The organism is Limnochordia bacterium, from assembly GCA_023230925.1.
GTDB lineage: Bacteria > Bacillota > Limnochordia > DUMW01 > DUMW01 > JALNWK01.
This window is the reverse complement of the sequence record JALNWK010000004.1, coordinates 1-57671: the sequence shown is the minus strand read 5'-3', so window position 1 is coordinate 57671 and position 57671 is coordinate 1. Positions and strand designations below refer to the sequence as shown.

The 57671-nt window shown below is 48.5% G+C and carries 39 protein-coding genes (1 of these 39 running past the window's edge); 32 read left to right on the top strand and 7 right to left on the bottom strand.

Going from position 1 to position 57671, the window contains the following annotated elements; genetic code table 11:
• Positions 1-872: the 5' end (the start) of a nucleoside hydrolase gene (locus tag M0Q40_01405; protein MCK9221276.1), read on the bottom strand. It extends 874 nt beyond the left edge of the window; the window shows 872 of its 1746 coding nt (coding positions 1-872); its start codon is at positions 870-872; its stop codon lies beyond the left edge, outside the window.
• 178 nt (positions 873-1050) lie between these two features.
• Between M0Q40_01405 and M0Q40_01400 the strand changes: the two genes are divergently transcribed.
• The 5 genes from M0Q40_01400 (at position 1051) to M0Q40_01380 (ending at position 7545) form a co-directional block, all read left to right on the top strand.
• Positions 1051-3597, top strand: coding sequence for a hypothetical protein (locus M0Q40_01400; GenBank protein ID MCK9221275.1), 2547 nt, complete (start codon positions 1051-1053; stop codon positions 3595-3597).
• 16 nt (positions 3598-3613) lie between these two features.
• A complete protein-coding gene (locus M0Q40_01395) occupies positions 3614-4492 on the top strand; it encodes a nucleoside hydrolase (GenBank protein MCK9221274.1) in 879 nt (292 codons plus the stop codon).
• 23 nt (positions 4493-4515) lie between these two features.
• On the top strand, positions 4516-5811 hold the full coding sequence (locus tag M0Q40_01390) for an ABC transporter substrate-binding protein (protein MCK9221273.1): 1296 nt from the start codon (positions 4516-4518) through the stop codon (positions 5809-5811).
• Between the two features lie 17 nt (positions 5812-5828).
• A complete protein-coding gene (locus M0Q40_01385) occupies positions 5829-6410 on the top strand; it encodes a hypothetical protein (protein ID MCK9221272.1) in 582 nt (193 codons plus the stop codon).
• A 70-nt stretch (positions 6411-6480) separates the two neighbouring features.
• Entirely contained in the window at positions 6481-7545 is a 1065-nt protein-coding gene (locus M0Q40_01380) for a uroporphyrinogen decarboxylase family protein (GenBank protein ID MCK9221271.1), read from the top strand.
• Positions 7546-7811: 266 nt separating this feature from the next.
• On the opposite strand, the gene M0Q40_01375 is transcribed toward M0Q40_01380, so the two are convergent.
• A complete protein-coding gene (locus M0Q40_01375) occupies positions 7812-8876 on the bottom strand; it encodes a Gfo/Idh/MocA family oxidoreductase (protein MCK9221270.1) in 1065 nt (354 codons plus the stop codon).
• Positions 8877-9212: 336 nt separating this feature from the next.
• Here M0Q40_01375 and M0Q40_01370 point away from each other — a divergent pair, with 336 nt between their 5' ends.
• On the top strand, positions 9213-9839 hold the full coding sequence (locus tag M0Q40_01370; GenBank protein ID MCK9221269.1) for a hypothetical protein: 627 nt from the start codon (positions 9213-9215) through the stop codon (positions 9837-9839).
• 131 nt (positions 9840-9970) lie between these two features.
• On the opposite strand, the gene M0Q40_01365 is transcribed toward M0Q40_01370, so the two are convergent.
• The 4 genes from M0Q40_01365 to M0Q40_01350 form a co-directional block, all read right to left on the bottom strand.
• Complete coding sequence (locus M0Q40_01365) at positions 9971-10840, bottom strand: ATP-binding cassette domain-containing protein (protein MCK9221268.1); 870 nt, start codon at positions 10838-10840, stop codon at positions 9971-9973.
• A gap of 76 nt (positions 10841-10916) precedes the next feature.
• The gene (locus tag M0Q40_01360) at positions 10917-11555 is read right to left on the bottom strand and encodes a hypothetical protein (protein MCK9221267.1); all 639 of its coding nucleotides are present in this window, start codon (positions 11553-11555) and stop codon (positions 10917-10919) included.
• Positions 11552-13825, bottom strand: coding sequence for a hypothetical protein (locus tag M0Q40_01355; GenBank protein ID MCK9221266.1), 2274 nt, complete (start codon positions 13823-13825; stop codon positions 11552-11554). The genes M0Q40_01360 and M0Q40_01355 overlap by 4 nt, the downstream gene beginning before the upstream one ends.
• A 1354-nt stretch (positions 13826-15179) precedes the next feature.
• Positions 15180-16958, bottom strand: coding sequence for an IS1634 family transposase (locus tag M0Q40_01350; protein MCK9221265.1), 1779 nt, complete (start codon positions 16956-16958; stop codon positions 15180-15182).
• 405 nt (positions 16959-17363) lie between these two features.
• Here M0Q40_01350 and M0Q40_01345 point away from each other — a divergent pair, with 405 nt between their 5' ends.
• From M0Q40_01345 to M0Q40_01310, 8 genes are all read left to right on the top strand, one after another.
• Positions 17364-17669 (top strand): zinc-ribbon domain containing protein, encoded by a 306-nt coding sequence (locus tag M0Q40_01345; GenBank protein ID MCK9221264.1) that lies wholly within the window; start codon positions 17364-17366, stop codon positions 17667-17669.
• A 120-nt stretch (positions 17670-17789) separates the two neighbouring features.
• Complete coding sequence (locus M0Q40_01340) at positions 17790-18239, top strand: DUF188 domain-containing protein (protein MCK9221263.1); 450 nt, start codon at positions 17790-17792, stop codon at positions 18237-18239.
• A gap of 238 nt (positions 18240-18477) precedes the next feature.
• The gene (locus M0Q40_01335) at positions 18478-19203 is read left to right on the top strand and encodes a nucleotidyltransferase family protein (GenBank protein ID MCK9221262.1); all 726 of its coding nucleotides are present in this window, start codon (positions 18478-18480) and stop codon (positions 19201-19203) included.
• A 102-nt stretch (positions 19204-19305) separates the two neighbouring features.
• Entirely contained in the window at positions 19306-20691 is a 1386-nt protein-coding gene (gene galK, locus M0Q40_01330) for a galactokinase (GenBank protein MCK9221261.1), read from the top strand.
• A gap of 90 nt (positions 20692-20781) precedes the next feature.
• Positions 20782-22191, top strand: a complete 1410-nt coding sequence (gene gndA, locus M0Q40_01325; GenBank protein MCK9221260.1) for an NADP-dependent phosphogluconate dehydrogenase — start codon at positions 20782-20784, stop codon at positions 22189-22191.
• A gap of 4 nt (positions 22192-22195) precedes the next feature.
• Entirely contained in the window at positions 22196-23716 is a 1521-nt protein-coding gene (zwf, locus tag M0Q40_01320) for a glucose-6-phosphate dehydrogenase (GenBank protein ID MCK9221259.1), read from the top strand.
• Positions 23682-24302 (top strand): cyclase family protein, encoded by a 621-nt coding sequence (locus tag M0Q40_01315; GenBank protein MCK9221258.1) that lies wholly within the window; start codon positions 23682-23684, stop codon positions 24300-24302. The genes zwf and M0Q40_01315 overlap by 35 nt, the downstream gene beginning before the upstream one ends.
• Positions 24303-24382: 80 nt before the next feature.
• Positions 24383-24967, top strand: a complete 585-nt coding sequence (locus tag M0Q40_01310; protein MCK9221257.1) for a GrpB family protein — start codon at positions 24383-24385, stop codon at positions 24965-24967.
• A gap of 18 nt (positions 24968-24985) precedes the next feature.
• Here M0Q40_01310 and M0Q40_01305 read toward each other — a convergent pair whose 3' ends face one another.
• Positions 24986-26686: a nucleoside hydrolase gene (locus M0Q40_01305; GenBank protein MCK9221256.1), complete on the bottom strand. Its 1701-nt coding sequence runs from the start codon at positions 26684-26686 to the stop codon at positions 24986-24988.
• A gap of 127 nt (positions 26687-26813) precedes the next feature.
• Between M0Q40_01305 and M0Q40_01300 the strand changes: the two genes are divergently transcribed.
• The 18 genes from M0Q40_01300 (at position 26814) to M0Q40_01215 (ending at position 57586) form a co-directional block, all read left to right on the top strand.
• Positions 26814-27755 carry a nucleoside hydrolase gene (locus tag M0Q40_01300; GenBank protein MCK9221255.1) on the top strand — a complete coding sequence of 314 codons (942 nt, stop codon included), beginning with the start codon at positions 26814-26816 and terminating at the stop codon, positions 27753-27755.
• A gap of 62 nt (positions 27756-27817) precedes the next feature.
• Positions 27818-29044: an extracellular solute-binding protein gene (locus tag M0Q40_01295; protein MCK9221254.1), complete on the top strand. Its 1227-nt coding sequence runs from the start codon at positions 27818-27820 to the stop codon at positions 29042-29044.
• 54 nt (positions 29045-29098) lie between these two features.
• Complete coding sequence (locus tag M0Q40_01290; GenBank protein ID MCK9221253.1) at positions 29099-31639, top strand: DUF4832 domain-containing protein; 2541 nt, start codon at positions 29099-29101, stop codon at positions 31637-31639.
• Between the two features lie 19 nt (positions 31640-31658).
• The gene (locus tag M0Q40_01285) at positions 31659-34088 is read left to right on the top strand and encodes a hypothetical protein (GenBank protein ID MCK9221252.1); all 2430 of its coding nucleotides are present in this window, start codon (positions 31659-31661) and stop codon (positions 34086-34088) included.
• A 538-nt stretch (positions 34089-34626) separates the two neighbouring features.
• On the top strand, positions 34627-35634 hold the full coding sequence (locus tag M0Q40_01280) for a LacI family transcriptional regulator (GenBank protein ID MCK9221251.1): 1008 nt from the start codon (positions 34627-34629) through the stop codon (positions 35632-35634).
• Between the two features lie 151 nt (positions 35635-35785).
• A complete protein-coding gene (locus tag M0Q40_01275; GenBank protein MCK9221250.1) occupies positions 35786-37069 on the top strand; it encodes a sugar ABC transporter substrate-binding protein in 1284 nt (427 codons plus the stop codon).
• Between the two features lie 16 nt (positions 37070-37085).
• Positions 37086-41279: a hypothetical protein gene (locus M0Q40_01270; GenBank protein ID MCK9221249.1), complete on the top strand. Its 4194-nt coding sequence runs from the start codon at positions 37086-37088 to the stop codon at positions 41277-41279.
• A 30-nt stretch (positions 41280-41309) separates the two neighbouring features.
• Positions 41310-42272, top strand: coding sequence for a family 43 glycosylhydrolase (locus M0Q40_01265; protein MCK9221248.1), 963 nt, complete (start codon positions 41310-41312; stop codon positions 42270-42272).
• 19 nt (positions 42273-42291) lie between these two features.
• Positions 42292-43299 (top strand): DUF2961 domain-containing protein, encoded by a 1008-nt coding sequence (locus tag M0Q40_01260; GenBank protein MCK9221247.1) that lies wholly within the window; start codon positions 42292-42294, stop codon positions 43297-43299.
• A 292-nt stretch (positions 43300-43591) separates the two neighbouring features.
• A complete protein-coding gene (locus tag M0Q40_01255; GenBank protein MCK9221246.1) occupies positions 43592-44308 on the top strand; it encodes an SIMPL domain-containing protein in 717 nt (238 codons plus the stop codon).
• A gap of 446 nt (positions 44309-44754) precedes the next feature.
• Positions 44755-45714, top strand: a complete 960-nt coding sequence (locus M0Q40_01250; GenBank protein MCK9221245.1) for a LacI family transcriptional regulator — start codon at positions 44755-44757, stop codon at positions 45712-45714.
• 83 nt (positions 45715-45797) lie between these two features.
• Entirely contained in the window at positions 45798-46061 is a 264-nt protein-coding gene (locus tag M0Q40_01245) for a hypothetical protein (protein MCK9221244.1), read from the top strand.
• 414 nt (positions 46062-46475) lie between these two features.
• Complete coding sequence (locus tag M0Q40_01240) at positions 46476-46961, top strand: hypothetical protein (GenBank protein MCK9221243.1); 486 nt, start codon at positions 46476-46478, stop codon at positions 46959-46961.
• An 825-nt stretch (positions 46962-47786) separates the two neighbouring features.
• Complete coding sequence (locus M0Q40_01235; GenBank protein MCK9221242.1) at positions 47787-49037, top strand: sugar ABC transporter substrate-binding protein; 1251 nt, start codon at positions 47787-47789, stop codon at positions 49035-49037.
• Between the two features lie 58 nt (positions 49038-49095).
• Complete coding sequence (locus M0Q40_01230) at positions 49096-50199, top strand: hypothetical protein (protein MCK9221241.1); 1104 nt, start codon at positions 49096-49098, stop codon at positions 50197-50199.
• Complete coding sequence (locus M0Q40_01225) at positions 50183-52648, top strand: family 43 glycosylhydrolase (GenBank protein MCK9221240.1); 2466 nt, start codon at positions 50183-50185, stop codon at positions 52646-52648. The genes M0Q40_01230 and M0Q40_01225 overlap by 17 nt, the downstream gene beginning before the upstream one ends.
• A 41-nt stretch (positions 52649-52689) precedes the next feature.
• A complete protein-coding gene (locus M0Q40_01220) occupies positions 52690-56151 on the top strand; it encodes a family 43 glycosylhydrolase (protein MCK9221239.1) in 3462 nt (1153 codons plus the stop codon).
• 601 nt (positions 56152-56752) lie between these two features.
• Entirely contained in the window at positions 56753-57586 is an 834-nt protein-coding gene (locus tag M0Q40_01215; GenBank protein ID MCK9221238.1) for a glycoside hydrolase family 16 protein, read from the top strand.
• Positions 57587-57671 lie beyond the last annotated feature (85 nt).

The window sequence follows — 57671 nt, the reverse complement described above, 5'->3', positions numbered from 1 at the left end:
CGTCTGACCAGGAATTCTAAGTAACCTGTGCGCTTAACATCGGTGGCTACATAGACGGGGTAGCCATGCTGTTCATCTCGGTACAAGACGCCGTAACCCGGTCCGGTCTCGGTTTCCACGTTCAACGGGAGGGTGGTTAGCTGTACCAAGGATGGTTCGCATAGATAAGCAATTGTCAAAGGATCGTGTACCGGCGGGAACATCTGCGCTGTCTCTTTTGCCCAAACCCGGTAACAAGACATCAGAAACCGGGTACCAGGAAGGCTAGATGCATGGAGAATATCCAGGTACTTCTCGGAAAGATTACAGTGCAACGTAACCTCATATCCCAATGCGATAATCGGAATGTTTGATCTGAGGATTACCTGTGCCGCCTCGGGATCCTGTTGGATGTTCCACTCCGGTAGGGCTTGACTACACCAACCTCCCATGAGAACAATTTGTTTAATCTTGCCAGCTTCGTGGGGATACTTGGTTAAGAAAGCTGCAAGGTTCGTTAATGGGGCGTTGGCCACATAGGTAATGCCTTGGTGTGTACGGAGAATGTCTTTTAGAAAAGCGATAGGCTCCTGAGCCGCAGGTTTTGCCATAGGCTCTATGGGCCTAGCTAGGGGCTGCAATTGCAGAGGAAGCGTATTTCTTTTGTGCATTGGATCTTTGTACCGGGGGCTGTTACCCGTACTCACTTGCACATATTTTACTCCATATAGTCCAAGGACTCTGCGGGCAAGAATGCTCCGGCTTTCAGGCTGGAAGGAGGTTGTGGTAACCCCTAGCAGCTCAATTTCCGAAGACATACAGGCTAACCCTAGGGAGAAAGCATCGTCAAAGTTATCCCCAATGTCTGTATCAAGGACTACTTCTATGGCCACCGCGGTTTACCCCCACTCATTCAATAAATGTTAACTTCATCCCAATAAGTGTGAAAGGGCTACGTGCAGGAACAGTCGAACTTAGCTAGTGAAGTGAATTTCCAAAACCAGTATACCATACTTAGGTGCTTGCGGCACCCAATATCTGTTACATATGGCGACCAGGGGAGGGTCATCCATGCGAAGCTCTATCCTTATCTTGATTGTGCTTAGTGGCATTATCCTATACCAGACGATGGTATTTGCCGCAGAGTCAGTTGTTGTCACCGTCGAGACTGTGCCAAACCCGCTCAACCCCTATGGACACAATATCTTTGTCCAGGGAGAGCAGCCAACAATTAAGCTTGTATTCCTAACAGCAACAGGTCGTCTGAAATCCCCTCTGTTACACTACTCCGTAAAGGATTTCTGGGGTGCCTGCATAGACAGTGGCACAGTTGAGCCGGTATATATGGGAGTGGGCGGCAACGTTACCCTTACGCCAAAGGTAACAGAGGTTGGGTGGTATTCCCTGGAAGTGGGCATAGAGGAAGCGGGTAAAAACGTACAGATTCGTTATGTTACCACCAGGCAGGCAAATTTGGACAAAGAGCCTTTGGTAAGCTTCGCGATTGTACCTGTACCTGTACCTGTACCTTTGCGTCTTGGCACGACACCCTGCGGAATGGATGTTGGCGTTAGCTGGTTTGCGAAGGACGGTAACTATGAGGCTTTGGCCGATATAGCTTCCAAAGCTGGTGTTTCGTGGACTCGGGATCGGATTAGATGGGCTCAGGTTCACCACACCGAGGAAGGGTTTAGCTGGGGAAAGTATGCAAAGAGTATTGATGCCCAGCAGAAAGCTGGGCTTAAAGTTCTGCAAACCTACCATGATTCTCCCCAGTGGACCCGGTATACTTCATCGAATGATGATCTTAATCTGCCCGATGACCTAATGGCGGCTTACCGATTTGCCGAGGAATCCGCCGTAGTCTTCGCCGATGTTGTGAAGGCCTGGGAGGTGTGGAATGAGCAAGATCATATCTTTACGCATCAAACCGCGGATCACTATGCCGCGGTACTAAAAGCCGCATCATTGGGTTACAAAAAGGGCGGGGCACAGGTAGCCTTAGGGCCCCTCGCCCATCTGCCCGGGGACTATGCCCAGCTTTTGTTTATGAACGACATTGCCCCGTATATCGATGTCTACAGCTTTCATACCTATGCCGATGCTAACTCGGCCGTCTACGATAATGTCATTTTGGAGCATCTAGCCTTTGTCCAGGAAGTCGGGTTAGCGGGAAAACCTGTATGGTTAAGTGAATCGGGTTTACCCTTCATTGATGGGGACAACTACTCCTCCTTCCACGATGCCAGCTTAGACCAAATTAAGTACCTTGTGAAGTCGTATACAACTGCCCTTTCTCTGGGGGTTGCGCGGGTGTTTTGGTTCATTTTGCCCCAGGTCCTAGAAGGAGGAAGACAGTGGGGACTACTTAGGGCGGATCAGACTCCTCTCCCGGCATATGTGGCGTTGGCCAATATGACCGCTTTACTAGGAAAGGGTCGGTACCTGGGGGAGATAGTAGTTGATCATAGTAGCCTGACTGGTACGGTAATGAAGGTATTTGACTCGGGGTCTGGACAGGTGCTTGTTGCTTGGAGCCAAGTTCCCCGGGTGGTTAAGGTGGAAGGCAGCAGAGGGTCCTTAGTTGTTCAAGACCCTTTGGGGCGGAGGAATGAGATAGACATCGAGGATGATGCTCATTACCACATTAAGCTAGACAATGTGCCCAGATACATTCTAGGAGGTAGATGGCTGGATGCGCCCATTCTAGAGACTAAGAGCACTGTGGACCAGAATCCCCCTAGTATCGTCTTGAAGAACACTTTTCCCCAGGACAGTATTCCGGAGGAGAGGACATGCGCTTTGCCGGGTTACTTCATTGCCGCTGTGCCAATGACTATCCAGGTGGAAGTATATAATTTCGGTGAAGATAGGTGCACAGGCAGAATACGGGTTATTCCCCCTGCGGGATTCGTACTTTCTTCCTCAGAATGTGACCTGAGTCTAGAGCCGATGAGCAAACAAGTAATCCCCTTTAGGCTTACACCCCCAAGGGTGTTCGAACATGATCAGTACTACCTTCAGGTTGAAGGGGACTTTGAGGGGCAAAGCACCTGTGCGGTATCACGGTTAATCGTGGATTGGAATAGGGTTGGTCGTTGGATCGAGGTAGACCAGGCACTGCAACGGGCCCTTTTGCCTTGGCGTTGTGCGACTAGTTCCCAAGGTCACTCGGTGATTGAGCAAACACCCGGTGAAACTAGCTCAGGCAAGGCGGCCATGACCCATCGGTTTGGCACTCCGGGGGGTTGTTGGGCCTTCCCTTACCTAGACTTCCCCGAGAAAGTGGACCTAAGTGACTATGCCGGTATTCGTTTTCATCTTACCGCCGATGCGGCCGGCGATGTTCCAGCTACATTCAGTTTTAGTATCCGTGAATGCGAAGGAAACCAGTATCGGGGAGGGAGCGAATACCCTTTAGACGGAAAGGTGCAGGTTTTCACCTTTTACTTTAATCAGTTGGTGCAACCAAGTTGGGTCCCCCAGAGGAGTTACCGACCTATTGATCTAACGCAAATAAACCGGATCACCTTTGGTTGTGTACTCGATTCCCCAAAGGGGGACACCCAAGTAGCATACCGAGTTGAGAGAATTGAATTACTGGCGAAGAAACACTAGGAGAGGATGTACACAGATGAGTCAACGGATGAAAGTCATTCTTGATACCGACATTGGAACAGATATCGATGATGCCCTGTGCCTAAGTTATTTACTTGCCGAAGAACGTTGCGATTTGCTGGGCATTACCACCGTTACCGGAGATACCCAAGTACGGGCTAGGATTGCCGATGCCATTTGCCAAAGTGCAGGAGTAGAGATCCCAATCTATGCGGGAAGGCAGGAAGTAATCCTAACTGGCAGGGGTCAACCGGAAGTACCGCAAGGGGAAGTGCTAGATATCCTACCCCATCGAAGGAGTTTTCCTACGGATTATTTGGGTTTCATGCAAAGAACCATCCGGGAGAACCCAGGAGAGGTCACTCTCTTGGCTGTAGGGCCCATGACCAATGTGGGTCTGCTTTTTGCCATGGACCCGGAGTTGCCTAAAATGCTCAAACAGACGGTAATGATGATTGGACAATTCCTCGCTGGTGGTGCAGAGTGGAATGCCCTTGTGGATCCTGTGGCCGCCGCCTTGGTGTATCGTTATTCAAAAAACCTGTCTATTGGGTTGGATGTTACCACAAAATGTGTCATCTCTGCCCAGGAGGCAAGGAGCAAATTCACAGGTCCCATTTTGGAGACGGTCCTGAAACTGGCGGAAGTGTGGTTTAGAGGACGAGACAAGATTGTCTTCCACGATCCACTGGCGGGGGCTGTAATATTCGAACCAGATCTGTGTACATACCGGGTTGGTCATGTGTCTGTGGAATGTAACTCCAAGGGAGAGGAGGGTCGAACATACTGGAAAGAGAATGCAGCAGGCAATCCCCACAGAATTGCGGTTAGTGTTGAACAGAAGCGGTTCTTTGAGCATTATTTTGACACCATAGCTAACTACACTAGAGAATGAGGAGGTCGGATGTAGTGAAAAGAATGACTATTGTGTGCTTGTTATTAAGTCTACTGTTTGCGGGTGCTGTTGCAGGAGCTACGCAAATTAGCTTTTGGCATCCTTGGGGACCAGGTACAACCCACGCCATTGCCGTGGAACAAATAGCCGAGGCCTTTGAGAAGACACATTCGGAGATTGACGTGGAAGTGGTAGCCTGCGGTGGAGCAGGGGATGAGATCAACAAATTCCTTGTTGCGGTAGCCTCCGGAACCCCGCCAGATCTAGCAATTATGGGTGGGCTAAACGTTGAATGGATCGAAAGCGGGATCCTACAGCCACTTACCGTCTATTTTGATCGGGATGGGTTAGGACCTGAAAATTTCTATCCAGGCGTTTATGAAGCGATGCAGTATGACGGTGAGTTGTGGACGGTGCCCTTTGAGCTATTTGTACGCACATGGCAATTGGTCATTAATAAGCAGATCTTTTCGGAAGCAGGGTTAGATCCATGTGTATCTCCGGAAACGGTGTACGATCTAGAGGAACTAGACCGAAAACTGACGGTAAAAGATACTAATGATCGGATAACCCGCGTGGGTATGTATCCCTTTGATAGTTGGGGACAGTGGAATGCCTTTTCCCAATGGGTCTATCGGTTCGGCGGTGACTTCTACGATCACAGCAGTAACAAGCTTAGTATTGCTTCTGAGGAGAATGTAAAAGCCCTTGATTGGCTGAATAACTGGTATCAACGGGTCGGTCATGCCAATTACCAGACCTCTACACTGGCGGGGGCCTTTAACAATTCAGGATACCTCTTCGCTACAGAAAAAGTGGCCATGAGTCTTTGGGTCAACTCCTTCGCCCCAGCGGTAAACGAGTTCGCCGCCGGACGTCCCGTGGAGTATCGTACCGCCGTGCTTCCCTATCATCCTGATATTCAGAAATACGATGGAATTGAGGTTGTCTGTGACTGGGCCTTTTCTATTCCCTCCGGTGCAACCTATCCCGAAGAAGCATGGGAGTTCATCAAATTCTGGATCACCTCAGATGAGGCAGCCAATCTGTTAGGGGAGACCGTAGGTGCCCTAACCATTTGTCGTAGCAACCCCTACGAAGAGGTGTTACTGCAGGAACCTGACCTATTTGGCGCTTTCATTGAGTATTTGGGCCATGCCTGTGCTCCGAAGCCCCCGGTGGCCGGACTACACTCACTACCTGCTTTGATTAACGAGGTAATCCCTCAAGTCTATCGTGAAGAGTTAACACCCTCGGCGGCACTGGCCCGCATCGAGAAGAGAGTGCAGATTGATGTGGATGAACTACAGCAAAAGTAAGAAGGAGTGTGACCATGATGAAGGGTAAGTATAGATGCATAGGGTTTTGCTTCCTGCTTATCTTGTTATGGGGTAGTCTTTCCGTTGCCCAAAGTACAAGCTTAATCGATACCAACAGTTTCACATTGGGTACCGATCATTGGCGCACACAGCTATGGCAAGGAAGTGAAGATACCGTAAGCTTTACGGTGGATCCGACGGTCACAAGAAAGGGAGCTGAATCTGGTCGGATTACCACCCATAGTACCGACTTATCAGCTAACTTCCATTTCTACTACTGCCCTAAGCAGGGTGTCCTAACGAAAGGCCAAGGGTATCTGGCCCGGGTGTGGGTGAAAGTCGATGTAGTTGATTCTAAGGCGCCTAGCTGGACCTGGCAAGGGGTGGAGACTAGACTAACATCCCATGCTAAAGACTGGACCGAGACCCATCAGGTGCCGCTACAGCCTGCTGCCATGGACGAAGAAGGATGGATGATGTTTGAAGGAATAATGGTGTTACCTCAGGAAGAACCGGTGAGCATTATGTTTGAGCTGTTTTTCGTAAATGTGCAGGGTAGTGTCTGGTTCGCAAACCCAGAGTTCTATCCCTTAGATTGATCCTCCTTGGCCCCTAGTTAGTTGTCCGGCAGATGGAGTATGATGGGATCATGGAAGGAGGCGTTGTCTTGTGTTACCCAGGGAGAGAGTTCTAGCTGCATTGGCCCACGAAAGAACGGATCGAATTCCCTTTGAGCTTGAGTTTACACCGGCGGTGCATGCTAGGTTCAAGCAGGAAACCGGCTCATATAATCCGGCGGAGTACTTTCAGTTGGATATCCGCAATGTCGATCTTGCTCCGACACAGCAAGTGAGGGATTACCAGCAATATTACAGTGAAAACTTATCTGGTTTGTTTGTCGATGAGTTTGGCATCGCCCACAGACCGGGTACATATTACCATTTCAGTAAGATGCTGCATCCCTTAGAGAAGATTGTCTCTGCTGCCGAGGTCTTAGAGTACCCCTTTCCTGATCGAGATGCGGACTACCGTATGGCGCCTGTATCCGATTTAGTTGCAGCATATCATGCCCGGGACCTGTTTGTCAGCGCCTTTGTGGGACATATTTTTGAGACAGCTTGGTACATGCGGGGGATGGAGAATCTTCTGGTGGACTTTCTGGTAAATCCGGAACTGGCGGAGGTCCTGCTAGATAGGATTACCTCACTTAACGTGGCTGTTGCGACCGGTTATGCCCGGGCAGGGGTTGACATGATTCGCCTAGGTGATGACGTTGGTTCACAAAGAGCAATGCTGATGAGCCCGGATACTTGGCGGTACTGGTTGAAGCCTCGATTAGCACAGGTCATTGCGGCTGCCAAAAGCATCAAGCCGCATATCCATATCTGGTACCATAGTGACGGGGTAATCGAGCCGATCCTAGATGATTTGGTGGAGGTTGGCGTGGATGTTTTAAATCCGGTGCAGCCTGAGTGTATGAATCCAGAGGAGATTAAGCAACGCTATGGCACAAGGCTATCTCTTTGGGGCACAGTGGGCACCCAAAGCATCATGCCCTTTGGTAGGCCAGAAGAGGTATTCGCCTATGTAACAGAACGGATCCGCCTTTTGGGCGCTGGTGGTGGTCTAGTCCTGGCCCCAACCCATGTCCTCGAACCGGATGTCCCCTGGGAGAACATCGAGGCCTTTGTTGCTGCAGCACGACAGGATATGGATCAAGTGATCGGAGACTAGCATAGCAAGAGGTTGTATCTTGATGGAAGTGAGATCTACATGGATCGGATGTTGTTTGTCCTGTAACTAGGCGGTAGACTTGTCTTTATGATGGGGCTTGCGCTACCGCTTCTGTACAATGGCTGATCGGCAGGCGCTAATAATATAGTAGCCAAGAAAGGCCATACGATGGCCCGTTGACCACGAAGGAACACAAGGGGAGACTGTGTAGGCTGTGGGAGGGGCAGCGCGCAAGTTGCGCTACCCCTTTATCTCATCATTGTGACTTAGTAACTGGCTACATATTCCGGTTCTTCATCTACCTCTAAGACTTCGCCCCCTGCGGCTGCTGATTTAATAATGGCTAGAATCGTCTTAGTATCACCAAATTCCAGCTCAGGGGTGACAAAGATGGGTTCTGTGTGGTTCATCGCCTTGTAGAAGTTGATTAGCTCCCGGTAAAATCCTTGTTCCGGTTGGTAGGAGAGCTGTTCTGCGGAACCATCATTGTAGGCAATGTTGATGATGCCGGCATCTTTCTCCTCGAGGTAAATCATGCCCCCGGTGCCAAAGATCCGCAGGCCAATCAGAGGCCGCTGCATTTCCTTGCCCGAGCAGAAGAAGGAAAACTGGCCGGTCACTCCATTGTGAAATAGTAGATTGGCATTGACAACACTAAAGGGTGCAAACTCCGCATCAATCGGTACACCGAAGGCTTGGACTTGTTTGATGGAACCGAAGATGTGTCGCAAGGCGGCCAGATCATGAACCACTGTATCGGTGATAATGCCCCCCGGGAACTCGGGATGCTGACGCCACTCCTTAGCAGCAAATTCATTGCCCAACATATCCTGGGGCATGTTAACCACACGATTTTGGATGAAGTAGACCACCGCACCAATCCGTTGCTGTCGTACCAGATCTCGTATGAGGTCCGTCTCCTCGTCGTAACGATAGTTTTCGGCGATCATAATCGGCACCCCGTACTTCCGCGGTAAATCCCGGGCCGCTTCGATTTCCCCCAGGTCGCTTCCTAAGGGCTTCTCACAGATTACCCCCCGGTGGGAGTGGGCAATGATCCGGGCCACCTCATGGGTAACGGGATAATTCAACTCGATGGGGACCATGATATCAATCACGTCTACATCGTCCCGACGAGCCAAAGAACGGTAATCATCGTAGATGCTCTCCTCAGAAAGACCAAGCTTGTTGCCCCATGCTAAAGCCTTGTGATGCTCCCGATCACATAGGGCGACTATTTCGTATTCATCGTGAAGTCGTTGGTACGCTGGTAAGTGCAGGCGTTCAAAGGCCATACCAGTACCAATAACCCCGACCCGTAAGCGTTTCATGTAGATCCCTCCTAAACATTAGGTTAGTTTAGTATCCCGTTGGTGGGGAGGTAAATATACTGGCGCTATGCCTCCGATTTGTGAGATAGTTTTGCTAATCTTGTTACTATTCAGAGGCCCAGCTCAGTAAGAGGGCGTAGTTAGTACCCGGCAAAGGCAACAACTTGGCAATGAGAGTCTGCCTAGACTTGGTACTAGAAAGTGTTAGCCAAGGGCAAGGGCGTCACCGCAAGGTGGGATCTGAAGGAAGCTAGAGGTCTGAGAGGTTGTCTAGTTAAGGACAGACTGGAAGCTGAAGATAGGTAAGAAACATGAAGGGAAGATGCCCTTGAGGCAGTGAAAACCGAGGCGTTTGTAGACATGGTGCCCCTTTTTGAACAACTAGGTATAGAAATCGAATCCTTGCCATCGGTAAACCGACTATATCCCGCGGTCTACGAGGAGAAACAGGTATTTCTTAGGGTATCGCCAGGTCGGGTACCAAGTAAGGATCCTTATGTCGGGTTTTTGAACCGAGAGAATTTGACTGACGCTTGTGAGCTTGCATACTACCTAGCGATGAGCGGTAGCAGAGAATCTTTACCGGCAAATTATGATCAAATCTGGCGTGGTGAATTTGCTGAGATTGTGCGGGAGTTTTTCCTTCTCCTCTCTAGCGAGCTTTATTACCACAATTTTCTACACCCTGATCTACAGGAGTACTGGACAGCGGAACAGTTCGAAAGCATACATCAGGAGATGCTAGAGATGCAGTTTAGGTATGTAAGCAGTGCTTTCCCCGACTCTGTACAGCGGACGAATAACTACACAAGTCGCTACACAGGCAAAAAGTATGAAGTTGTAGAAGCCGAGATAACCCTACGAATGAGTATTGGCAACGAACCGGACGAGACTGGATTTAATACCGAGGTAACCTACTTGTTTTTCACGATTGTTGATGGTCGGTGGAGACTGATATTGTAGCTCTATGACATAGCCCGGGTTTGACAAATACGAACTCCGCAGCTTGGCAGACGATGGCATGACCAAAATTCATCATGCCATCGTCTGCGATCTATAGGGACTTCGAATGATCGGCTGGACCCTTCGCACCACTAGATGGCCCTTCGAAGTAACATGAAGTAACTATCCTCCAATGTAGGCTCAATCGGCATGGCATCTTCCTTCGGCTTGTTTTTAGAGATCGCCCGTACTTCCTGTTGGCCGATGATATACTTCGTGGAGACAATTAGGACATCCTCCTCCATTTGGGCAAGCTCATCCTTTGTTGTGACCATCGTCCACACATATCCCCGGGCCAATTTGGAGAGGTCACTGACGTTGCCGTCAAATAGGATTTGGCCGTGATCAAGTACTACTACCTTTTCGCATAGATTCTCCACATCCGCGACGATATGGGTGGAGAACAAGACGCATGTTGTTTCAGCACAGTCCGCAAGTAACTTCCAAAAACGAACTCGTTCACTAGGATCTAGCCCTGCGGTGGGCTCATCGAAGATCCGAAACTGGGGGTTTCCCATGATGGCTTGGGCAATACCGATACGTTGCCGCATGCCCCCGGACATTTTTCTCAGCTTCTTGGATGCAGACTCGGTCATATTGACATACTCCAAGACCCGGTTTACTTCTACGTGTCGGGCTTTTGTATCCTTCATTCCCCGGAGAATACCGATATAATCCAGGAATTCATAGGCGTTTAGGAAGTCATATAGTCCAAAACGCTGAGGTAAGTATCCTAGATCATCGCGAAGCTGATGGATCTCTTCGGGAATCCTAAGGCCATTAACCACTACCTCACCTGATGAGGGGGGAATCAGTCCGGTCAAGATCCGGATCAGTGTAGTCTTCCCTGCTCCGTTAGGGCCTAAGATGCCTACTACTCCTGGTCCCCAGGTGGCATCGAGGTCCTTTAATGCTTGGTATTTACCATAATACTTATTCAAACCCTTAAGCTGTACCTGCACTGGTTTCACTCTCCTAACTAAGAGCATATAGTTTGTAAGCTTACAGCTGTATCTGCTACCGGTACGACCTACCCAATCAGAAGAAGCGTTCACTTTTGCTAGAAAGCCACAACCCGCCCAGGGTAAAGCAAATCCCCACCGATAGTAAGAGGACTCTGTTTACCAGAAACAAAGGTGATTGGGGCTCAAATCCGGCTAGGAATAAGAAGATCTGATCCGGAAGATGCTCTGCCAAGAAAAGGTTGGCGGCCCATATTCCCATGCATACGCTAAAAGCCGCAAAGGGAGAACGGAGCACAGCGGTGAGCAAGAACGCGCACCCTCCCCAAAACAATGTCGGGCTTAAGGTGGAACAGAGAAGTCTGTAACACTCTCCACAGGGTGGGTCGTAGATCCGATGCACCAACATCATGGCCAAGACATGAATAATCATGACTACTACTAGTGCTAGTATGCGGGCGATGAGTCCTTTAGTGCGAAACTTAGGCTGGGCAAAGGAAAGTTCCAGGATCTCATTATCCAAATCTGCCCCGATGATGCGGGATCCTAACCAGGCCCCGTTCAAGGGCAGGCAAACCTCGGTGGCCAAAACGATGACACTAGGGGGGAAGAAGTCCATAATGAACACAAATAACGCGATACCGATCATGACTAACAACGAGCACAGGGCAAAGGGCAATCCCAGGATTTTCATCGAGAGCCATAGGTTTCTCATAAGTAATCTTCTCCAAAGGCCGTTATGATCATCATCTCGATTAGTGGTTGACTTGCTCCCCAGCCAGATGTTAATTCAAACAACGGCCGAGTGATGCGGGCAACACCTTCAATACCGTGGTCTAGGTAGACTTGGTGTAGCATTTGTACTGAAGTTGGTACATTGGTCTTTAGAGGCTCTAAAACATTAGACTCGGCTGAAGGGCCTAGCAGCCTGGGGTCAAAATAGAATTCATCTTCTATATCTGCGATCGTTTTTTGTCCGGTATCTACGAAATACAAAAAGTCGAGATATTCACCAAGAGTAGTGGAAGTGTTCCCATGAACCCCACTCGTAGCAGCTAGCCGCTCCCGATTGAGCCCCGGGAACTTAACGTGCTCAAATAGTTGTTCGAAGCGTTCCCGATTTATAATCCGCATGTTATGTGGTCCAACGTTAAACTGCACCCCATGATAGCGCACGAAGGCTTGTTTTACTACCACATCGTTTGCGAAGTGCAATTCGCTCCTTCGGCTAACTAGGTGCGTGTTTCCGCCCGACGATGCCAGTTTTCTACCATTCAGACCAAGGGGTACAGTTATCAAAGTGAACTGTTCCGGTTTCCAGCCAGTAAGCATGCTGTAGAACTCCAGTTGTTTCTGGTATTCGGACAGGAGTGGTAGTCGTTTTTCGCGGTCTTCCGGAAAGAGGTACCAGGTTATATTGCCCTCGCTTATTCTGACGAAATTCCGGCTACCCACTAGCGATAGCGCCGCTATTGCTGTGCCGGAAAACACAGTATGGCGTTTGTTCTCGACGAATTCCTCACTAACCAAGGGTAATCCCGTAGCGATGACCATGTCCTTTGGTCCGATCACAGACAGTGTTAGAGGATGGGGAAGGATCATCGGGCGACTCGAATCCAGGGCGTTTTCCCTAATGCTGCTGTTAAAAAGGTAATAGAAATGGTTACCCAATAATGGATACCAACCATAGGTGTCGTTAAGGAGCGTAGCCTCTCCGATGAAGTTTTTAAGCTCTGCTACTAGGTAAATCCGTTTCCAATCCCAAATGATTCCCGAGTAACCAATTTCAAGCTCGACGCGACTACCTGGTTGCAAGGATTGTACAAGTCCAACGGTGTTAATAGTTCGATCCTGTGTCCAGGAGATCTCTTGTCCGTTCTGTTTGATGTAGTGGATGGTCAGATCCGGATCGAGACTAAAGGGGATGGAGGTATAGGATTGGTCTGATAAGTTTTCGAGGGTGATCTTGGCGACCGCGCGTAGCGTATGCCTCCTCGGTTCCAGTTCGATATCTAAAGCATAATCTTGGATCTGTAGATGATGTTGGATGATCCAGTTTTCCCGAAAGGCTAGATTGACCTGTGAATCTACAAAGTACTTCTCCTCGCTTTTTTTGATGATTTGCTCGATTGTTTCAATCTCCCCAAGGAACAACGCTCCCGATGCTACGGTACCCACCAGAAAGGCTCCTAACAGAGTAGTTACCACGACTGATTTCAGCACAGTGTGAGGATAATGACCTTTTTTCCGGCTATGTGAAATACAACCTAGAAGACTTAAGCAGGAGGCACATAACCAAAAAAGCTTGCTTTTGCCCAACAAGGGTAGATCCTGGGCATAGCCCGGGAAAGTATATCCAAGGCCTTCCCCGCCTAAATCATACATATGCCAGATAGGGTCGAGGAGCGTTAGTCTAAACCATGGTGTGGGTCGCCCATGGGTTTTCTCACCTAGTACGAGGAGGAAGATAAACCCGCCAATCACGATTAGCCATGCTGGGATTTGTTTCTGCACAAACTCATTGAGCAAAAAGCCCATTGCGGTGGCAAAGATAATGAAAGGTAACTGTATTCCCAAAAAACTAGCCACACAATCGCTTAGACTCGGCGCGGGTGTTCTAGTAATAAGATGGATCAGCAGGATGGTTAACATGATGCCAATAAACAGGGTGATGTAGAAGAGCATTGTGCCCAATATTCGCCCCAGATAGCGCCGATCGTGGTCCTGCGGTAATGCCTGGCTAATTTCAAAGAACTGATACAACTTCTCGTGTTTTGCTACATGAAAAGCGTGGAGAACCATGATCGGCCCACTAACATACAAGCTATACACAAAGGTGTACAGGAATCTTTGGTTTCCGGCATTCCAATTTGGTACTGATAACCAAACCAGTAACAACATGCCCCACAGAGAGAAAGCTGAGGCAAAGGAAAATTTATTGTTGAAGCAAACAAGATACTGAAATCCAGTTTCTTTGCGCAGCACTTACAAACACTCCCCCTTGGATGGTGTTAAATGGGTTGTGGCTAGCGGCAGTTCAATGGGAACCCGATATATCCTCCATCTGTCCCAATGTTCCCTGTCGGGGCGATTGTTCTATGCTGAGTAGAACTTATCTAATAACGAATACGGTGCCTGAACACGGTTATGGAATTACCCGTCTGGTATTAGGTAACCTGGTGCAAGTTCGGGAGTACGGTGTGTGCATGCTGAGTCAGGGAACCACGGACAAGGTTCGTTTTCACCGCAAGGCTCGTGCCATTCTACGTCAAGGCTCGGATCTCCCCATATCCTGGTAGAGTAATCACAGTTCAGGCAGTACCATGTTTCGGTCGTGCGCCAAACGGCGCAGTGGCAGCCAAAAAACAAATAGTGTGTATGGTAGTCACACTGGTAATACAGTTGTCCATAGCGAAATGGTTCTGGCTCCCATGCATGATATCCACCATTTGCCGCTGGGCACCCATCCTAGGGAGGAGGTGCAGCGAAAGCGCAAATGCAGATGACTAGTACCGATGTAGCTGCTACAAAAAGAGTTAGCTTAGTACTTCGAGATTCGAACTGCATGTTTTCACCCTCTTTATATGTTGTTTTTGTTCAGGCACCGCACTATTGGTTGCTAAACTTGCGGTAAAGGTCAGGTAGTGGTAGTGAACTAAGTTCCGGTCTAAGAATTGAGATTTACAGACGATCACGACCTATTTTCCGATCGGAAAGAGACGGGACGACAAATATGTCGTGCACCCAACGTGCAACGCTAGCCGATAGTGGTACGCTTTCTTGGTTATTCGTATTAACATTTCATAGCATCTTTGTGAATGCGGGTCGCACTGGGTAGCACGCTGTTCGCATGGCCAAACCAATTGCGACACACTATCCAATAGGTTGACGTGTCTAGCCTTTAGAGATGCCTTGCTGTCAGAACGGTCCCTACTCATTTCACTGTATCGTTCTATGCCTAAGCTGAGAACAAGAGCTTGGGGCAGTTTTATTTTTACATTGATAGCTATACAGTATTACCATGCGTTACCATCGTCTTCGAACGCGCCACCGGGAGTGGAATCAACAATTTTAGTAGCGAGTGCTAACTGGTAATCATTATATATATTCGACTATATTCGACAATAACTACCAGATTCCTGCAACTCAATTAGTAAATCAAGCACATCGCAAAAAGCTCCAAAAAAACAGATGTTGACGTTTGATCTAGATACTGGTAAAAGAATCATAGATATACAGATATATTCTCGACTTTAACAGTTGAATTGCAAAAACCTCTGTATCCCCTGCGAATAGGGGATCACAGAGGTTTCTTTGGATTCAGAACGCGTTGTATATCCTAGGAATCTTTCTTGCTGTCTGCTACAAGTTGTCGTAGTCCACCGGTTGTCAGGAATCGTCTGTTAAGGGTAAGGTTTAGGGCCGTGCCAAGGTCCTGCATAACGGGATCGTAGTACGTCAACTTGAAAACATTGTCTTTCACATGGCAGGCCTGGTATCTTTTTAGAGACTTAACCACCTGTTCAGGAGCATATTTCTCATCCAGCCGCTTGCACAAAAGTCTCAGGCTAAGTAACGCTATGAAGCATGTAAGAAAGTGAGCTTCAATTCGCGTTTCCCGTGAAACGTAAACCGGGCGGCTTTCGAGGTTCGTCTTTGTAATTCGAAAGCTACGTTCTATCTCCCAAAGTCCGTGGTAGGCTTTAGCAACTTCGTGATCAGGCATTCCTATTTCGCTTGTAATAAGCACATAGTAGCCATCATATTTTTCGTCCTCGGCGATTCTATCCAGATCCAAATAGGGGATGCGTTTAGTGCTTACGCACTCACCTGTCTCGGGATTGTATTCAATATCCCTGACGTAGCGAAGGGCCCCGGTTGCGTCCTTCTTGTTGTAGTGTTTGGGGTGGTCTACTATTTTTTGGGCTTTTTCGAGGACCTCAGCTCGTTTATGTTTTTGTCGTCTGGCGTATTGTTCGTTGTAACAAACAACTTGCTTCACATCTAGAGGGACTTTGCGTTTTTTGCCATCGGCGTGCGTTACCCAAAATTCCTGTGGATAGGACCTGGACTTTATACGAAAAACAGGTGCATCCTGGTTGCCAGCTTTTTCAGCCCATGCATTGGCCTGTTTCACCACACCTTGCACTTCTATGTAGCCTTCCGGATCAAAGACATACCTTTGGAGCTCTTGATCAGCCCCTCGTATTCTTTGTGAGAAAATGAAGCCGTCACCCCTTGCCATGAGAAATGCCACGTTGTCGCCACTGTTCAAACCCTTGTCAGCAACAGTAACGATCCTTCCCAGCCCATAGGACTTGCGTGTCTCCTGCATTAGCGGCATCATTGTCTGGCTGTCATGGGTATTCCCCTCAAAAAGACGAAACGTAATCGGGATGGCATCGGCATCAAGAAGCAAACCCATCTGAACCAAGGGGTTGCGTGTGTTGTGCTTGCAGGCGCCTCTACGGCGAAAATCATCTTCTTCGTCAATCTCGAAATAGAAATTTGGAGCATCATAAAAAACCACGTGGGTTTGGCGGTTGTAATTGATTCGTACCTGCTCGTGCAGGTGAAGGAGGAGATCCTCGCGAAAGGACGCGAAATAGTCCAGGGCGCGGTAAATATCGTACCAATCGCAATTGAACGGTCTTGCCAATTTGTCCTTTTGCAGGAAACTGGACCACTTAGACCCTGGAGCAAGCACACGTGTGTACACCAAAAGCTGCATAACGTCATTTAGCGAATAGTCCATTTCCAGGCTTCGCTGCCGATTGACAAGAAACTGATCCAACTTTAGTTCATGGTAAACGGAGCTTAAAGGCAAAAACCCGAGATGGTGCATGGTGTCCTCATTCACATCCATTAGTTCATCTGTAGAAACCGATCCCAATGGAATTTCCTTTGCGGCTTCTGCTTCTTTCATCTCCTGATTTCGAAGACGGACAACCTCTCTAAAATGTGCCACGGGGTCCGCATAAAGGTCTAGATACTCATCCACATAGCCGAGATTCTCTAAGACCTTATGTTTTACTTTCTTAGTCACGGGATCTCTAAAACCATGAACAATGCTTAGGTTAATGCGCCCGTTTTTCTGTTTTGTCGTCTTGAGGAACATGTTGACACCCGCCTTTCCATAGCCCTCTAATTATACTAATCTTCAACCATATGCAACCTAAAAAGGAATCAAATTTGACAATAAAAAACGCCCAAATGGCGTTGTACCAATGCCCGTTTTAGCATGCGGGAGTTAAGCAACTGTTAAACGAACGAGGTAAAATACTGTCTAGGCCGTATGCCTTCGATTTGTGAGATAGTTCTGCTAATCTTTAGCATCTGTTCAATAATTAGGCCAGCTGTATATTTACTTTTGACTGAGCACATGATATAATGCAAGAGCTCAAGTTGACAGAATAGTGATGGAACATTATTTGTCCCTCCTCGCCTTGGTTTATTGTTCGGGGAAAATAAGTTAAATCCTTACTGTCTTGGGCAATAAACCTTTGTGAGGAGTATACCCCATATGTATCAGGACAAAACCTTAACGTGTCGCGACTGTGGAGCAGATTTTGAGTTCACAGCATCGGAGCAAGAGTTTTACGCAGAAAAGGGATTCACAAACGAGCCTACTCGTTGTCCCCAATGTCGAGCAGCTAGGAAGCAGCAACGCAATGGTAGTTCAAGGCAAGGCGGTAGGTCCGCACAGCGTGAAATGCATGACGCTGTTTGTGCTTCATGTGGCGCAAAAACTCAAGTACCATTTCAGCCCAGTGGTGACCGGCCAGTCTACTGCCGGGAGTGCTATTCCCAAAAAAGAAGCAGATACTAATCGCTGAAGTTTTAGCTCCTTTACCCACAGGGTAAAGGAGCTTTTTTTACGTAGAGCCCGAAATGAAAAGTCTTGGCGGCAGGGATTCCTCTCCTTATATGGTATAATCTCAAAGGGGTGATGATTATTAGCACAGCAAAGCTAATTGTTGATGCCGATGCCTGTCCGAAGGGTGCCCTAGAAATTCTGATTAGGCTAAGTCAAGAATACGGGATGACGCTCATTACCGTATCATCCTTTAACCATCACATAGATAGTCCCTGCCATATCACGGTGGGTGATGGCAAGGATGAAGCGGATTTTGCAGTAGTTAACCGGGTGGAACCGGGGGATATTGTGCTCACTCAGGACTGGGGGTTGGCTGCTTTGGTTTTAGGACGACAGGGTCGAGCTGTATCTTTTAAGGGCCGGGAGTACACCTCAGATAACATTGATTTCATGTTGGATGAGCGGTATAAGAAAGCAAAGGTGCGCCGGGGCGGGGGCAGAACCAAAGGACCCCAAGCTCGGAGTAAAGACGATGATATCTCCTTTGAGAAGCGAATGCGGGCAATGTTATGTGAAAGTTGACCGTAAATTCGATTTCTCAAGGAGCAATGGTCTTCTTAACGAAAGCTACGAATTTGGACTTCTTGGAAGGGTAAAGGATCCATCTTGGCGAAAAAGAATAATATGCCAAACCAGTTTGGATGAAACCGTTTTCCCCAAGGGCAGTTTACTGTCCGTTGGGACAAGCGGTGATACATAGAATCTGTTCTGTTTGGCACGCATAACCGTGTGGATAGAAGAAGCGGAGGATCAGATCAGAATGAAGGCAGTTATTCTAGCCGCTGGTAAAGGGACACGCCTTAAAGGGTTGACTAAGGATCGCCCTAAAGCGTTGATGGAGATTGGTGATGAGACTTGTCTCGAACATATTATAAAGGGTCTTAAAACAGCAGGTATTCGCGAGTTTGTGGTTGTTATTGGTTATCAAGGGGAGATGATTAAGGAACTACTTGAGGATGGCAGTGCCCTTGGTGTTGGCATAGAATATGTATATCAGAAGACCTTAGATGGTACAGGCTCAGCTTTACACCTCACCAGAGAATTGGTAGATGATGCACCTTTCCTGATGACTTACGGTGACATCGTAATTTCGCCCAAGGATTACCAATACATGGTTCGAGCCTGGAACAGCCAGGACTATGATTGCCTTTTGGCAGTAAACTGGGTTGAAGACCCCTGCGCCGGGGCAGCGGTATATTTTGATGGGAAGAAGCAAGTTACAAAGATCCAAGAAAAGCCCCCGAAGGGTACCTCTACTACCAAATGGAACAATGCGGGTCTTTTCATTTTTTCACCCCGAATCTTCGACTATACAGGTCGACTCACTCCCTCGGTACGGGGAGAATATGAGTTATCTGCCGCCATTGCCGATATGCTTGCGGACCAGGGAAAGCTCTTTGCCTATCAGTTGAGCGGCCATTGGGGCGATATTGGTACGGTAGAGGAACTAGAGAGAATCCAAGGCTTGCTTCAGCAGGAGGACTAAAGTGGTAGAGGAGCATCTTTGCATAAATACATTCGAGGCAGAAGGAGGAGGGGCAAGCAAAGTATTGTTGCCCAATAGTTGTACATGGACGATAAGCTACTTTTGAATTCGTTTTGCGTGCGGTTTCCCGGGGAGCGTCCCTACGGCATAACTCGGGTACCCGGTCGGGTGAACCTAATCGGTGAGCATACGGATTACAACGGACTACCTGTACTGCCCATGGCCATTTCCAGGTCGATTCGTACAGCCTTTGCCCCCCGGGACGATGAAAAGGTTGTTTTGTACAATATGAACAAAAGTTTTCCACCGAGGGAATTTGCCATTGAACCTGAGATTCCCCCTTACCCAACGGGTGATTGGGGCAACTATGCGAAAGCTGCGGTTTGGCGAATTGTTGATACTACTTTAGAGAAGAACCCTCGGTTTCAGTTTAAAGGTCTGTCGGTAATAGTAGATGGGGATATCCCCAAGGCAGCCGGGTTGAGCTCATCATCAGCCTTAGTGGTATCTATTGGCTTGGCCTTTGCGCTGGTTAACCAAATGCCCATTTCACGCAAATTGATGGCTGAGAGTATGGCCAAGGCAGAAAGATATGTTGGTACCGCGGGTGGGGGCATGGATCAAGCCATCTGTATGTTAGGAGAACGGGATTGCGCCTTGAAGATCGAGTTTTATCCCGAACTAGATACGGAACTGGTGCCGATGCCAAAGGACTATCGTGTTGTGATCTTAAACAGTCTGGTTAAGGCTCCGAAGACAGAAAGAGTGAGACTGTCGTTTAACATGCGGGCTAAGGAAAGTGGATTAGCCGCACAGATTATTTCCCGCCACGTTAATGGAGGCAAGGCACAGAATATGGGTGAGCTACTGGCTAAGTATGGGGGTAAACCCGATGAGCTACTCGGTTGTGCGCAACGGATCCTATCTAGGACTTGGACACCGGCAGCAACGGCCGAGGAACTGGGGCTATCTTTGGAGGAGTTTACCCAGGAGCACATGCGGACCGGTGGACGCGATGAGCTGCTTGATGTACCCGATTCAGGATTTGCCCTTTTAGAGAGATTTCGTCACGTTCTAAGTGAGGGAATACGTGTAAGACAGGCCTTTAGATATCTTAGAGACGGGGATGCTGAACGCTTTGGTGTTCTAATGAATCAATCCCACGTGTCCTGTGCCAAGGATTATGCGATCAGCTGTCCTGAGTTGGACAAATTGGTATCGTTAGCCCTCAAACATGGGGCGCTTGGCGCCCGGCTTACTGGCGCGGGGTTTGGAGGATGCGCTGTTGCTTTGGTAAAGAAGTGTAAAGTCGAGGAATTCATTGCCGCTTTGTCCAAGGAATACTATGGAGAATACCTTAAGCACCATCGACCGGGACTTCTAGATAATCTGGAGAACCAGGAAGTAATTCTGGACACTGAGCCCAATACTGGGGCAGACTGGGTTGTGTTTACAGCCGATGATGCCGTTGCCGCAAGTGGGCAATAGACACTATCCTGAGGATTGTTTGTCTGGGAGAGACGTCTGCATGGACCTTCTGGTTTATGGAGAACCTAGCATCTAGAAAGGATGGATGCGATGTCACTGGCGGATATTGGAGTTGTGGGCTTGGCAGTGATGGGGCAGAACCTGGCCTTGAACATAGCGGAACATGGGTATACGGTTAGTGTCTACAACCGAACAAAGGCCCGGACCCGTGCCTTTATGGAAAATACTGGGCCTTTGTCAATTACTCCTTTTTACACCCTCCCCGAATTTGTGACATCCTTATCCAGACCGCGGCGGATCCTGTTGATGGTAAGAGCCACTGCGGTGGATGATGTGCTAAAAGAGTTGTCCGGGATGCTTGGGCCCGGTGATGTGGTCCTTGATGGAGGCAATTCATATTTCAAAGACACAATGCATAGGGAGGACATCTTAGGCAAGCAAGGTGTGTATTACCTAGGTGTTGGGATCTCCGGTGGTGAAGAAGGGGCCCGTTATGGACCGAGTATCATGCCCGGCGGTGAGCCACAGGCCTATGATCTAGTAGCTCCTATTCTTACAGATATTGCGGCAAAGGCCGAAGACCAAATACCCTGTTGCGCCTATCTAGGTCCTGGTGGCACCGGCCATTTTGTTAAAATGGTCCATAATGGGATTGAATATGCCCTTATGCAGGCCATTGCTGAAGCCTATGCACTCATGCGGTATGTACTGAACATGGGCACAAAGGACATTGCTGAGGTTTTTCATCGATGGAACGAGACCGAGCTTGGCGCCTATCTTATGGAAATAACGGTCCATATTTTGCGGAAAACAGACAAAGTGCTGGATCGTCCTCTTGTGGATGTTATTTTGGATGCAGCAGAGCAGAAGGGGACGGGAATGTGGACTGTGGAACAGTCCTTGCAGTTGGGCGTGGCCACCCCTACTTTAGCCGAGGCTCTCTATGCCCGGTATATCTCTACACTACATATCCAAAGGCAGACTGCATCGAAACTTCTTCCAGGTGCAGCCCCGATTGCAGTAGAGAGCTCCCAGGGTGTTATTAATTATATTCGTGAAGGGCTCTATGCATCGATGATCTGCATCTATGCTCAGGGCTTTGCATTGCTCGGGATGGCCTCAAAGGAGTTCCAGTGGGATCTAAATTTGCAGACTGTTGCGCGGATCTGGCGTAGTGGCTGTATTATCCGGTCTCGTCTGTTGGATCCAATCGCGATGGCCTACGCTCAAGAACCCGTTGTGTCCAACCTTCTGATCGCCGAACCCTTTATCCAAGCCTTAGGTAGAGCCCAGGCCGGATGGCGCAAATGTGTTAGCTTGGCAGTAGAGGCTGGTATTGCAGTTTCTGCCATGGGGTCGGCCTTAGGCTACTATGATGCCTATAGAACGAGTCGTTCTGGTGCCAGCTTGATCCAGGCCCAAAGGGACTACTTCGGCTCTCATACCTATCGAAGAGTGGATAAACCAGGGATCTTTCATACCGACTGGCAAAAGGATTAGGACGGTGAAGACCTTGTTTTCATTCCAAGAGAAGGTTCTACCACAGCCAAGTATTCTGGTTATCTTTGGCGGAACCGGTGATCTAGCCTGTCGGAAACTCTACCCAGCTTTGTATAATCTTCACAGGTTAGGACAACTGCCAAGTGAGATTGCCGTTGTGGGCATTGGTCGGCGAGAGGAAAGCCAGGAGGAGTTTCGCCACTTGGTGGAAAAATGCGTACTTAACCATTCCAGGAAGACTGCTGAGCCCTTGGAGATAGAATTCCTGAAGCTATTCTCCTACCAATCCTTGGATTTGACAGAGCAACCTAGTTTTGAGAAACTACGACTCTATCTCGATCAATTAGATCGAGACTCGCAAAGACAAAGGATCTTCTACATGGCTGTTCCCCCAGAAGTCTTCTCTCCTACAGTGAAAAACCTGCATGGCGCCGGTATGTCCAATAATAGCCGGGTTGTACTGGAAAAGCCCTTCGGGTGGGATGTGTTGTCGGCTCAGGCCCTTCAGGCAGATTTGACTTCGGTATTCGCTGAGGAAGCAATCTTTCGTATAGACCACTACCTAGGCAAGGAAATGCTACAGAATATCATGATGATTAGGCTGGCCAATTCAGTGTTTGAACCTCTATGGAACGGTAAGTATGTGGATCATATCCAGATTCAAGTCAATGAATCCGTGGGAATTGGCCATCGGGGAAGGTACTATGAACGGGCCGGAGCCCTGCGAGATATGGTGCAAAACCATCTGATGCAGCTTCTGGCATTTACCGCCATGGAACCACCCTTGGGCCTTGGGGCGGATGCTTTACGGGATGAAAAGGTACGGGTGATCAAAGCCCTACGGCCGCTGACTGCGGAGACGATTCTCACCCAAGTTATACGAGGTCAATATGGTCCGGGCACCATTGACGGTAGTGCGGTGAAGGGCTACCGTCAGGAGGAATGGGTAAATCCCACATCAAACATGGAGACCTTTGTAGCCATGAAAGCTTATATCGACAACGATCGTTGGCGGGATGTTCCCTTTTATCTGCGCACGGGTAAACGACTTCCCCAACGCTTTGCCCAGGTTGTGGTGCAGTTTAAGCCCAATGAAACAATCAGTGGGTTTCCCGCATTCCAGGAACTAGAACCCAATGTATTGATCATTAAGATTCAGCCGGAGGAGGGGGTGGCCTTCCAGTTTAATGTCAAGGAAGCGGGAGCGGACTTGACCATTAATCCCGCCACTATGTTCTTCTGCCAGAACTGTGATTACCCGGAAAACTCCCCCGAGGCCTATGAACGGTTGCTTCACGATGTATTGGTTGGAGATGCTGCTTTGTTTACCCGCTGGGATGAGGTGGAAGCAACCTGGGAGTATGTACAACCGATTCTAGACCTTTGGAAGAAGGAACGCAAGGAAATACCAAGTTACGCGGCTGGGACCTGGGGTCCTGTGGAGTCCCAAAAACTTCTCAGAAGAGAAGGGAAAGTGTGGTGGATTTGCCGTGAAGATAGTCTACGATGTTTCGATGACCATTGAACCGAAGATGCAAGTCTACAAGAATAGGGAACACCTGCGTCCTGAGTTCATCACCACTGCAGAGCATGACAAACAAGGGATACATCAAACCCGTGTCTGCTTGGATTTACATACAGGCACCCATTTGGATGCTCCGCTGCACATGGTGCCCGATGGTGCTACCATAGACGATTATCCTCTAGAGGAGATGCTCGTTCCCTGTCAAGTCTTTGATCTTACCCATGTGCATGAGAAGATTACTGCGGCAGACATAGAAGACTTGCCCATTGCATCGGGGAAGTTTGTGCTGTTTAAGACCAAGAATTCCAAGAGAAAAGACCTGAAAGAAGACTTCATCTATGTAGATCTTACCGCGGCACGTACGCTAGTAAGCAAGCGGGCAGTGGGGGTTGGTATTGACGCCCTAGGTATCGAACGGGATCAAGCCGGGCACATGACCCATAGGATTTTGTTCCAAGCAGGTATCAAGATCCTTGAAGGCCTTTGCCTAGGTCATGTACCGCCGGGTAGCTACACTCTGCTTGTAGCACCGTTGAAGTTCCAAGGGGTTGAGGCTGCTTTGGTCCGGGCGCTGTTACTAGAATAACCATCCTTGCTGGTATCAGAGTTGAAGTACAGCGCCAGTGAAAGTTGTAATATTAACCCGGTTTCACAAGGAGAGCATCAATGGAAAGAATCGTCGTTAAGGACTATGACCCAGATTGGCCCCTAGTCTTTGAGGAGCTAAAAGCGGTTTACAAAAGACATCTAAAAGGGTCGGCTGTAGACATACAGCATGTGGGAAGCACGTCCGTTGTGGGTCTAGCAGCAAAACCGATCATCGACATTGATCTTATTGTCCCAGATGAGATAGGGGCGAAGCAGGTTATTGCCGCGTTATGTGGGTTAGGGTATCAGCATGAGGGGAACCTCGGGATACCTGGCCGAGAGGCAATGAGACAGGTCAACGACCAGGTACCAATGGATGGGTCTGGCCGCATCTGGATGAAGCATCATCTGTATGTCTGCCTAGTAGGCTCCTCAGGCCTAGAAAGTCACCTCAAATTTCGGGATTACTTACGACTGTATCGGGACAAAGCAATTGAATACGGCCAACTCAAGAAAAGACTAGCACAGGAGTATCCCGATGATATCGGCAGTTATATCGAGAAGAAGACACCCTTCATTCTAGGTATCCTAGGAGAAGTAGGTTTCAGTCGGGAGGATCTGGATAGTATAAAGAAGCAAAATCTTCGTAAGAAAGACATCTGATCTGTTAAGGGATTATTGCTATCGACTGGAAAGTTGCTGATAGGCCCGTGGACTCATGCCGGTTTCCTGCTTAAAGGCGCGACTAAAAGCCTGAATTGATGAGTATCCCAGTCTATGGGCAATCTGCTTAATTGAGATGTGGTCCAACTCCAGCAAAGTCCTGGCCCGTCGCATCTTTAGCAGGCGGTGGTATTGCATGGGGGTCATGTTCGTCTCTTGCTTAAAGATACGGATCAGATGATATTTGCTCAGTGAAAAGTGGATTTCTAGTTGTTCAAGCACAATACTCTCTTCGGCCTTCTCCTCGAGGTACTCTCTGATCTCCTTTACTAGCTGTTTAGTTTCGTTTGCGGTTTCACTCGGGCTTTGGCTAGTGTTACACAGATATGCCACGACAGACAATAGCCTGCTTTGGCAGATGAGCATGTTTTTTAAGGAAGGTTTCGACCACAGATCAACGATCTGTGCGATGGTTGATTTGCCGTAAGTAGGATCTGGCAGCTGATGTACTAGGTTTTGGTTAGTCAAAGGTAGAAGATAGTCCTCTTGCTCGCCATTTCGAGTCTGCCAACAGTCAAAATACAGTATGGACATGGTCATACCGGTTCTTGTTGACATTTGATGCACGCAATGGGGAGGTATGTATACCAGGTCTCCCTCTTGCATTGTGGTGCTCAGCCCATCACTATTTTCCACTGTACCTTCTCCTTGGATAACACAAGCAAGGATGTGTTTTGCCGTGACGTTACGCTTCATTTGCCAATTAAGAGGATAGGTGATCTCCAAGGCGTCCTTGATGTCGACTTGTAGTTTGGCTGGATATAGTTCACGGATCCCAGTCTGCCCGGTAAGACGGGATACTAGTGTGTTCAAATAACGTCCCCGGTCCACATCGGTTGCCATATGCACAGGTACTCCGGTAGGATCCTGATACAAAACCCCATAGGTTGGTCCCGGTTCTGTCTGAACCCGTAGGGGAACGTACTCAAGCTGGACCAAGGAAGGATCGCACAGATACATCACCGTTAATGGATCATACATGATTGGTGGTGTATTGCCCATAGTCTTTGCCCACTGACGATATAGGGTCATCAGGAATTTCGTGCCGGGAAGGTTTGACTCTAGGAGCATCTCCACTTGGGACTGGGTCAGAATACATCCTAGCGTCACTTCACGACCAATGACCACAATGGGGATCTCAGACTCAAACACGATGGCTGCTGCCCTTGGATCGTGGCTTATGTTCCACTCCGGTAGTCTTTGAGTTGCCCATCCGCCCATGAGTACGATTTGCTTTAGCGCCTTGGTCTGTGTGGGGTAGTGGTGTATGAAATCCGCAAGGTTTGTTAAGGGACCGTTGGCAATGTAGGTAATGTTCTGCTCTGTTTTGGTTAATTCGCCGAGCCAATCTAAAGCGGACATGTTTGTGCTAATTGACATCGGCTCCTTTAGCACAGCTTCCTCCATCTGTGTAAACGTATCAAAATCCGCAGGAGGTTCACCTTGAAAGAGGTGGGATTGCCCGTGATTTACAGGGATTTGGCATCGGCCATAGGCACCTAATAGCCTGCGGGCCAGTAAGGACCTGGCCTGTGCATGGTAAAAGGTAGTGGTGACCCCCAACAGTTCAATCTCTGGGGAACTTAGCGCCAGAGCAAGAGCAAAGGCATCATCAATATTATCTCCTATTTCTGTATCAATAACAATGGGTATACTCAATTGATCACCCCGCGCAATAAATGCTAAGTTTGTGCCAATCCATGTCAAAGGGTAAGTCTTTGGTTTCGTTGAAGTAAGACAATATAGATGTATTATAACATGATGCGTTTCAGGGGGTAAATCGGCGTTGACAGGGGCACACAAGGTCTTTATAGATACAGATATAGGTAACGACATTGACGATGCGTATGCCTTAGCTTTTGCACTAATGCATCCTCAGTTAGATGTAGTGGGTATATCAACAGTTGATCACCATGTCCATTTACGGGCACATCTTGCCCGGATGATCACCAAAGCGGTAGGCAAGGAACATATTTGTGTTTCGGCAGGCGCAGAGAGTTCACCGACCCAGACTAAAGTGCCGCAGCTTACTCCTCAACTAGCTTGGGCAGCCGGACACTCATCGGAAATGCCAGATTGTGGGATTGTCGCTTGGGATCACTTGCACCGTGTGGCTAAAGAAAACCCCGGAGAGGTAACCTTAGTGTGTCTGGGGCAACTAACTAATGCAGCCGAAGCCTTCTGTCGATATCCATCACTCAAACAGGATTTGAAGGGCCTTGCCATTATGGGAGGTGAGGTTGTCTATTTTCGGCGGGAACACAACTTTGCCAATGATTACCTTGCGGCAGATAAGATCCTCCGGATGGGTCTTCAGACCTTTCTTGCCACTTGGAGTGTTAGTAAGGAACTAATCCTGGACCGTAAAACATGTACGATACTGAAAGACCAAGGAGGGCCAGTGGTGGATCTGCTACTAGAATTACAGAGTGTCTGGGGTTCAGAGCCGATCCTCTATGATCTGGCTCCCTTACTCTGGGTAATTAAGCCTGATATGTTCGAGGTGAGCGCGAGGCACTTGCGCGTTGAGACAACAGGTCTGTTCACTAGAGGTTGCGTTATTGACTTGGAGAAGTATGTGGCGGGGTTGCCCATTAAGGAGTGTAGTCTTCCAGGATGTAGTTATGAGCGTCCGTCGGCTGTAATGGTAAGTCAAAGCATGAATGTATCAAGAGCCAAGCAAGTTGTATGTACCACACTCTTAGGAGGGGAAGGTGGTAGATTTTAAACCAAAGGAAACAAGGAATGTTTACTGAACAGAAGTATTAGTAAGAAAGGAAGGAGTCTATTATGCGTAACAAATCTAGTATATTTGTATTTAGCATATTAGTAGTATTACTGGCAAACACAGTGGGTTTTGGTAAGACCGTCATTTCTTTGTGGTCCTGGCATGACGCCATCGGTGAGTTCACTGCCAGAAAAGCAGAGGAATTCAACCAAATGCAGGATGAAGTCGAGGTCATTGTGGAGCTACATCCCTTTGATGGATATTTCGACAAGCTGCAGATGGCTCAGGTTAGCGGAGTTGCTCCGGAACTCTTACGGGGTGGGTTTGAGGATTTAATAGACGTGTATCCTGAAGACTTCTACGAACCCACTCTTGTTGAATACATGCGGTCACAGGAGTTACCCTTCTTTGAAGACTTTATCGAAGATGACGGGAAGGTGTACGCGTATCCCTTCAGCTTGTGGACTACGCCTCTTTGGTATAATCGAGAGCTTTTTGCCGAAGCCGGCCTTGGAGATAAGGACGTGCCGAAGACGTGGGATGAGTTGACCAAAGTGGCGAAAAAACTGACGAAAATCGGCCCCGATGGTCAGATCCTTCAAGCTGGCTTTACCACAGAACCTACAGATTTTCTACAAGTATATTTGCCCCAAGCTGTACCTGAGTACTTTCAAATCGGCGACAAAGAAGTGAAACTCACAGGGACTAAGGCCCAAGATGCGTATGGGTTCTTCTTAGACCTAATTGAAAACCAGATCATTCCCTGGCCTAGTCCCGCATGGAGTGGCGAGCAGTTCCTGAATCAGACTGCTGCGATGACCTTCCTAGGTACATGGTTCTACGGAGCCGCCCAAACGGCTAGTTTTGATTGGGGAGTAGCCGCGCAACCAAGGCCGTCAGAGGATGCTGCCTTTGGAGCTACTTGTGTTGCTTCCGACTGGCGTTTTGGCTACGGTTTGGATGAGGAGGCTAGAGGAGCTGGAACGAAGTTTTACCGGTTTCTCCTAAACGAAGATAACTCTGTCGAGTGCGCCCTGGCCACGGGTCTTTTGCCCACCCAGTTGGGGCACTACCAAGCAGAGGAAATTGCAGGTAACCAGTTCTTCCAAGTAGCTGCCTCGGTATTGAGCAATTCAGCCTACAAACTTGACGGCACTGTTTGGGATGCTGTTTGGGGTGCACTCATCGGTGCAGTAAGCGATTCCTTATATGAACGGGTACATCCCAATCAAGCAGTTGAGGTAATGGAGAATCGGATTAACACCGCTTTGGCCGATTACTATCGATGAAGATAAAAACGGTCCCACACAGAGTGTGGGACCTTCCTCGTAGGAGGTGACTACATGCGGAAATTTTCTATGTTGCTAGTCCCATTGGCGCTCTTTCTCGTTTGTTCGGTTGGTGAGGAGGTATTAGGCGGTATGGTAAGTATGTATCCTAAGGAAGTCAACAGCGTTTTTTCTAATCCCCACATGGGTTGGTGGTACATAGATAATGCGATTCCCGACCAAATCGATGCTGGTCGATCCCTGGAGTATATTAGGAATGGTACTCCATGGGAGATGGTTGATCATGTAGCCATATTGTCCGCATGGGGTGCTATTGAAAGAGAAAAAGGTGTCTTTGACTGGAACCTAGTGGATCAGGCCGTTGAGTTCTGGGCCGCCCAAGGCAAGAAGATCCACTTTAGGGTTTCCACCGATCCAATGATCATGCCCCATGTGGGCTTTGTAATTGGTGCCCCCGAGTGGTTATACGATCTGGGTGTACCATACAAATTAAAGGACGGCGCGGGATGGGGTAAGGAGTCCGAGTGCAAATACCCAGACTACACCCATCCTACATATCTGACCTACTTAAGAAGATTCTTGGCAGAATTTGCCGGGCGGTACAAGGATCATCCGGCAGTTGAAGTTGTGCAATTGTGTGGCTACGGGGCATGGGGTGAATGGCACAGTGGCTTTGATTACCCCTCTTTGTTAGAACGAATTCAAGCTCTCCGATCTATTATTGATGAATGGTCCCAAGCCTGGGCCAATAGTGATGTTATCCTTGTTCTCTCCAATTCATACGAGTGGCAAGATGATCTAACTCCCTATGGGATATCGATTAACCATAGGCCCAAACCCACCTACGAAGAGTATGTTAGGGCCTCCGCCTTTGATTATGCCTACTACCAAATAGAGAATATTGCACTCAATCGTAATGGCTTATCGAGATATGTACACGATGCCTACGACGGTAGGTTGATGCTGGAGTTTTTTCAACGAACCCGAAAACCAATTTCCGGTGAGATTGCAGGTTCATTGACTTGGTATCAGAATCTGAATGAAGGATATAACCCGAAACGAGCCATTGATGAGGCTCTAAACTATCATGTGAATTACTTAATGACCCTTGGCTGGGATATTACCGCTTTTAATAACACGAAAAACCCCAACGTTGATTCTGCGTTGTTCTTCTATAACCAGGAACACAAAGGTTTGATTCCCTATGGTCTACGGTGGATGGGTTATCGGCTGGTGTTAACCCAAGCCTACTTCCCTAAGATAGTCGCTCCTGGAGGCATTTTTGAGCTTCATCACACCTGGGAAAACCGTGCAGTGGGAAGGCTCTTCCAGAAATATCCCTTGAAAGTCTACTTCTTTGACGGTGAAGACCTGGTCTTCTCCTCCACAGATGAAAGCTTTGATGTGACTAACGTGACTAGTGGCAATACCTATGAGTATATTAGTGAGTTTCTTCTATCAGAGGATGTGCCAGAAGGAACCTATGAAGTTTACATTGCCCTCGTGGATGGCGAAGGTGAACCGGCCATCGAACTAGGAATCGAAGGTAATGATGGGAATAATCGTTACTCGATTGGCGTAGTTCAGGTAGAGAACAGTGTTTCCCCAACCAGGGCAGAGACTCCCAGCCGAGAACTTGTCGGATGTGAGGATTTTGAAAGTGGTACTTTTGCGGAAAGCTTCTTTCGCATCGTCGGTAAAAATGCCAGATTAGAATCCCACAGCCCGATCACAGGAAAGCATTCCTTGTATGGTTGTTCCCAGGGTCCAATGGGTGACTTTTTCAAACTAGATTCACGCATGGTACCCTTAGAGCCCAACGGCACATATGTAATCAGCTTCGATTATCGTCCAGTTCTGGCCCCGTCAGGTCCTACCTCTCAACCTGGATACTATTACTTCGTCGCCCGTAGCCGAAAGGGTCAGCTTGCTGGATTGCGTGGGTTCTGCAAATGGCAGGATCAAGAAGGCGCCTCTTCGGTACGAAAGACGATAGTGATTACCCTAGGTCCCTTCGATGATTACGAATTGGTTTGGGGAGCAACAGATCAGGGAGCATTGCTCTTAGATAACATTCGTATTGAGCAAGTAAACCCCACCGATTGTCTCCATGAAGGTTTTGAAGAAGGGATTGGTGAAGGCTTTGTTGCCCACGAACAAAGTAGCATAGAGAGCCATCGACCCATAGCCGGGGCAGGCTCCTTGGCAGTAGAACGCAGATATGATCTATTACCCAAAGCTGTGCAGCTAGGATTCACAGAGGATGACTACCACTATTTGTGGACGGACTCCAACGTGATTAAGTTGAAACCAAACACATCCTATACGGTGTCCTTTGCCTTTCAACAACGTTCCGGCCGCGAACGGGGTAATTATTTCTACGTATATGCCGCCTCGGAAGCCGCAGGAAGAGACTACGATGTGGGCTTTACCCGTTGGCTAGATTTGGAGGACGGGCAAGTTCAGCACAAAACCTTCAGTTTCACTACCCACGATTATCCTGATTACAGAATCATCTGGGCGATTCACAATGGTGGAAGCTGTATCATCGACGAAATTACAATTATTGAAAATGGTAGCAGAACGAAAGATTAGTCCCTAGGAGGTCACGTGGATGAAATACTTGTCTGCGTTCAAAGCAGTAGCTTTCCTGATGCTTTTTGCGATAAGCACTGTATTTGCCTTTAGCGAAGGAGAAATAAGTATGGTTAGGATTTCCACAGATGATCTATCTATTGAGATTTGTCCCGGCAATGGGTCACTGCAGCAATTGCATCTATTTGGTCAGGAGTGTACTTTGCTAGAGGAAGCCAGTTTTGGCTTTAGTGTTACCGATGCCGTGGCAAATAGGCGTCATGAGGTTGGATTTCCTATGATCGAGTCACAGGGACAATGGGTACAGAAGGGTGTGGTACCGGAACTTGATCTGCAAATGAAGGCTACCTATAAACAGTGCGAAGGATATATGAGGGTTCATGGTGTAGTTGAGGATCTATCCAACTCCGATCGGGTCCTAGTAGTGGCGTTTACCATACCCGTTGATGCCTCTAATTGGCAGTGGGCAGATGATATCAACGTTAGCCGCAAGATCGTTCAACACAGGGTCTACGAAAATGTGGCTAACCTAGCCTCCCATCCGATGAACATCTATCCGTTTAGTGCCATATATTGCGATGCATATGGGCTAGCCATGGGGGTTCCCTTGAATCAGCCCCGTCTATTTCGGATTCGCTATGACAACACCGGATATACCATCAGTTTTACGCTGGCACTCTCCCCGGATACCTCCAATTTCCCCCGCCAAGCGGAATTTGAGTTTGTGATTTATGCTTTTCCAGCCCAATGGGGGATGCGGGCTGCGGCCCAACGGTACTATGATGCTTTTCCTGAGCATTTTAACCGGCGGGTAGAAGAGGCGGGAAACTGGGTCTTTTGCCAGGACTATCGGCAGGTGCCCGCCTTGGGGGATTTCCGTTTGAAATTCAACGAAACCCCGATGGATTACCAGATGGATCTCGTACAGAACATAGTTTCCTTTCGTTATACAGCACCCTCGGAAAAATGGCTAGGCTGGCCGGATCGGGAAAGAGAGCCCGAACCTAGCAAAGAGGAGTTCCTGGCCCTTTTGGAGCGATCACTTAGTGCACCAGATGATGTCATTGACTATGACCATAAGATCCTACCCTTAAACTATGTGGCCCGCGCGATCACAAATTCAGGGATTTACGATTCCAATGGGGAGCTAATGCCGATTGGTTGGTACGCATATGGGCCCATGGTAGACTTTGTGGTCAACTCTGATCCGCATCTGCCATCACCCAATTTTTTTGAAACTCAAGTGCAGCATGTCCGTCATGCAGAAAAGGAAGCAACTCAAAGTGGGGGCACCCTTAAAGGGATCTACATTGATAACTTGGATTGGGCTGGCGGCCTAATCAACTACCGCAAGGAGCATTTTACCACAGCCCGAGATCCATTAATCTGGGACAGTAGGAAACGTACCGGGCAACTGTTAGCTTTCACCCAGCATCAATACGTTACCGAGATGGCAAACCTAGCCAAGGAGGAAGACAAGATTTTGTTGGGAAACGTTATCTATCCGGAACGAGGCTTATTCTATGTTCATGCTTTGGATGTACCTGGCGGAGAGGTGGGCACCGGCTTTGGTACGTCCGACCGGGATTTCGCAATCCGCAGGACATTAGCCTATCAGAAACCATGGACTTTACTCCTTACAGAAAATCTAGCCTATGGGAGAACATCCTCTTGGGACTATGCCCAGAGGGAAAAGCTCCTTCAGCTAAGCATGTTTTACGGCATTTTCACCAACGTCTTAGGACTACATCCCACCCAGTCAGACTGGGCAGCTTATCGACCCCTGTTTAAGAAATACATGCCAGTTATTTGTGCCCTAGATCGGGCTGGCTGGTTCCCAGTTACGTGGGCTAGTGCAGCCACATCTGAAGTTCAACTGGAACGATATGGGGATTTCCGGTCCAATGCCGGATACTTCACCTTACGGAACACGAAAGAAGACCCTTGTACTACACAGATAGCTATTGATCTAAAAGGAATTGGTTTGCTGCAAGAAGAATCGGTGTTCGTCTTCGATTTGCTAAAAGGCGTCTACGTAGATGCTCTGGTGGATGAAACGGCTAGGCGTTTAGATATTGAATTTGCCTTTGCTGGGAACCAAGTTACCGCATGGCTTGTGGGGACAAAGTTGGGTATCTGGAATGAAAGCCGGCGGGAGCTCCTCATTCAGGCACATAGAGCCAAAAGTGCGGCGACTACTCTCCGACATGTGACGGAGTTGACCACTGGCCTGGAACGTTTGGTCAAATTGCTGGAAGATGATGTTGAAACCTCCGTAGATATATCTTGTCATTTGCAGGGCATTGCCCAGATGGCCCAAGAGCTAAAAAAACCAGTCTTGCTGGAATTGGATCGATTGCGGAACCAGTTTTTCAGGGAACATTTAAGCGGTGAGCTCCTGCAACCCTTGGAGACGATTACGGAGTTCATTGAAAGGATCTCCATGTAGAGATTGAAGCCCTGTTCTAAGCATCAACAGGGCTTTATAAAATAACCAGCCGGTTCAAAAACGCCTCCTAAGTGGCTCAAACGCCAGTGCCTGCGTCTAAGACTCTAAGCAGTAGCACGGAGTAATCCTAAACTAGCACAAAGACATATCCTTACTGGTCCTTCGAGCCTATCTGTCTTTCAAAGATCATGTGTCTCTTACTTATTCGTAATAGGGGTTTACACGAGTATCTTTGCAGTCTTGTCGTATCTGCGCTATCAAACTACCAAAAAACAAAATACGATGGGAAACGACCCACAAATTGGTGGGACAATCCCATGAAAGTGCGTGTGACTGGTCTTTGCTTACCTCGCCAGATGGTCTGAAACATGCCAGTAGGCAGGGACTGGAGTGATGGTAAAAGTTGCACCGCGATGAGTTCCAAATAGAGGAGAATCTGGATCGAATATCGAATATAAATATATGGTACAGTTCCACTGATACGGTGGCAAAGTTGCATAACGTTTTGCTTACCATGTAACGGGGAGCGGATTTATTGATGAAAAAGGTGACTTTAAAAGATATTGCTCGCAAGCTGAATATCTCATCCTCGACGGTTTCCAGAGCGATGCATAATGACCGCGTTTCTCCTGAGACAAGGGAGCGGGTGCTGAAAACGGCTCGGGAGCTAGGATATTTTGCTCAGCAGGCAAAAACGTCAATGGATATCATGTTCTTGACCACGAAGAGCACCGAGCATTACATATCTTTCGGTAGTAATTTCTACGGACCGGTTTTGCAAAACATCCAGAGAACCTGTCAACAGGCTGGTTACCGATTGGTGACTTGCGCTATTGAGGATAAGAGAAGTATGCAATCGATGGAACTGCCTAGCGGCGAAGGGGTTGCTGGGTTCATCGTTGTTGGTTGGCCAGAGGATGATCTGCTGGATTATTTAGAAAGTCTGAATACGTCGGTGGTGATGATGGACAATTACTATGAGCATCGGGCGCTTAATTGTATTGCTACAGATAATATTGTTGGTGCGTACGCGGCAACTAGGCACCTTCTGGACTTGGGCCATCGGCGAATCGCTTGTATTGGTGCAAGCCAACTGAGCACAAGCTTGATGGAACGAGTTGCCGGCTACGGCAGAGCTATGGAAGAGGCTGGTTTACCCACGCTTATCTACAATGGGATTGGTCAAGCAGAGGATGGACGCCGCTTGTCCAAAAGAGCGATAGAAGAACGGGATGTAACAGCATTATTCTGCGTCACAGATGAGACAGGCGTGGGAAGTCTCAAGGGGATCCATGAGTTATCACTATCGGTCCCCGATGACGTATCTGTTGTCTCCTTTGATAATACCGATTTAGTGCAGTATTGCATTCCACCGCTTACAGCCGTTAGTGTGGATCGTGATGCGATGGGTCGTTTGGCAGCTCGCCGGGTTCTTGAGTTGATCCGTCAAGAAGAACTATCCGTGCAGAAAACCCGTATAGGAACCGAGCTGATTGTAAGGGAGTCTACCATTGGATTGTCTAGATCAAGAGCGTCCTGTGAATGAAGACAACTCAATCAGATCATAGAAGAAAGTAAGGACAAGAGAGGATGATTTAGCAAGATCATGATTAGAAACGGGGTGATGAATGAGCAGTAGGCACATATAGATCTTAGAACGGGATTATGTTTTCTAGGCTAATACGGGGGTGAATAACTTGAGGAAACAGATGATACTGATGTTTATCATCACAGTCTTATTGTGTTCGCTTGATTCCTTTGCGGAGCCTGTAACATTACAGTTGATGTGGTGGTCCACCGAAGGATCCCAGGAGCATGATCTTAACTTAGAGATTCTTGAGCTCTTTGAGGAATTAAACCCAGATGTACGGGTAGAAGTCATCTTTGCGGATTGGAATTCCTATGCGGATAAGGTTTGGATGTTGATGGCAACCGGTGAAGCGCCGGATCTGCTTTGGATCAAGAAAGAAGACCTTTTTGATTTTGCCATGGGGGGGATGCTTGAGGATCTAGGTCCATTTATAGAAAAGGACTCCGAGTTTGATGCGAGTAATTACTTACCCGCGGTGTTGGAAACCTGTCAGATCCTTGGCAGACAATATGGCTTACTCCGGGACGTATATGCCCACTCGATCTTCTATAACGTGGATCGGTTTGAGGAAAGTGGAATTGCTGCTCCCCAGGTGGGATGGACCTACCAAGACCTACTGGGAATATCCAAAAAACTCACTGACTTAGATGCTAAACGGTTTGGTATGGGTAATCTCGAGTTTAACAAAGACAGCATTATTGCCTCTTACGGTGGGCGCTGGATGAATGAAGATCAAACAGAGTTCCTTCTCCATGAAATCGAGACTATCGATGCAATCTACTACATGCATGATTTTATATGGCTGCATCATGCCCAGCCCCAACCGGGTGAATTGAACGATTGGTGGGAGCCCCAGTGGCAGGCAGGTGAAGTGGCTATGCAATGGACAGGACCATGGACGTGGGCTGGTTATACCCGGGATGTCAGATTCAGATGGGACGTGACACCGCCACCGGCAGGTCCAGCGGGTACCTATACCAGCTTAGGCGGAATGCCAATTGGGATCAGTTCGTACACCGAGCATCCGCAGGAAGCATGGGAACTTTTGAAATTCCTTACCTACGAGGAACCTGCCCAAACCCTGCAGGTACTCTTTGGGATCGCTAGTCCTGTTGTGACCTATCCAGAGACCTTGGCTGCTTTCCACCGCAGTCAGTCCCGGCCAAAGAGTATTGATCATTACTTGCTATCTTTGATGAGTGGTCAATTAGTCAAACCATGCTTACCAGACAAAGTGGAGCGAATCATCGCAGAGGCCTTTACCGACATATTCAATAGCCGTAAGGCTCCCGAACAGACCTTAGCCGAAGCAGAACGGGTGGCAATGTTCGAGTTTAACAAGATTATCCAGGAATCCCAGAACAAAGACGTAGGCAATACCGAACAATAGTAAAGGAGGGGCTAGAATGTTGCGAGCTTGGGGAAAAGTAGCTATTAGCTTAGTTGTAGTATTGTTATTTGCAGGTATGTTCATATCCCCTTCAACCTTGGCGGAAGGGGTAGAGGAGGTCTTGGTGCAAGACTTCTCTGCCTCGTGGGCCCAAGCGGGCTGGCCTGATGCAAACTCCGATGAAGAGGGAGTGGGCTATCAACCGGCGGTTGTGCCCGACGGGGGACCGGAAGGAGAGGTTGCTGTTCGTGCAAGCTTTCTTTTCAAAGAAGGTGGTTATTCCCAGGGTGTCATGGAACGAATGTGTGATGCGGATTGGCGGGGTTTTGAGTTTCTTGAGATGGATGTGTATCTCGAGGAAGAGCTGCCCAATGTAGATGTTCAGGCCAAGCTAATCCTGTTTCCCGAGGGCCGTTGGACCGAGGCAAGCGATCTCGGAACAGTAACACTCCAGCCAGGCCAGTGGGTTACCATTACCGCACCTCTAAGCGGTGAAATGACCAAAGCCTATTGGGGCGGCGATGGACTAACTGTTGAGGATATTCAAAACATTAAGGGAGTTGCGGTTAAGTTATTTGCTGCTCCAGTTCCCAGTGGAGCAAAGCCCATTAATATTCGTCTGTCCAACGGACGGATTTCAAGAACCAGTGAAGTAGAAGCTCAGGCAAGTCTTGAGCACCGTTCCATTGACGACTTTGACAGTGCGATAAAATGGGGCCAGGCCGACTGGGCTTGTGCCAACAAAGACGCAGAAGGACTACCCTTTCGGCCCAGGGTTAACCCCAGTGGTGCACCCGATGGAGGTTCTGCCCTCACAACCCAGTTTCTTTTCAAAGAAGGGGCATATTCCCAAGGGGTTATAGACCGGCAGCTCTTTGAAGACTGGCGGGGTTGGCAGACACTTCAGGTGGATATTTACCTGGACCAAAATGCTACCCACGAGGTATTCGCGAAGATGATCCTATTCCCATCGGGCAGGTGGACCGAGGCCGATGATATGGGAGCAGTCACCCTACGTCCCGGGGAGTGGGTGACTTTTTCGGTGCCCCTTATCGATGCGCCCGAGGGGTATTGGGGGAGCAAAAGGATTTCTGAGGAGGACTTACAGAGTATGGCCGGCTGGGCGGTCAAGGTATTTAGCATAGATGTGCCCGGTGGGTTAAGGCCCGTTGAAGTGCGATTGGCCAATGCTCAGTTAATTGGAGTACCGAAAACAAAGGAGCATGTCGAACGTCCCATCGCGAACTTCACTGATGTTGCCAAGTGGAGCCAAGCCGATTGGGCGCCTGCCAATAGGGATCCGGATGGAAAACCCTATAAGGTTATGTTTGATGCGTCCAAGAAGGGACCCCAGGATGAGCCTGCGGTATATACTCACTTTGCTTTTAAGGAAGAAGGTTACTCCCAAGGAATTGTGGACATGCAGGTGTTTGAGGATTGGCGAGGCTGGGACTACTTTGAAGTAGATTTGTATCTCGAGGATGTAGATACTGGGATTCAGATTAAGGCCAAACCGGTTCTGTTTCCCTCCGGTCGTTGGACGGAGGCCGCTGATATGGGTGCAATTGTCCTACAACCTGGCGAATGGGTAACATTAAAGGTACCCATTGGTGATGGTGCTCCCGAGGGGCTATGGGGACAACTGGATCAAGCTGACCTAGAAAGCATGACTGCCTGGGCCATGAAAGTCTTTGCGACAAACGTGCCCCAGGGAGTACCACCGGTAGAAGTGCGCATTGTTAATCCAAGGCTTACCGGGGAGATTGGAGGTCAAAGGGCGGTGGAGCATAGCGTTGTTGGCGTCGATACCTACGAGCCAAAGGCGTCTTTAAGCAGTGTTGGTACCTTCGGTTCCTTTGGTAAGGGTACTGGTGTACTGCATACAGATTCTGAGGGATTACTTACGTTTAACATAACTAAGGACGCGCCAGTACAGACTCTGTACTGGCCCACATTTTACCCTGACGGTAGTAGTCTCGACCTAGGTTCTGTCGAACTTGCGGGAACACTAACGAAAACACCGAAAGTAACTGTGGCCGACTGGGTAACGGGTGTTGGTGAGGTATGTACTGAAGAAGATGGTGTTGAGGTAAACACCAAGATCATGATCTCCCGGGCCTTCCCAGCTGTCTTGTACCAGACCGAGGCCTCCAGTTGGAAATGGACCAACGGCCTGTCCTTAGACTATGTCGCCTATGTCGATCTTGAAGGACAGGTTGCTTCTGTGCAGAAAGATGAGACGTTACCCGGTTCCGCCCTTGGGGCGCCGTGGCTGCTGTTGTGGAATCACCCGGAGTCGGGCAGTGCGGATGTCTTACCCATGTTGATTCGCCTAGAAAGGCGCCCAACCCTGATCCAGATTACGGGTAAGGATGTGGTTTTCAGTTTTCCTGAAGCTGCAGGGAGCATTGGGGTGATGCCTCTTTATGGAATAATGCGGCAAGAGGGTGAAAAATGGTTAACTGGCATGCCAAAAGAGGCCCGGGAATTTGCCGATTTTTGGAGCAGGGCACTGGCTTGTTTTCCAAAGGCCTTAGAGGAAACTGCCGTGGTGGATGATGTTAACCGGGTGGTGACCATCACCAACAGTCTCCAGTATCACATGATGCAGGATGAATGGTCCACCGAACCTATTCAGATCGCACCGGTACCCCCGGTTGTAATGCTGGCGCAACGCTCAGGTTATCCAGTGAAGTGGATCGATGGGGCAATCATTGAAAGCAATGTTGGTACGTTTTTTGGTCCCTATGCGTATCGGCTCGGCGAAGAGCTAACCTACCAGATCCCCATACCAAGCAGTCGGGATCAGATGTTGGTGCCCATTAGTATAACTAATGATCCGGTACTGGAGAAACTTCAATCAGAGCTGATGGCGTATGTCTGGCAGTACTGCCCTGTGGAACCGAGAAAGTCGGATACGGAATATAACGGTTCTACGGCAAAAACCCTAGCTAATGTCTACCCACTGCTAGGAGGGAAGGAAAGGATATTGGCCCGAACCAGTCTACCTAGATTTTTCGATCCAACCTTTGCCAAGGAGAGCCTCCAGACTATCATTGATCCTACCAGCGGTCAGCAGTACGTCATGAGTAATAAGGTGTGGGTGGCCGAGGAACCCTTCGATCGGGAATGGTACAACGGAAGGCAGCTAGACTGGACGTGGGTATATGCTTACTTCTACGACGATGCTGTCTCAAAAGACCTGTGGAAGGAGATTCAGGGTCTATATGCATACTACCAGATCTTCTTCGATTGGGCCTGGTCTGGTACGTTGTCCAGTGTCTACGGTTTTACCAGTCTTTCCGATGGGATCTGCTTCGCCTATGAGGGCATGCTTGGTGCCGCCAGACTTGCGAAAATGGTCGGTGACGATCATCTATGGCAGGATGCCTCCTATCGGGCAGCGAAACAGGCTTTATCGATCTATGCCGCCTTTGATCTGCCCCAATGGATCAAGTCGGTGGATTACGCGGTGCAGCACGATTACACGGGAAAGCCGACCAGAAGACAAGCTAAGGACGATGTTCTAACAGAATTCGGTATCGATGGGTATTTCGAGTGGACTGGTGCGCAGACGCAGGATCCGCGGAGTCTGTGGTCGTCCACAAATTGGCTTTACTGGAATAACCCGGCCCAACTCCGCCTATATGCAGAACATCGCTTTGAGCAGATGTATGAGTGGGAGTTTGTCGGTATGCCGGGATATCATCCCAATTGGTATGATGCCAATGCCGTTAACGATTTCGATGGAAGGCATTATGGAAATGATTGGTCAGTGGCCCACGTCTTCGCCCGGGGCATCCTTTTCGGCGAAGAACCCCTACAGCTAAAATCACTGCTGGATCGTACGGGTTTTCTGCCGCACTTTTCCTTCTATGCAGCAGCCTTCCAATCGATTATTCAGGGGGCGATCCCTCAAGTATGGGCACCAGTAACATCGGCAAAAGTGAGTGAGAACCAGTGGGATGGTGTGAGACGAACCCTTACGACCAAACTAATTGGACTTGAAGATGGTCCCTGTTACTACGAGTGGACATGGAGAAACCCCTCTTCTAAAGAGCAAATACCCGGGCCCGAAAGAACACCGGCTGCTGTGTACGTCAACGGGACATCAGTACCGTTTGCTTCCATTGGTGGTGGCTTCTACCAAGTGGAGCTTGCCTTAGAACAGGATCGAGAGACCACCGTGGAGGTAGTGTTTGGCCAATAGGCCTTGACCCACTGGAGGGAGGTTGTTAGATTGTTAAGTAGTAGACTTCATCATATTTCCAGGAGTGAGTTTATGACGATTTTGCTACTCGGACTATTCGTGGTTTGTTTGGCTATGGTAAAGGCGGTTCCGGCCATGGCCCAAGGCCAGGTGCGGGCAGGGGAGTTTGTACGGATCTATGATCCTAGTGTTGGGGAGAAGGAACAGTGGTACATTAATGACCATTGCTTTGTGCAAGGTGTTGATGGGACGTGGCACCTTTTTGGCATTACCCACGAGGAGCCAGCTAACCCCTTGGACGAGAAGAACTTCGCCCATGCCACAGCTTCGACCCTTCTCCAACAACCCTGGGACAAGCAACCCTTTGCCCTAAGTGCCGACTGGGACAATTGGCGGGAGGTGCATCTGTGGGCACCCCATGTAGTTTACCATGATGGCCTATACTACATGTTTTACTGTGCCGGGGATCCTGATCATACCAAGTACAAGATTCACCTAGCTACATCGGAGGATCTGTGGCACTGGGAAAGACATCGGGCGAACCCTCTGGTAGTTGATGGTTTTGATGCCCGGGATCCCATGATTCTAAAAGTCGGTAATGAGTGGGTCATGTATTATACTGCTAATTCAAAGCCCTTTGGGGGGAACCATGTGGTGGCAGCGCGGACCAGTAAAGACCTGATCAACTGGGGTGAAAGAAGGATCGTCTTTACAGACCCAATGGAAGGAACCTACGGTGGTCCTACTGAGTCTCCCTTTGTGGTCCAGCGCAATGGATATTACTACCTGTTTATTGGACCCCGGGGTGGTTACGTGGGAACAGACGTGTTCAAAAGCAGAAACCCGTTTCATTGGGATCTAAAGGATCTGGTAGGTCATATCCCGGCCCACGCCTTAGAGGTGATTGTGGATAGTGATGGGAATTGGTATGTCAGTCGCTGTGGTTGGGGCCAAGGCGGGGTTGAACTTGCACCACTGTTTTGGGATGACTAGATTGTGAAGGAGTGATTTGGTGAATACGCGGATTGCCAAGTTTACCAAAGAGACAACACAGCAGCTTACTACTTTTGACTCTACGACGAGGCAAAAGACCATCTTTGTGCCAAAGGGTGAAACCAAAGTCATTGGAGAGGTGAAGGGCACTGGATATATTTCGAATATCTGGATAACCTTTCCTGGCTGGTTTTATCAGTGGTGGAATCCTCCCGCCCCAATTAGTCAGACAATACTTAAGACGTTAATCCTCCGGATTTATTGGGATGATGAAAAGCTACCTGCAGTGGAGGCTCCGGTAGGGGACTTTTTCGGTATTGGTCTTTGTGAGGTGGGTAATTTCGCCAATAGATACTTCGGTATGTCCAGTGGTGGCTTTTTCTGCAAGTTCCCCATGCCCTTCCAAAGGGGCTTTCGCATTGAAGTGGAGAACCGTGATCAGGTTGTGGATACGGATATATTTGCGAATGTGTTGTACCAACTGGATCCCGACCTAGATAGGGATCTTGGCTATTTCCATACCCATTTTTCCACGGGCAAGGGACTTACAGAAGCCTTCGAGATGTGTTCCATCGAAGGTAGGGGGCACTACGTTGGTTGTAGTCTGTCTATGCAAGGGGAGCAACTGAATAATCTCAGCTTCCTTGAGGCCCCTGAATATGTGTATATAGATAATGAAAAACAGCCGCGACTGGTAGGGACCGGACTGGAAGACTACTTCTGTGGAGGATGGTACTTCCGGGAGGGACCATTTATTGGACCTTTCCACGGGGTACCGATCAAAGACGCACTAAACTCTCTGATTGCTATGTATCGCATTCACGAAGCAGATAGGATTAGCTTTTCCCAGGGTCTGCGCTTTATGTTTAAGCATCCCTTTAAGGATTACAAGGATCGTTTCGCCTACTCTAGTGTAACCTACCTGTACCTTGAAGATCCCGCAGGAACAGGCAGAGGTTTACCTGGCCCAGAAGAGCTTCTCTGCTGGTATCGGGTGAGAAACACAGATCATCAGAGTATCCCTTAGTAGTTTAGGTGCCTAGATCAGAGTTGTTCTGGTCTAGGCACCTTACATGTTAGGACCATAACCTTGCTTTTTCCGTGAATGGGGAGTAGAATATACTTAGCTTCACATCCATCTTCAATTATGAATCCTGTCTAATCGTGCTAGGTACGATGGTAGTTTATGTGTAGCGCTGTTCCCCGGCCAGGCTTATCTTCTTTTCGACCCATCATATTATGGTGCTTGTGATTAATATTGAGGTTTGATAATAGGGGATACATAGGGGTTTATTAATCAAGATCAGGAGGGGATCGTCATGCAATGGCAGACTAGTACGAAATCTGCGGCGGTACTAGGGGTTCTGTTGGCATTCGGGCTGTTACTAAGTGGAATCCAACTAAAGGAAGCCGTTATGGTTTGGAAACGAGCGGATCGAGTGGTCAGTGTGAAGGGTTTGGCCGAACGCAATGTGAAGGTAGATCTGGTCTTGTGGCCCCTAAGCTATACCGTAAGCGCAGATAGTTTGGAAAACCTCCATGCCACATTGAGCACAACCGAAGGTAAGATTCGTGCCTTTTTGCTGCGTAGTGGCTTCGATGAGGATGAGATTAGCACCACCTCACCCGAGGTAGCAGATCAGTGGAGTATGTATTTTGGGGAGAACAAACCCGCCGAACGCTATCGTGCTGAAGCGGTGGTGTTGCTCCGTACATCTAGCGTCGATGAGGTTAAGGCAGTGATGAACACAACTGATGAACTAGTAAAAGACGGTGTTTTGCTATCCCGTAGTTATGAGCATCGCCCCCAATTTATCTTCACCGGACTTAATGAAATAAAGCCGGAGATGATTGCGGAGGCGACCAAAGATGCTCGCAGGGCCGCCATGCAGTTTGCGGAGGATTCGGGCAGCAAAATCGGGAAGATCCGCTCTGCGCAACAGGGATACTTCTCCATTGAGGATCTAGATAGCTATACCCCAGATATTAAGAAAATCCGTGTCGTTACTACTGTGGAGTACCTACTGTTGGATTAACCCTTTTTTGTGGTATTAGCTTTCCGTAGAGTTTGGCATGCAGGACACAGGAAGTGGTCGGCTGGTAAGAGTAGGTTCATAGAACGATCTAGTGCTGTGCAAGGAGCTGTATCGATTGGATACTCATTTTCGACTGCCAGCTGTGCCCCATGCATCTTGTGATCCATATGTTTCCGTAATAGTGCAGTGACCTCAATAGTGGTTCGTGCTGTGTCTGTGCTCTGCGGCGCGGAAGGATTGTTTAGTGATAGACCAACATGATTCTTGTTGGTCTATTATTGATCTCCTGGGTATCGTTACTACAAGTACTTCATTTAGCTAGCAGTGAAAGCGGTTTAGTGACCTGATGCAAAGCAGAACGATCTAGCTATTGACACCCAGAATTGGCCGTGATAAACTGAGTATATAAAGTTTATGTATATAGTGCATATCAACGGGGCTCTACTATGAGTGTTACGATGAAGGATATCGCCCAGAGGGCAAACGTATCGTTAAGTGCTGTTTCACAGGCGCTCAGAAATAAAGGGACCTTGGCACCTGAAACGCGGAAGAAGATCATTACCATTGCCGAGGAAATGGGCTATATGATCCAAGAGCCTGAGAAACAACTCCGCTTGGCAGTTGTGTGTACCGACGGTTCGATGTCCAGTAGTGAAATCTATAACGGTTTCTACGAAGGGGCGAAGAATGCGTTAGGGGATTCTATTTGCTTAGTTGCTGTTGCTCCAAGTCCAGATGCCTTTCCGATTAGTTCGATACTAGTTGGGGCCGAACGGATTGATGGAGTCATATTCTTCGGCGGCGAGGTAGACCATCCGATTTTGCAAGCCTTACTCCAATTAGATGTCAAATGCGTAGTCATAAACCGAGAAAGCTCAGATAAACGGGTCTCAACCGTTTCCTTAGATAATCACAACTCTTTCTATGAGGCAACATCGCACTTAATTGAACATGGACATACTGGTTTTGCATATGTGCATCTGGAACCGATGACCTCTTGGTCGCGACTGCGACTGGAAGGTTGCAGGGAAGCCATTGAAAAGAACAAGGGACAGCTACGGGTTATTGGTCTTAAGAAATACGCGGAACTAGAGAATAAAATCCGAGGAATTGCTGCAAGTACAACAGCAATGCTCGCGGAGAACGATCTAGTTGCGATTGAGATACTTAATGTGATTCGTGCTATGGGGATGCAAGTCCCTGGGGACTTTGCCATTTTTGGCTGTGATAATCTATCGATTGGTGCTAGCAGTAAACCAGCGATCAGCACAATCGATGTTCCGGCTTACAGAATAGGTGAGATTGCAGGCGTCTTGCTTAGGGATCTAGTTAATGGTGATACATCCTACGGTAATCTGATTGTTCCCGGACAACTGGTCCTTAAGGAGTCGTGTGGTTGTAGTTAGCAAAGCTTAAGTTATTGTTATTATGGAGAAGGGGAACAGGGTCCGGGGCATAACATCTGAAGAGTTAAACAATAGCAGGTGCTGTGCTAGTTGAGGTTTACAATATTGATAAGTCTGGCAACTACGAAGTGGTTGCTCCAGCAGGCGCAACAATGGAGACAGCTTGGCTAACTGTCTCATGGCGTACCACTCGTCTGTCCATGATCTGCTCAATCCTATCAACAGCAGCCCGACATGAGGATTTCAGAACAGCTTACAGCAGCAAACAGTCCATCGGTGCCGGACTGGCCTCGGTGCGGGTAATCCTAAGGCCTCATCTAATAAGAACACATACCTGCCTGTTTTAGTGGAGTAACGCTGGCTAATTGTGATCTGCTGTCCCAAACGCCCTTTTGTTAGGCTCCTTAACCTTGAATCGTTCACTCTCGTTTTGCAGCGGAATAGTATCATCTATAATCTATAAAGATGCGTAAATTTCTTAGTCATACCCCGTCCTCCCCGTGATTTGCATAATCTTATCATTCTAGGTATACTTCATGTCAGGTAGCTCCATTCGGTTAAGATTGTGAATAGCAAGGCCACACTTTATTTCTAATGCGAGGCACCATTATTTTCAAAGTTGAATTACAGGAATGCTCCTACCATGGTCTTTAGAGGTTAGATCGGTTTGGTGTTTTAAAGACATGTTGGTGGTCTTAACGGAATAATGTGTAGGGTAATATGTCCGCAGAATAGTGCGCAGTATTACAGGGGGAAATAGGATGGGCAGAAAAAGCCGAGCAAAACGGGAGAAACGAGCGAGAGAGGTACAGGACTACACTGACAAGAACGTAAGGCGACGTCTTGTTGAAGATGCTCATCGAAAAGGTGTGATTGATAGGGAAAAGGTAGATTTCAGGAGTTCTCCCTCTACCTTGCCTAAGTTGTCTGAGCGAGTGCTTCAGGTTGCGGAGATATTCACAAAGCGGACAAAAACGGACAGACATTGTCAGGTTATCATCGAGCTTGCCCTTGTTGCCTGGAACCTATCAGTACTACCGCCCAAGGCCCGACTCGATGCTATAAACAATCTTAGGAAGACGTCGCCCGAGATCTGGGTTCTTGTGCAGCCATTGCTCCAACGCAAGGAGCAGTTGTTCCCGGATGATAAAAGGGCAATTGTCTCCTATGAAATTTCCTGGGAAAACGATACCCTAAATTTGACGGTGCTCCATGCCGAGACCGGTCAGGACGAAGTGTCCGGCTAAACAAGGTCTGAGGATAAGACAGTCCCGTCAATGCTAGCGGAGGGTGTTCACCATATGGAGCAACAGGCGCCCTACACGTATGCGAAATATCCCAGACCCTCCCATGTGCTAAGCTGACAAGGACCGAACGCGGTGGGGTTGCACTGATGGGACAAAGTCGGTTTAACGAAGTTCTAAGCACTGCTTTACTGTCTTCCATTTCCTTTTGAGCCTTATTACACCTTTTAGTCAGCGACCGCACCATTCCCTCGGTTCTCCTTTCAGCAAACAAACATTTTAAGCGAATCTGGGCTTTGCGCAAAAAGGGTTTGGGAAAAAGGGTTTACCATATGCCGGATTGCCTTTGTGTGTTCGGTTTCATTGGTGTTTGGGTAAGTTGTGAATAAGATGTACAGTCAATGTTCGCCGCTTGACGGTTAACTCACTCCGGGATACAATATAGTTAACTTTACACAGATTGTGGAAGAAGTCGGCTGGAAAATTGAATAGTTTGCTTAACACTGCACATATGATAGTGTGTATGGATTTAAGATAAGACTGAGGGTACATAGTAACAGATAGGTCCTTTTACCATGCTTTCGTTAATCAAGGGTTGACTCAATTGGATTGATGCAAAGCCCCTTTAGTCTCCCTTGTTCGGTAAAGGCAAGAATGCTACTGATCCAGGCCGGATCTAAATCACTCAAAGACGATATGAGTATGGTGACAATGCTATTAGCTGGAGTACAGGGAACTCCGGCAGGAAGGAGAGATAAGGACGAACTAAAAGCTAGTAACATGTGGGAGTCGTGTATAGTACGGGTAGAAATGAAAGGAGCTATGCCAATGAAGCGTTTAGTCGGTTTGCATGTTGTCTGTTTGATTGTTCTGATGGTTGGGTTCGGCGTAGCGGCGGAGGAGATATACCTCACATTCACTGCCTGGGGTGGTTTGAGTCATCAGCTGGCATATCAGGATTTGGCGCAAGCTTTCAGTGACCAACACCCAAACATCTTTATTGAGTTTGTTCCCGACACTGGTGGCTATGTGGATAAGATGAAAGCGAGTGTCTTGGCTAATACAGGCCCGGATATCTATTTCACACAGGAAATGCAGACTGTGGGTTTTATCGATGAAGGATGGCTTATTTCGCTAAACGAGTACATAGCAAACTCCCCGGAACTCATCAGTCAGATTCATGAACCTTTGTTCAACTCCTTTACCTGGAAAGGCGTCATCGGATCTTTGCCCGTTGTAACCTTTGTCTCCATGTTCTACTATAACCCTGTTTTGTTCCAAGAAGCGGGGTTACCCCTTCCCGAATCTATATCTTGGGATGATCTTGTGAATCTCGGGAAAGTGTTGACGAAAAAAAGCAGTGATGGACATGTGATCCAATACGGGCATAGGGTCGAATACGAGCCAAACTTCTGCCTGTACTATCTCTGGCAAAATGGCGGGGGAATCCTGGACGAATCCTGCCGCAATTCTATACTTAACACCGATGCGACCCGGGGAGCGGTGGATTTCATCTATGATCTAGCGTGGCTCCATGAGATTATTCCAAAGCCCTGGGAGATGGGGGAATATCTCCTCGAATTGGGCAATCTAGCCATGTACACCCATGGTTCTTGGATGACGGGCTATTACGACGAATTGTTTGGCTTTAACGACTTTGACGCACTGCCCGTTCCAATAGGCAAATATGAGGTGAGTATGGCCTATCCAAATGGGTTTGGTATCTCAGCTGCATCGCCCCATCCCGATGAAGCTTGGGAGTTTTTGAAGTTTGCCAGTGGTCCCGAGGGACAGAGGATCCTTGCCGCAGCTGGGTTGGGTATACCAATCAATTCCGATCCCTCGGTGGCCGCAGTCTACCTCGAAGGTCGTACAATGAAACAGCGAAGGGCAGCTTTGGAAGCGGTTACTACAGCCCAGGCTCCCCGTGTGGTGCCCGGTATGCAAGACGATATTATTGCTCGGTATGTTTGGCCTCTTCTTGATCAGGTCTGGACAAACCAAAGACCAGTCACTCAGGTTCTCCAGGAACTAGATCGGCTTGTGCAGCAATACCTTGATCAGGTATATGCACGGTAGGAAATATTATGGAGGCGATAAATCGCCTCCATGAAAATCTCTGAAAGGGGCTTGGCAAGTGACAGAGAAATGGAGCAGGGAGAAAGCGTGGGATTGGTATCAGAGTCGGCCATGGATCGTGGGATGTAATTTCATACCTAGTACATGTATCAATGTAGTGGAAATCTGGCAGGAATACAACTTCGATGAGGTCATCAGAGTCATAGAACGAGAATTGGCTATCGCTGCTGCAACCGGCATCAATAGTGTACGTATGGTGCTGCCCTTCTTCGTGTGGAAGTATCAACGTGATGGATTTAAGACAAGGATGGAGCAATTCCTGGTCCTGGCCCACCGTCAGAACATAAGCATGCTACCGGTCTTCTTCGATGATTGTGGCTGTGGTCCAAAGGAGTCTTTCCGTGAACCACGCTTCGGTCCCCAGCCTGCTCCTTGGCCTGGTTCTCATGGGGGTGGTCGTCCGGCGTCCCGAGAGGTACAGGGAGCCCCTTGGCATCTTTTTGATGATCAGGCAAACTGGGGGGTACTTGAAGACTTCGTCAAAGATATGGTGGGTACCTTTGGACAAGATGAGCGAATTCTGGCTTGGGATATTTGGAATGAACCAGGCAATAGCGGTAGAAGAAGTGCGAGCAAAGAGGCGATGGAGGCCGTCTTTGGTTGGGCAAGGGAGATGCGGCCCATACAGCCACTTACCGCAGGGCCCTGGGAGTTTTACGGTGATTACTTTCAGCAACATCAGCCTGGGTACTTATCTGAAATAGAGGAGCGGGCTGTTGAGCTTTCCGACATTTTCTCCTTTCATTTCTATGGTGATCTTGTGCACACAAAACTGCTTATTGATGCTTTCAGAGTCTATGACCGGCCGATGCTTATTACCGAATGGCTCCATCGACCCTTTGGAAACCTTGTGGAGACCCATCTACCCCTTTTTGGGAAAGAACGAATCGGCTGTTTCCATTGGGGGCTTGTAAACGGCAAAACGCAAACCCACGAACCATGGGACTGGATCCGGGGTATGGATCTGGATTTTAGTCTATGGCAGCATGATCTTTACTTGGGCGACGGTACGCCCTACCGGGTAGAGGAAATCCACTTGTTTCAACAATTGACCGGTGTTGCAGATTCTGTTGGAGGCGATAGTAGTGAGGGAAGATTGTGACAACTGGAAAAGGAAGGTGGTTGTCTTGTTCTTGGCTTTGTTGTGTTTGATCGGGGGAGGTTGTGAGGGCACAGGTGCAGCAAAGGAACCCCTGTTGCCACCGGACTCCAAACCCGTACAGTTGCAGCAAGGGCAGAAGGTATTTCCCTATTACAATCCGGTTTACCCAGGTGATGGGCCGGATCCTGCGCTCCTTAGAGTAGGCGAGTACTTCTACACCGCGGTGACTGGCCAGCGGATCATGCGCTCCAAGGATATGATTCATTGGGAAACGGTAGGGACTATGTTCGCCAAGGGTTATCCTGCCTGGGTGGACTCCTTGGCGCCCCAGTTCATCTGGGCACCGGAGCTGCAGTTTATTAACAACCAATATGTCCTGTATTTTAGTGCCAAAGAACGGGGATATATGGAGCATAGGATGGGTATTGGAGCCGCTTGGTCGGACAAACCTGAAGGCCCATACACCGGTGTACCTACACCCTTAGCTTCGGGACCTGGTTATCGGGATATTGATCCTGCTGTTTTCCGTGACGATGACGGCACACTATACATCTATTGGGGTTCTCATCATGAGCCCATTCTTGTCCAGAAGCTAAGCTCTGATGGCCTTTCGTTGGTGGGGGAACCTAGCATTGCCCTTAATCCAGCGCCGCATATTCGCTATTCCCGTCTAGTGGAAGCTCCTTGGATCATCAAGCGTGGAGATTACTACTATCTGTTTTGGTCCGGAGATAACTACATCCCCGGAGAGTATGCCCTTAGTGTAGGGCGCTCGACTTCCCCTTTGGGCCCCTTCGAACGTTACTGGGGAAACCCCATTTTGCAGGGGGATCATCATTGGGCATCTCCCGGACATAATGCCCTAATCCAAGATGATGCGGGCCAAGACTGGTTGTTTTACCACGCGTATGACTGGACCGACACAACAATTGGGCGGATGCTACTTTTAGATCAGCTAATTTGGCAGGATGGGTGGCCCCATGTGGCAAACCGGACCCCGAGCACCAAGCCTATCACTGAAGGCCCCATTTGGAACAGTACCGCCATCCCAATCGTTGAGGTAGCTAGAGGTAAAGAAGCTTGGGCATCTTCAGAGCAAGAGCACCGGAGTGCCTCTTATGCCTTGGATGGGAGTACCCTCACCAGTTGGTTACCCCGGCAGGATGATCACACGCCTTGGATAATTATTGACCTAGGGAAGCCCTTCCGTGTGGGCAAGGTCGACCTGCGTTTTGGAAAAAGGGGTGATCATCGGTACCAGATCGAGACATCGCAAGATGGTACAAGCTGGTTCCTCTTTGCGGATCGTTTGCGGAGTGGGGCTTACCCTTATTCGGAAGTCAATGAAGCCACTGCCCGTTATGTCAGAATTCGATTAGCCAACACAGGGGAGGACGGGGCCTTACGTGAAGTGCGAGTTTATGCCTATCAGAATGTGTGGCTGGCAAGTCCCGCAAACCCAGGACCCATGCCTAGCCCAATTTCCATTGAACCTGTCATTGCCCCCGAAATGGCCGTGAAGGAAGTGCGGGTTACCTTAGATGCCATGGCGTTATACGAAGGTACCAAAGCCCCCGTAAGTAGCTTAAACACATCTTGGCTAGCAGATGGTGTACACCATCTGGTCCTTGAGGTTATAGATGAGCGGGATACCATCTGGCGCCATGCGGTTGGTATTACCGTAAAAAATGCGATGATTCTAGAGCCCCTGCAAGGATGTACCCTTTGGGGTGAAAGCATTATTAGACTCCATACTGGGGCTACATCTTCTATGATTAGAAATGCTACTGTGTCCTTGGTACCAATTGTCATGGGGGAGCCAAGGACCGAAGAGAGGGTAGTCGTATATGAAGCACCGGAGGTTTTAGGGGAACTAAATATTGATACACTACACTTAGCCGACGGTAGTTACCAGTTGGAGTTTGCAGTTACCACCCAGGAAGGTCACCAGTTCCGAGATACCCTGCGGGTGCTGATACGTAACTGGGAGACAGTCCATGATTTCTTCGACCCTCCGAAGAGTCTCGGGTGGTTCGGAACGGTTGACCAGAAGAAAACCATTGAGGAATCAATTGGCTGGGACTACGATACCACCCGACAGGAGTCTTTCTTTGGGGATGAGAGTCGACGGGTGTGGACAGGACAGGGCACAGGCCACTTGGTCTGGGAAATCCCAAGCTTAAGCAAATACAAGGTGACCGCCTACATACAGGATGTAGATATATCCGGTGTGGAAATAAGTACATCCCTTGATGGGCTCAACTGGACCCAGTTGGAGTCTGAACAGAGGGTAGTGGCGGATTCGTTAGATTGGCGCAAAATTGAGTTCGGTGGATCCTGCCAGGGCGCGGCCAAGTATTTTCGGGTTAGCCTAAGGGAAGGGCTGGATCAAGACAGGATCCAGCTAGGCCACGTGGAGCTGGTGTACCGCTCTGAGCCTCAATCCTAAACCTGTGGCATTTAGAAAAACCGGGAAGGAGGAAACAGTGCATGCACTGTTCTCGAGAACTTCTTTGCTTAGGGATTATCTGCTTACTGGTGGGGGGACATCATATGGCTGAGGCGGGGGGACTATATACTAATCCCTTTGATTTGGAAAATGAATGGACGAATTATGGGATCGGTGACCCATACATCCTGCGGTGGAACGGTCGGTACTATTTATATCCGAGTACGAATACTCACTATGGTGGCTCTATGGGCATTAGGACCTGGATTTCTCAGGACCTAATTAATTGGGATTATGCAGGCTATGCGACCACAGAACCGGTGACAAAGAACGCATTCGCTCCTGAAGTAGTCTACTGGAATGGCTTCTTCTATATGTACACATCACCTGACGGTCAAGGCCACTATGTACTGAAAAGTGATCGTCCCACGGGACCGTTTACTGTGCAGACAGATAACCTCGGTTTAACCATTGATGGCTCAGTTTTCATTGACGATGATGGTCGTTGGTACTTCACCCATGCGGGACATTTGGGGATCCGAGGACATCGTATGGCGGACCCTTATACTGTTGGGCCGGAACGGGTTCTAAACTCTAGCCTAGGTGGTTGGACCGAGGGCTCATATATTCTCAAACGTAATGACCTGTACTACCTGACCTATACAGGAAACCATCTGCTAAGTACCGGATACCGGGTGCATTACTCCGTGAGCGAAGAGGGTCCCCTAGGTCCTTATATCGTACCCGAGGATGACCTTATTCTGATCAGTACCAAGGAAGGCTTTAGTGGCCTCGGACACAGTGCCACAGTACTTGGTCCCGATCTTGATTCGTACTATATAGTCTACCATAGCATGCCCATACGTTTTGGTCCCCATTTGCGTAAGATGAATATTGATCGTCTAGCCTTTAACGGTAAGAAAATGATGGTTCTAGGACCGACCAACTACCCGCAGAAAGGACCTAAGCTGCCGGAGTTTTATACCTGGATAGATGAAGATGGCCTATCCCCACACTGGGTTGAAACAAAGTCGGGTGACTCGACACTACTTTTGAGCAGATCCAAAACCGGACCCGATTACACTGCAGAGTTCAATTTCGCCGTGACAGATAAAACAGCCGAAGGCTACATGGGGACTCTTTTCTCCTATATCGACGATCAGAACTTTGCCTGTGTATTACTTGATCTGCAAGAGAAAAGCTTAGAACTGCAGGTTACCAGACAAGGTCAACTAATGAGACTGGCTACCGCCTCCCTTTTTGAGGAGGTTGACCTAACACGTCTGCATACCCTGCGGGTAGTCAAGTATGGCGATAGGATGGAGATCTACTTTGACAATATGAGGCAATTTGCCCTAGACCTGAAGGGAGTCTTTGGGGGCAGTATTGGGTACATCTATGATCGCGTTGAACCTTTGTTGAGTTTCACCGCCTTCAGTTCTGAGGCTAAGGGCTCTAGTGATTATGATGTTCCTAAGCCCATACCAGGCACTATCCAAGGAGTCCATTACCGGAAGGATGGCTATTGTGTTCGTCAATCAGTAGATGATAATCCCCTGCGGTATCGGGATGGGACTAGGATCCATGAAGGAGAAAACGGCACTTATTCTGTCGAATTGGTCGATGAAGGGGATTGGCTTTCTTATAATATCAATTTGGAAGAAGAAGATACATATGGGGTTGCCTTGACGGTGCCGGTCGATAGTGAAGCCACCGTACAGATATGGGTAGATGATAGTCCGGTGCTAATCGGGGATGTAATCAACAAGGATGTTGCTAGTAAGGATGGTTGGGTTAAGGTTAGGGTAGGCACACTAGAGCTTCCGAAAGGGCTTCATACACTAAAAGTGCAATTGGTCGAAGGTCGCCTTAACCTGGAGTCTTTTGAGTTTTATCCGGTGATGACAGAACCATTCACTGCTTCTACCGGGCTTGGGGATGACTGGCAGTACTATGGTGAACTAGATTGGCAATCTAGCGAGCGAGGCTACGGTATTACACGTCCCAAGGAGATGATGGCAATTACTGGCGAGGAGGGGTGGACCGACTACCGAGTCGAAGTTGATCTATACGTTGACGGGCAAATCTATCCCGGAGAGGCTGGGCTTGTTGTCCGGGCAACTCATCCTTCCTATTTCCAAGGACAAGTCAAAGATGCAGTGATTGGTTACTACGTGGCCTTTAATGGAAGATCTATATCCTTAAAAAAACTAAGGTATAACTCACAGACCCTAGCCCAGGTTAATACCCAAGACATAGTCGCCTCCAGACATCATCTAGCCGTTGAAGTGGTGGGTAGTACCATCAAGGTGTACTGGGACGGTTCCCAGCAGCCCATAATTGAGTACACTGATCCTAACGGGTTGTTGCATGGTGCCGTTGGCCTACGAACTAATACCCCAGCGATCTACTTCAAGGACTTTGCGTTAACCTGCCTATCCAGTCTAGTATATGGTCAAGTCCAAATCGGAGATCACACTCTATGGATTAGTCCCACCCGTCAGAAATATGAGGTGAAACTACCCTTTGGTGTGGTTGATCCGCCGACTGTTATGGTCGTGCCCCAGGACGCGTTGCTGGCTGAGGTTAAACTTGATTCTAATTTAACGATAGAAGTGCGCCAGCCCCAGAAGGTGCCTGGGGAAGGTAGGCTTAGCGTGCTACAAGAGGATGGGATAGAGATTTATGCAGCCCCGATAGTCCTTTCTAAAGTGACTACACCTACAGTGGGGGTGCGATTAAAGGACAATGAGGTTCTTTCCCAAGGCTGGGCGGGCAGTTTTAGTGGTCTTATGCCAATAGAAATACAGGTGAATGGGCCGGACTCATTAATTACCGGGGTCAGTGTAACCCTTGCCCGGGTGGAACTAGGTGAGGTGGGGGAAGGGCAGGTAATCTACCAAGGGGATGCTACTCCTAAGGACCTGATTTTAGACACCCCCGATTATGATGATGGAACGTATGAACTGACCAGTGATGTAGTGTCCATTTATGATACCAATACCAAGATTACAGTCCGGTTTGCCATTAAGAACTGGCGAGAGTTAGTCGATGACCTAGAAGCCCCGAAAGCTGGATGGTTCGGAATGGAAAGTCGTAAGAAAACCATAGAAGAAACAGCCGGTTGGGTCTACGCCACGGACACTCCCGAACTATTCTTTGGCGATCAGAATCGCTTGGTTCGGGTAGATAATACCACCGAGTCGCTGATCTGGGATACACCAGGGCTGCAGGAGTTCTTCGTAACAGTGTATACAAAGGATGACTCCTGCATGGACACAATTAAGGTAGCCGTTTCAGTAGACGGTCAGCAATGGGTATCTGTGGATTATGAGGTGACCGATAGGATAGATTCTTCCGTTTGGACCAAGATAGACCTAGTTGGTCGTGTCCCAAGCTCCCTAACCGCAAACTACTTTAGACTCACCTTTGAGGAAAGCCTAGGTCGGGTGGACGCACTTCAATTGGGTAGGGTGGGTCTGCGATCTTTGGTGAGGGAATAGGGACTGTGAGTGTCCTAAGTAATTTGGGCCATCCTTCGAAGTTGGTACATCGACGGATGGCCCGTTATCCTCTACAATCTAAGAAAAAATCAGACAGTTTATCTGCGGAAAGGAATATCACGATATGTTCCTCAAGTTAGCAAAAACGACGTGGATCTAGGCTGTGGGTACCAACAGATGAGCTCATTTGTTGTCGTGTGAAGGAGGCTGGTGAACAGTATGGGTGATCGTTCGGCGCCACTTGGCAAGATGCGCCATGTTCAAAAAGAGCAAACTAGTTCAAAACCTGGCTTGTGAATGCTAGACATGTTTGGTAAACTGGTCACAGTTGCTATCGTGCGGAATGAAAAACAGGATCATCTGATGTGGCGAATGCTAAGTAAATCACATGTCGAGGGAGCACCTTCCTCCGAAACACTAGCTCAACAGCTTAAGGAAAGCCCAAGTTCTGGTATGTGCACTGAGAAAGGACGAGCTTGGGATGTTGGGCTTAGCCTCCCTGTCTGATAAAAAACCAGAACATCGTACAAGTGTGAAAGACTAGGGACTGGTGCAGTAATAGAGTATACACTAAGACTAGAGAGCGAGGGGTTGGGTTTCGATGACGTATCGACCTTTAATACTAGTGCTAGTTTCGCTATTCCTCTGTGTTACATTTGTTCTTGGCACAGAAGTAGTAGCTGTAATGGGGGTGCCCGAGGTGGTGGATCCAAAACATAAACCTGGTTGGCGACTCACCTTTGAAGACGACTTTGAGGGTGACAGAATTGATCTAACAAAATGGTCCTATCTACCCAATTGGAAACGGCACGATGGATATTGGTCACCCGAAGAAGCCTTTTTAGATGGCGAAGGTCATCTCATTATTCAAGTAAACGAGCGGGAGGGTACCTATTATTCCGGAGCGGTGGCTACCCGAGACAGATTTGAGCAAGCCTATGGCTACTACGAGATACGCTGCCAATTACCCAAAGAAGAGGGATTTTGGACTGCCTTTTGGTTAATGACCGACGGGGTGCAGCAACTAGGAAATGAAGGGCGGGATGGAACAGAGATCGACATCTTCGAATCCCCCTTCTCTAAAGAGGACCGCATTCAACATGCCCTTCACTGGGATGGCTACGGGCCAGAACACCGAAGCGCTGGGTATGCTCCTTACATAAAGGGCATTTATGAAGGATTTCACACCTTTGCTCTAGAGTGGAACGTGGATGAGTACATCTTCTATGTTGACGGTAAGGAAACCTGGCGAACGTCTGCCGGGGGCGTATCTCAAGTTCCGTCGTATCTGAAAATAACCGCAGAGGTAGGGCCGTGGGGTGGGGATATTCGGAGGGCTACATTACCGGCACAATTAGTTGTAGATTACGTACGTGTCTACGAAAGAGTGCATGAGGTTAATACTACAGCGCAAGACAACTATGTAGAATGTTAAGATCCTGTTGTTGTAGTTGGTTCCTAGCCTTAAGTTTCTCTATCTTGGTCTTGCGATGCGAGCAATAGGCGGTATAATTACGCTT

Bases quoted from the DNA above. Each gene is read 5' to 3' on its own strand.
- M0Q40_01400 (MCK9221275.1), top strand. From the start codon at position 1,051: ATGCGAAGCTCTATCCTTATCTTGATTGTGCTTAGTGGCATTATCCTA.
- M0Q40_01395 (MCK9221274.1), top strand. From the start codon at position 3,614: ATGAGTCAACGGATGAAAGTCATTCTTGATACCGACATTGGAACAGAT.
- M0Q40_01390 (MCK9221273.1), top strand. From the start codon at position 4,516: ATGACTATTGTGTGCTTGTTATTAAGTCTACTGTTTGCGGGTGCTGTT.
- M0Q40_01385 (MCK9221272.1), top strand. From the start codon at position 5,829: ATGAAGGGTAAGTATAGATGCATAGGGTTTTGCTTCCTGCTTATCTTG.
- M0Q40_01375 (MCK9221270.1), bottom strand. From the start codon at position 8,876: ATGAAACGCTTACGGGTCGGGGTTATTGGTACTGGTATGGCCTTTGAA.
- M0Q40_01360 (MCK9221267.1), bottom strand. From the start codon at position 11,555: ATGAGAAACCTATGGCTCTCGATGAAAATCCTGGGATTGCCCTTTGCC.
- M0Q40_01350 (MCK9221265.1), bottom strand. From the start codon at position 16,958: ATGTTCCTCAAGACGACAAAACAGAAAAACGGGCGCATTAACCTAAGC.
- M0Q40_01345 (MCK9221264.1), top strand. From the start codon at position 17,364: ATGTATCAGGACAAAACCTTAACGTGTCGCGACTGTGGAGCAGATTTT.
- M0Q40_01340 (MCK9221263.1), top strand. From the start codon at position 17,790: ATGATTATTAGCACAGCAAAGCTAATTGTTGATGCCGATGCCTGTCCG.
- M0Q40_01335 (MCK9221262.1), top strand. From the start codon at position 18,478: ATGAAGGCAGTTATTCTAGCCGCTGGTAAAGGGACACGCCTTAAAGGG.
- gndA (MCK9221260.1), top strand. From the start codon at position 20,782: ATGTCACTGGCGGATATTGGAGTTGTGGGCTTGGCAGTGATGGGGCAG.
- M0Q40_01310 (MCK9221257.1), top strand. From the start codon at position 24,383: ATGGAAAGAATCGTCGTTAAGGACTATGACCCAGATTGGCCCCTAGTC.
- M0Q40_01295 (MCK9221254.1), top strand. From the start codon at position 27,818: ATGCGTAACAAATCTAGTATATTTGTATTTAGCATATTAGTAGTATTA.
- M0Q40_01290 (MCK9221253.1), top strand. From the start codon at position 29,099: ATGCGGAAATTTTCTATGTTGCTAGTCCCATTGGCGCTCTTTCTCGTT.
- M0Q40_01285 (MCK9221252.1), top strand. From the start codon at position 31,659: ATGAAATACTTGTCTGCGTTCAAAGCAGTAGCTTTCCTGATGCTTTTT.
- M0Q40_01280 (MCK9221251.1), top strand. From the start codon at position 34,627: ATGAAAAAGGTGACTTTAAAAGATATTGCTCGCAAGCTGAATATCTCA.
- M0Q40_01270 (MCK9221249.1), top strand. From the start codon at position 37,086: ATGTTGCGAGCTTGGGGAAAAGTAGCTATTAGCTTAGTTGTAGTATTG.
- M0Q40_01255 (MCK9221246.1), top strand. From the start codon at position 43,592: ATGCAATGGCAGACTAGTACGAAATCTGCGGCGGTACTAGGGGTTCTG.
- M0Q40_01250 (MCK9221245.1), top strand. From the start codon at position 44,755: ATGAGTGTTACGATGAAGGATATCGCCCAGAGGGCAAACGTATCGTTA.
- M0Q40_01240 (MCK9221243.1), top strand. From the start codon at position 46,476: ATGGGCAGAAAAAGCCGAGCAAAACGGGAGAAACGAGCGAGAGAGGTA.
- M0Q40_01235 (MCK9221242.1), top strand. From the start codon at position 47,787: ATGAAGCGTTTAGTCGGTTTGCATGTTGTCTGTTTGATTGTTCTGATG.
- M0Q40_01220 (MCK9221239.1), top strand. From the start codon at position 52,690: ATGCACTGTTCTCGAGAACTTCTTTGCTTAGGGATTATCTGCTTACTG.
- M0Q40_01215 (MCK9221238.1), top strand. From the start codon at position 56,753: ATGACGTATCGACCTTTAATACTAGTGCTAGTTTCGCTATTCCTCTGT.